Source organism: Streptomyces pallidus (ex Mingjun et al. 2026) (assembly GCF_051550185.1).
Classification (GTDB): Bacteria; Actinomycetota; Actinomycetes; order Streptomycetales; family Streptomycetaceae; genus Streptomyces.
In genome coordinates this window covers 5,418,227-5,474,994 of sequence record NZ_CP196181.1, presented here as the reverse complement: position 1 = coordinate 5,474,994, position 56,768 = coordinate 5,418,227, and the positions used below count along the sequence as shown (strand labels likewise).

At 72.5% G+C, this 56,768-nt stretch carries 51 protein-coding genes and 1 pseudogene (2 of these 52 running past the window's edge); 25 read left to right on the top strand and 27 right to left on the bottom strand.

Annotation, left to right across the window (positions count from 1 at the left end):
* Window positions 1–109 carry the 3' end of a TetR/AcrR family transcriptional regulator gene (locus tag ACSHWO_RS24240; protein ID WP_385825499.1) on the top strand. Its footprint begins 593 nt before the window's first position, so the window shows 109 of its 702 coding nt (coding positions 594–702); its start codon lies beyond the left edge, outside the window; the stop codon is at window positions 107–109.
* Here ACSHWO_RS24240 and ACSHWO_RS24235 read toward each other — a convergent pair.
* Together ACSHWO_RS24235 and glnA are read right to left on the bottom strand one after the other, a co-directional pair.
* Window positions 81–398: a MazG-like family protein gene (locus tag ACSHWO_RS24235; RefSeq protein ID WP_361088502.1), complete on the bottom strand. Its 318-nt coding sequence runs from the start codon at window positions 396–398 to the stop codon at window positions 81–83. The genes ACSHWO_RS24240 and ACSHWO_RS24235 overlap by 29 nt on opposite strands.
* 105 nt (window positions 399–503) lie before the next feature.
* On the bottom strand, window positions 504–1,913 hold the full coding sequence (gene glnA, locus ACSHWO_RS24230) for a type I glutamate--ammonia ligase (protein WP_361088505.1): 1,410 nt from the start codon (window positions 1,911–1,913) through the stop codon (window positions 504–506).
* 184 nt (window positions 1,914–2,097) lie between these two features.
* On the opposite strand from glnA, the gene ACSHWO_RS24225 reads away from it, so the two are divergent.
* The gene (locus ACSHWO_RS24225; protein ID WP_361088508.1) at window positions 2,098–2,565 is read left to right on the top strand and encodes an RDD family protein; all 468 of its coding nucleotides are present in this window, start codon (window positions 2,098–2,100) and stop codon (window positions 2,563–2,565) included.
* Between the two features lie 158 nt (window positions 2,566–2,723).
* Here the strand turns inward: ACSHWO_RS24225 and ACSHWO_RS24220 are convergent, their stop codons facing one another.
* The 5 genes from ACSHWO_RS24220 to ACSHWO_RS24200 all read right to left on the bottom strand — a co-directional run bounded on the left by ACSHWO_RS24220 (window position 2,724) and on the right by ACSHWO_RS24200 (window position 6,121).
* Window positions 2,724–3,422, bottom strand: a complete 699-nt coding sequence (locus ACSHWO_RS24220) for a DUF4191 domain-containing protein (protein WP_361088510.1) — start codon at window positions 3,420–3,422, stop codon at window positions 2,724–2,726.
* A 10-nt stretch (window positions 3,423–3,432) separates the two neighbouring features.
* Window positions 3,433–3,630, bottom strand: coding sequence for an SCO2195 family GlnR-regulated protein (locus ACSHWO_RS24215; protein WP_361088598.1), 198 nt, complete (start codon window positions 3,628–3,630; stop codon window positions 3,433–3,435).
* A 248-nt stretch (window positions 3,631–3,878) separates the two neighbouring features.
* Window positions 3,879–4,832, bottom strand: coding sequence for a lipoyl synthase (lipA, locus tag ACSHWO_RS24210; RefSeq protein ID WP_361088513.1), 954 nt, complete (start codon window positions 4,830–4,832; stop codon window positions 3,879–3,881).
* 108 nt (window positions 4,833–4,940) lie between these two features.
* Window positions 4,941–5,744: a lipoyl(octanoyl) transferase LipB gene (gene lipB, locus ACSHWO_RS24205; protein WP_361088516.1), complete on the bottom strand. Its 804-nt coding sequence runs from the start codon at window positions 5,742–5,744 to the stop codon at window positions 4,941–4,943.
* A gap of 86 nt (window positions 5,745–5,830) precedes the next feature.
* Window positions 5,831–6,121 (bottom strand): hypothetical protein, encoded by a 291-nt coding sequence (locus ACSHWO_RS24200; RefSeq protein WP_438314836.1) that lies wholly within the window; start codon window positions 6,119–6,121, stop codon window positions 5,831–5,833.
* A 173-nt stretch (window positions 6,122–6,294) separates the two neighbouring features.
* Here ACSHWO_RS24200 and ACSHWO_RS24195 point away from each other — a divergent pair, with 173 nt between their 5' ends.
* Complete coding sequence (locus ACSHWO_RS24195; RefSeq protein ID WP_385825779.1) at window positions 6,295–7,737, top strand: regulator; 1,443 nt, start codon at window positions 6,295–6,297, stop codon at window positions 7,735–7,737.
* Between the two features lie 141 nt (window positions 7,738–7,878).
* Here ACSHWO_RS24195 and ACSHWO_RS24190 read toward each other — a convergent pair whose 3' ends face one another.
* The 3 genes from ACSHWO_RS24190 to ACSHWO_RS24180 all read right to left on the bottom strand — a co-directional run bounded on the left by ACSHWO_RS24190 (window position 7,879) and on the right by ACSHWO_RS24180 (window position 10,970).
* A complete protein-coding gene (locus ACSHWO_RS24190) occupies window positions 7,879–9,135 on the bottom strand; it encodes an NAD(P)/FAD-dependent oxidoreductase (protein WP_385825828.1) in 1,257 nt (418 codons plus the stop codon).
* A gap of 179 nt (window positions 9,136–9,314) precedes the next feature.
* Window positions 9,315–10,217, bottom strand: a complete 903-nt coding sequence (locus ACSHWO_RS24185) for a TIGR01777 family oxidoreductase (RefSeq protein ID WP_361088528.1) — start codon at window positions 10,215–10,217, stop codon at window positions 9,315–9,317.
* An 87-nt stretch (window positions 10,218–10,304) separates the two neighbouring features.
* Entirely contained in the window at window positions 10,305–10,970 is a 666-nt protein-coding gene (locus ACSHWO_RS24180) for a VIT1/CCC1 transporter family protein (RefSeq protein ID WP_361088531.1), read from the bottom strand.
* A 167-nt stretch (window positions 10,971–11,137) separates the two neighbouring features.
* Between ACSHWO_RS24180 and ACSHWO_RS24175 the strand changes: the two genes are divergently transcribed.
* Together ACSHWO_RS24175 and ACSHWO_RS24170 are read left to right on the top strand one after the other, a co-directional pair.
* Complete coding sequence (locus tag ACSHWO_RS24175) at window positions 11,138–12,607, top strand: SpoIIE family protein phosphatase (RefSeq protein WP_438314831.1); 1,470 nt, start codon at window positions 11,138–11,140, stop codon at window positions 12,605–12,607.
* 66 nt (window positions 12,608–12,673) lie between these two features.
* Window positions 12,674–13,555, top strand: coding sequence for a nuclease (locus ACSHWO_RS24170; RefSeq protein WP_438319259.1), 882 nt, complete (start codon window positions 12,674–12,676; stop codon window positions 13,553–13,555).
* Between the two features lie 119 nt (window positions 13,556–13,674).
* Here ACSHWO_RS24170 and ACSHWO_RS24165 read toward each other — a convergent pair whose 3' ends face one another.
* Window positions 13,675–13,932: a hypothetical protein gene (locus ACSHWO_RS24165; RefSeq protein WP_361088534.1), complete on the bottom strand. Its 258-nt coding sequence runs from the start codon at window positions 13,930–13,932 to the stop codon at window positions 13,675–13,677.
* Between the two features lie 107 nt (window positions 13,933–14,039).
* Between ACSHWO_RS24165 and ACSHWO_RS24160 the strand changes: the two genes are divergently transcribed.
* The 5 genes from ACSHWO_RS24160 to ACSHWO_RS24140 all read left to right on the top strand — a co-directional run bounded on the left by ACSHWO_RS24160 (window position 14,040) and on the right by ACSHWO_RS24140 (window position 20,050).
* Entirely contained in the window at window positions 14,040–14,411 is a 372-nt protein-coding gene (locus ACSHWO_RS24160; protein ID WP_385826028.1) for an ArsC/Spx/MgsR family protein, read from the top strand.
* Window positions 14,412–14,546: 135 nt separating this feature from the next.
* Entirely contained in the window at window positions 14,547–15,968 is a 1,422-nt protein-coding gene (locus ACSHWO_RS24155) for a PLP-dependent aminotransferase family protein (protein ID WP_438314827.1), read from the top strand.
* A gap of 744 nt (window positions 15,969–16,712) precedes the next feature.
* Complete coding sequence (locus ACSHWO_RS24150) at window positions 16,713–17,480, top strand: MBL fold metallo-hydrolase (protein ID WP_438314824.1); 768 nt, start codon at window positions 16,713–16,715, stop codon at window positions 17,478–17,480.
* 1,061 nt (window positions 17,481–18,541) lie between these two features.
* Window positions 18,542–18,988, top strand: a complete 447-nt coding sequence (locus ACSHWO_RS24145; protein ID WP_361097000.1) for a hypothetical protein — start codon at window positions 18,542–18,544, stop codon at window positions 18,986–18,988.
* 120 nt (window positions 18,989–19,108) lie between these two features.
* Window positions 19,109–20,050, top strand: a complete 942-nt coding sequence (locus ACSHWO_RS24140) for a hypothetical protein (protein ID WP_438314821.1) — start codon at window positions 19,109–19,111, stop codon at window positions 20,048–20,050.
* A 112-nt stretch (window positions 20,051–20,162) separates the two neighbouring features.
* Here the strand turns inward: ACSHWO_RS24140 and ACSHWO_RS24135 are convergent, their stop codons facing one another.
* Window positions 20,163–21,095 carry a Gfo/Idh/MocA family protein gene (locus ACSHWO_RS24135; RefSeq protein WP_385849444.1) on the bottom strand — a complete coding sequence of 311 codons (933 nt, stop codon included), beginning with the start codon at window positions 21,093–21,095 and terminating at the stop codon, window positions 20,163–20,165.
* A gap of 326 nt (window positions 21,096–21,421) precedes the next feature.
* Here ACSHWO_RS24135 and glnII point away from each other — a divergent pair, with 326 nt between their 5' ends.
* Entirely contained in the window at window positions 21,422–22,441 is a 1,020-nt protein-coding gene (glnII, locus tag ACSHWO_RS24130; protein WP_385849430.1) for a glutamine synthetase, read from the top strand.
* 568 nt (window positions 22,442–23,009) lie between these two features.
* A complete protein-coding gene (locus tag ACSHWO_RS24125) occupies window positions 23,010–23,729 on the top strand; it encodes a winged helix-turn-helix domain-containing protein (protein ID WP_438314818.1) in 720 nt (239 codons plus the stop codon).
* A 106-nt stretch (window positions 23,730–23,835) separates the two neighbouring features.
* On the opposite strand, the gene ACSHWO_RS24120 is transcribed toward ACSHWO_RS24125, so the two are convergent.
* Both ACSHWO_RS24120 and ACSHWO_RS24115 read right to left on the bottom strand, forming a co-directional pair.
* Window positions 23,836–25,392: a PepSY-associated TM helix domain-containing protein gene (locus tag ACSHWO_RS24120; RefSeq protein WP_438314815.1), complete on the bottom strand. Its 1,557-nt coding sequence runs from the start codon at window positions 25,390–25,392 to the stop codon at window positions 23,836–23,838.
* 92 nt (window positions 25,393–25,484) lie between these two features.
* Complete coding sequence (locus ACSHWO_RS24115; protein ID WP_438314812.1) at window positions 25,485–26,348, bottom strand: hypothetical protein; 864 nt, start codon at window positions 26,346–26,348, stop codon at window positions 25,485–25,487.
* A gap of 74 nt (window positions 26,349–26,422) precedes the next feature.
* Here ACSHWO_RS24115 and ACSHWO_RS24110 point away from each other — a divergent pair, with 74 nt between their 5' ends.
* From ACSHWO_RS24110 to ACSHWO_RS24100, 3 genes are all read left to right on the top strand, one after another.
* On the top strand, window positions 26,423–27,013 hold the full coding sequence (locus tag ACSHWO_RS24110; RefSeq protein ID WP_438314809.1) for a rhomboid-like protein: 591 nt from the start codon (window positions 26,423–26,425) through the stop codon (window positions 27,011–27,013).
* Window positions 27,014–27,096: 83 nt separating this feature from the next.
* Window positions 27,097–27,897, top strand: coding sequence for a tyrosine-protein phosphatase (locus tag ACSHWO_RS24105; RefSeq protein ID WP_361096983.1), 801 nt, complete (start codon window positions 27,097–27,099; stop codon window positions 27,895–27,897).
* Between the two features lie 133 nt (window positions 27,898–28,030).
* Entirely contained in the window at window positions 28,031–30,028 is a 1,998-nt protein-coding gene (locus tag ACSHWO_RS24100) for a hypothetical protein (protein WP_438314806.1), read from the top strand.
* Between the two features lie 112 nt (window positions 30,029–30,140).
* Here the strand turns inward: ACSHWO_RS24100 and ACSHWO_RS24095 are convergent, their stop codons facing one another.
* On the bottom strand, window positions 30,141–31,049 hold the full coding sequence (locus tag ACSHWO_RS24095) for an NmrA/HSCARG family protein (RefSeq protein ID WP_438314803.1): 909 nt from the start codon (window positions 31,047–31,049) through the stop codon (window positions 30,141–30,143).
* 130 nt (window positions 31,050–31,179) lie between these two features.
* Between ACSHWO_RS24095 and ACSHWO_RS24090 the strand changes: the two are divergent.
* From ACSHWO_RS24090 to ACSHWO_RS24075, 4 genes and pseudogenes are all read left to right on the top strand, one after another.
* A pseudogene (locus ACSHWO_RS24090) lies at window positions 31,180–32,058 on the top strand (metal-dependent hydrolase).
* Window positions 32,055–33,125 carry a PDR/VanB family oxidoreductase gene (locus ACSHWO_RS24085; RefSeq protein ID WP_438314800.1) on the top strand — a complete coding sequence of 357 codons (1,071 nt, stop codon included), beginning with the start codon at window positions 32,055–32,057 and terminating at the stop codon, window positions 33,123–33,125. The pseudogene ACSHWO_RS24090 and the gene ACSHWO_RS24085 overlap by 4 nt, the downstream one beginning before the upstream one ends.
* A 76-nt stretch (window positions 33,126–33,201) precedes the next feature.
* Entirely contained in the window at window positions 33,202–33,969 is a 768-nt protein-coding gene (locus tag ACSHWO_RS24080) for a TetR/AcrR family transcriptional regulator (protein ID WP_438314797.1), read from the top strand.
* A gap of 24 nt (window positions 33,970–33,993) precedes the next feature.
* Entirely contained in the window at window positions 33,994–34,530 is a 537-nt protein-coding gene (locus ACSHWO_RS24075) for a GNAT family N-acetyltransferase (protein ID WP_361097015.1), read from the top strand.
* On the opposite strand, the gene pulA is transcribed toward ACSHWO_RS24075, so the two are convergent.
* From pulA to ACSHWO_RS24040, 7 genes are all read right to left on the bottom strand, one after another.
* Window positions 34,517–39,856 (bottom strand): pullulanase-type alpha-1,6-glucosidase, encoded by a 5,340-nt coding sequence (gene pulA / locus ACSHWO_RS24070; protein ID WP_438314794.1) that lies wholly within the window; start codon window positions 39,854–39,856, stop codon window positions 34,517–34,519. The two genes, ACSHWO_RS24075 and pulA, sit on opposite strands and share 14 nt — an antisense overlap.
* A gap of 87 nt (window positions 39,857–39,943) precedes the next feature.
* Window positions 39,944–41,656, bottom strand: a complete 1,713-nt coding sequence (locus tag ACSHWO_RS24065) for a carbohydrate-binding module family 20 domain-containing protein (RefSeq protein WP_438314791.1) — start codon at window positions 41,654–41,656, stop codon at window positions 39,944–39,946.
* A 256-nt stretch (window positions 41,657–41,912) separates the two neighbouring features.
* Entirely contained in the window at window positions 41,913–42,932 is a 1,020-nt protein-coding gene (locus ACSHWO_RS24060) for a LacI family DNA-binding transcriptional regulator (RefSeq protein WP_361096959.1), read from the bottom strand.
* Entirely contained in the window at window positions 42,920–44,527 is a 1,608-nt protein-coding gene (locus tag ACSHWO_RS24055) for a glycoside hydrolase family 13 protein (RefSeq protein ID WP_438314788.1), read from the bottom strand. The genes ACSHWO_RS24060 and ACSHWO_RS24055 overlap by 13 nt, the downstream gene beginning before the upstream one ends.
* Window positions 44,528–44,583: 56 nt before the next feature.
* Complete coding sequence (locus ACSHWO_RS24050) at window positions 44,584–45,462, bottom strand: sugar ABC transporter permease (RefSeq protein WP_385849442.1); 879 nt, start codon at window positions 45,460–45,462, stop codon at window positions 44,584–44,586.
* A complete protein-coding gene (locus ACSHWO_RS24045; protein WP_404243564.1) occupies window positions 45,456–46,499 on the bottom strand; it encodes a carbohydrate ABC transporter permease in 1,044 nt (347 codons plus the stop codon). Before ACSHWO_RS24045 ends, ACSHWO_RS24050 begins: the two co-directional genes overlap by 7 nt.
* A gap of 8 nt (window positions 46,500–46,507) precedes the next feature.
* Window positions 46,508–47,779: an extracellular solute-binding protein gene (locus ACSHWO_RS24040; RefSeq protein ID WP_385849329.1), complete on the bottom strand. Its 1,272-nt coding sequence runs from the start codon at window positions 47,777–47,779 to the stop codon at window positions 46,508–46,510.
* A gap of 255 nt (window positions 47,780–48,034) precedes the next feature.
* Between ACSHWO_RS24040 and ACSHWO_RS24035 the strand changes: the two genes are divergently transcribed.
* The 4 genes from ACSHWO_RS24035 (at window position 48,035) to ACSHWO_RS24020 (ending at window position 52,514) form a co-directional block, all read left to right on the top strand.
* Window positions 48,035–49,687: a glycoside hydrolase family 13 protein gene (locus tag ACSHWO_RS24035; RefSeq protein WP_438314784.1), complete on the top strand. Its 1,653-nt coding sequence runs from the start codon at window positions 48,035–48,037 to the stop codon at window positions 49,685–49,687.
* Between the two features lie 25 nt (window positions 49,688–49,712).
* Window positions 49,713–50,747, top strand: a complete 1,035-nt coding sequence (locus tag ACSHWO_RS24030; protein ID WP_385849331.1) for a LacI family DNA-binding transcriptional regulator — start codon at window positions 49,713–49,715, stop codon at window positions 50,745–50,747.
* Window positions 50,748–50,888: 141 nt separating this feature from the next.
* Window positions 50,889–51,788: a phosphatase PAP2 family protein gene (locus tag ACSHWO_RS24025; RefSeq protein ID WP_438314780.1), complete on the top strand. Its 900-nt coding sequence runs from the start codon at window positions 50,889–50,891 to the stop codon at window positions 51,786–51,788.
* 480 nt (window positions 51,789–52,268) lie between these two features.
* Window positions 52,269–52,514, top strand: a complete 246-nt coding sequence (locus ACSHWO_RS24020) for a hypothetical protein (RefSeq protein WP_438314777.1) — start codon at window positions 52,269–52,271, stop codon at window positions 52,512–52,514.
* 16 nt (window positions 52,515–52,530) lie between these two features.
* On the opposite strand, the gene ACSHWO_RS24015 is transcribed toward ACSHWO_RS24020, so the two are convergent.
* From ACSHWO_RS24015 to ACSHWO_RS23995, 5 genes are read right to left on the bottom strand one after another with little or no spacing between them, the layout of a single operon-like run.
* Entirely contained in the window at window positions 52,531–53,064 is a 534-nt protein-coding gene (locus ACSHWO_RS24015) for a hypothetical protein (protein WP_438314774.1), read from the bottom strand.
* Between the two features lie 55 nt (window positions 53,065–53,119).
* Window positions 53,120–53,551 carry a GNAT family N-acetyltransferase gene (locus tag ACSHWO_RS24010; RefSeq protein ID WP_438314771.1) on the bottom strand — a complete coding sequence of 144 codons (432 nt, stop codon included), beginning with the start codon at window positions 53,549–53,551 and terminating at the stop codon, window positions 53,120–53,122.
* Between the two features lie 40 nt (window positions 53,552–53,591).
* Window positions 53,592–54,746, bottom strand: a complete 1,155-nt coding sequence (locus tag ACSHWO_RS24005) for a hypothetical protein (RefSeq protein ID WP_438314768.1) — start codon at window positions 54,744–54,746, stop codon at window positions 53,592–53,594.
* Window positions 54,739–54,996 (bottom strand): DUF397 domain-containing protein, encoded by a 258-nt coding sequence (locus ACSHWO_RS24000; protein ID WP_438314765.1) that lies wholly within the window; start codon window positions 54,994–54,996, stop codon window positions 54,739–54,741. Before ACSHWO_RS24000 ends, ACSHWO_RS24005 begins: the two co-directional genes overlap by 8 nt.
* Complete coding sequence (locus tag ACSHWO_RS23995) at window positions 54,993–55,841, bottom strand: helix-turn-helix domain-containing protein (protein WP_438314762.1); 849 nt, start codon at window positions 55,839–55,841, stop codon at window positions 54,993–54,995. The genes ACSHWO_RS24000 and ACSHWO_RS23995 overlap by 4 nt, the downstream gene beginning before the upstream one ends.
* 92 nt (window positions 55,842–55,933) lie before the next feature.
* On the opposite strand from ACSHWO_RS23995, the gene ACSHWO_RS23990 reads away from it, so the two are divergent.
* Together ACSHWO_RS23990 and ACSHWO_RS23985 are read left to right on the top strand one after the other, a co-directional pair.
* Entirely contained in the window at window positions 55,934–56,416 is a 483-nt protein-coding gene (locus ACSHWO_RS23990) for an ATP-binding protein (protein WP_438314759.1), read from the top strand.
* Between the two features lie 209 nt (window positions 56,417–56,625).
* On the top strand, window positions 56,626–56,768 hold the 5' end (the start) of the coding sequence (locus tag ACSHWO_RS23985) for a helix-turn-helix domain-containing protein (RefSeq protein WP_438314756.1). It continues 769 nt past the right edge of the window; only the first 143 of its 912 coding nucleotides appear in the window; its start codon is at window positions 56,626–56,628; its stop codon lies off the right edge, out of view.

Here is a 56,768-nt window from a genome sequence, read left to right as displayed (position 1 = left end):
CGCCGAGCTGGCGGTCCGCGGCCTGCGCGAGCTGACCGGGGCGATGCCGCTGGTCGTGCGGTCGGGCGGGGCCGGCGGTGTCAGAGGAACCGGTCGGCCTTCAGCGTGAGCTGCTCGGCGAAGTAGTCGGCCGCGTCCGGCCGCATCCGGGCCAGGGCGACCATCGCGGAGACGATGACGTCGGCCACCTCGGCCTGGACGTCGTCCCAGCTGTGCGAGTTCCCCTTGCGCGGGTTGGTGCTCTTGGCGCCGATCACGGCCTCGGCGGCCTCCCCGAACTCCTCGCCGATCTTGAGGATCTGCAGGGTCACGCTCTCCTCGTGCGGCATCCCGCGCTCGCGGTCGTGCGCGTCGAACGTGGCGGCGAGGGCGGCGACGGTCTTCCACTGATCATCCATGCCCCGAACCTAGCGGGTGCGCACCGCCCGTGAAACAAGATCAAAAAAGAGAGCCGCCCCCGGCGCCGGAACGGCACCGGGGGCGGCTCTCCACCCGCCTGCGGCTTAGAGGTCGAAGTAGAGCTCGAACTCGTGGGGGTGGGGGCGCTGGGCGATCGGGGCGATCTCGTGGGTGCGCTTGTAGTCGATCCACGTCTCGATCAGGTCGGAGGTGAAGACACCGCCGGCGAGGAGGTACTCGTGGTCCTCCTCCAGGGCCTTGAGGACGTCCTCCAGGCTGGACGGGACCTGCGGGACGCTCGCGTGCTCGTCGGGGGCGAGCTCGTAGAGGTCCTTGTCGATCGGCTCCATCGGCTCGATCTTGTTCTTGACACCGTCGAGGCCCGCGAGCAGCAGCGCCGAGAAGGCGAGGTACGGGTTGGAGGACGGGTCCGGGGCGCGGAACTCGACGCGCTTGGCCTTCGGGTTCGAGCCCGTGATCGGGATGCGCATGGCGGCGGAGCGGTTGCGCTGCGAGTACACCAGGTTGACCGGCGCCTCGAAGCCCGGCACCAGGCGGTGGTACGAGTTCACCGTCGGGTTGGTGAAGGCGAGCAGCGACGGGGCGTGCTTGAGGATGCCGCCGATGTAGTAGCGGGCGGTGTCCGACAGGCCCGCGTAGCCGGCCTCGTCGTAGAAGAGCGGCTCGCCGCCCTGCCACAGCGACTGGTGGACGTGCATGCCCGAGCCGTTGTCACCGAAGATCGGCTTCGGCATGAAGGTCGCGGTCTTGCCGTTGCGCCAGGCGACGTTCTTCACGATGTACTTGAAGAGCATCAGGTCGTCGGCCGCGGCGAGCAGCGTGTTGAACTTGTAGTTGATCTCGGCCTGGCCGCCGGTGCCGACCTCGTGGTGCTGGCGCTCGACCTGGAGGCCCTGGGCGTCCAGCTCCAGGGAGATCTCGGCGCGCAGGTCGGCGAAGTGGTCGACCGGGGCGACCGGGAAGTAGCCGCCCTTGTAGCGGACCTTGTAGCCGCGGTTGTTCTCCTCGGAGCCGGTGTTCCAGGCGCCGGCCTCGGAGTCGATGTGGTAGAAGCCCTCGTTCGCGGTGGTCGCGAAGCGGACGCTGTCGAAGATGTAGAACTCGGCCTCGGGACCGAAGAACGCGGTGTCCGCGATGCCGGTGGAGGCGAGGTACGCCTCGGCCTTCTTCGCGATGTTGCGCGGGTCGCGGCTGTAGGCCTCGCCCGTGATCGGGTCGTGGATGAAGAAGTTGATGTTCAGCGTCTTGTCGCGACGGAACGGGTCCAGGCGCGCGGTGGTGATGTCGGCGCGCAGAGCCATGTCGGACTCGTGGATGGCCTGGAAGCCGCGGATCGAGGAACCGTCGAAGGCGAGCTCCTCCGCCGGGTCGAACGCCCGCGCCGGGATGGTGAAGTGCTGCATCACACCAGGCAGGTCACAGAAGCGGACGTCGACGAACTTGACGTCGTTCTCCTCGATGTACTGCTTCACTTCGTCGGCGTTCTGGAACATCCAACTCCTCCTACTCCCGACCCGGGGCGGGGACGGGCTGCATAGCTCGTGGTGCGTCAGTGCGGTGCCGCACGCTGACCCGACCATAGGCAGACGGGATTTCCCAAGCATGACCCATTTGTTTCGCACAAGTTAACCAGGGTCCGGCCGGAGTGGCTCGTCACGCCACAGGTACCGTGGTCGGGTGGACAACAGGCAAGCAATGGGATCGTGGCTCTCCGGCCCCCGCGCGGCGGCCGAGGACATGGGCGTCGACTTCGGCTACCCGGGCCAGCGGCTCGGCCTGCCCCAGGAGGGATCCGGCTCCGCGGCGCGTTTCGGGCGCCGCCTGGGCGGCGTGGCCATCGACTGGATCGCCTGCCAGGTGATCGCATACGGGCTGATCACCGGCGGCGACGCGACGGCGACGGGCAACTGGACGCTGCTGCTCTTCGTGGTGCTGAGCATCCTGACCGTCGGCACCGTGGGCTTCACTCCCGGGAAGCGGCTCGTGGGCCTGCGCGTGGTCGCGGAGGACGGCGGCCGGCTCGGCTTCGGCCGGGTGGTGCTGCGCACGCTGCTGCTGGCCCTGGTCATCCCGGCGCTGGTCTGGGACCGCGACGGCCGCGGCCTGCACGACCGGGCGGCCCGCGCCGTCCAGGTCCGCATCTGAGCCGGACGCAGGACGCGAACGCAGCGCAGGAACGACGACAGGGGCGCCCCCGAGCCGATGGCTGCGGGGGCGCCCCTGTCGTCGCGTGTCGTGTGTCGTGCGCCGTGTGCGGTGCGCCGTATACGAAAAGCGGCTCAGCGCATCAGCACGTCACCGCATCAGCGCATCTTTCCGCCGCGCGGCATCCGCATGCCCTTCGGCATGGGGCCCTTCGGCAGCGGCATGTTGCTCATGAGGTCGCCCATGGCGCGCAGCTTGTCGTTGGCCTGGGTCACCTGCGGCCCGGAGAGCACGCGCGGCAGCTTGAGCAGGGTCGTGCGGAGCTTCTTCAGCGGGACCTGGCCCTCGCCGGTGCCCACGATGAAGTCGTTCACCGGGACGTCCGGCATGATGCGCGCGAGCTTGCGCTTCTCGGCGGCCAGCAGGGGCTTCACCCGGTTGGCGTTGCCTTCGGCGATCAGGACCACGCCCGCCTTGCCCACGGCCCGGTGGACGATGTCCTGGCTGCGGTTCATCGCGATGGCGGGGGTGGTCGTCCAGCCCCGGCCCACGTTGTCCAGTACGGCCGCGGCCGCTCCCGGCTGGCCTTCCATCTGCCCGAAGGCCGCCCGCTCGGCGCGGCGCCCGAAGACGATCGCCGCCGCGAGGAACGCCACCAGGAAGCCCAGGATGCCCAGGTAGACCGGGTGGTCGATCAGGAAGCCGATCCCGAGGAAGACACCGAAGGTGATGAGTCCGACGGCCGCAAGGATCAGACCGACCTTCGGGTCGGCCTTGCGCGTCATGTTGTACGTGAGGGCGATCTGCTTCAGTCGCCCTGGTGTCGCAGCAGTCTCTGCGTTTGCCTTCCTCGCCATACAGCGAAGTTTACGTGGCCTGTGGGGCCCGGGTCGCCGCGGCCTCGAGTACGTGCTCGGTTTCGACGCGGTCCTTCGCGCGGCGGCGGTCCTCCAGGACCGCGGTCCAGGCATTGCGGCGGGCACCGCTCATGAGCAGCGATTCGAGGCCCCTGAAGGCCTCTGCGAACGACGGAATGGCGATGGCGCGTACGGGCGCGGCCTGCATGGTCTCGTTCCCTTTCACGGTGCTCACGTCGGTCCGGAAGGCGCACGGCGGGGGTGTCGGGGGTGTGCGACGGCGTGCGCGGCGCGTTGACCTATCGTCACTGATTGGTGTTACCAGGGCATGGCCGGCCGGTCAAACGGTGATGAAACATTTACGCGGCCCGTCGGATCTCTTCCCTCGAAGAGCCTACGGGCCGCGTCCATGCGACATTACTAGCCGGTAAGTTTTGTGCGTGACGTCACACGCTGCTACGCCACGACTCCGCTGCGCTTGTCCATGGCCTGCTGGTAGAGGCGCCCGGCCCGGTACGAGGAGCGGACCAGCGGGCCCGACATCACACCGGAGAAGCCGATCTCCTCGGCCTCCTTCGCCAGCTCGACGAACTCGGCCGGCTTCACCCAGCGCTCGACGGGGTGGTGCCGCGGCGACGGGCGCAGGTACTGGGTGATGGTGATGAGCTCGCAACCGGCCTCGTGCAGGTCGCGCAGGGCCTGCGAGACCTCCTCGCGCTCCTCGCCCATGCCGAGGATCAGGTTCGACTTGGTGACCAGGCCGTACGCGCGGGCCTTGGTGATCACTTCGAGGGAGCGCTCGTAGCGGAAGCCCGGGCGGATCCGGCGGAAGATCCGCGGAACCGTCTCGACGTTGTGCGCGAAGACCTCGGGACGGGAGGCGAAGACCTCCTCCAGCAGCTCCGGGACCGCGTTGAAGTCGGGTGCCAGCAGCTCGACCTTGGTGTGGCCGCCCTCGCGGCCCGCCGTCTGCTGGTGGATCTGGCGCACGGTCTCCGCGTACAGCCAGGCGCCGCCGTCCTCCAGGTCGTCGCGGGCGACGCCGGTGATGGTGGCGTAGTTCAGGTCCATCGTGACGACCGACTCGCCGACGCGGCGGGGCTCGTCCCGGTCCAGGGCCTCGGGCTTGCCGGTGTCGATCTGGCAGAAGTCACAGCGCCGGGTGCACTGGTCGCCGCCGATGAGGAAGGTGGCCTCGCGGTCCTCCCAGCATTCGTAGATGTTCGGACAACCGGCTTCCTGGCACACCGTGTGCAGGCCCTCGCCCTTCACGAGGTTCTGCATCTTCGTGTACTCGGGACCCATCTTCGCCCGGGTCTTGATCCACTCGGGCTTGCGCTCGATGGGGGTCTGGCTGTTACGGACCTCCAGGCGCAGCATCTTGCGTCCGTCGGGTGCGACTGCGGACACGACCGGCTCCCTGTGACTGTGATTCCTCGGCGCCCACCAGGGTACGCCCGTAATTCGTACGCTCTTACGTCGGCCAACCTGCGGGCGGGCGGACGCATTCCCCGGCGGCTACGCCCCCGGGACGGTCTCGATCTCCCGCGGCCGCAGCTCGGCGTGCTCCAGCACGTCCTTCAGGTGCTTCTCGACCACCGGCAGCACCTCGGCCACGGTGACCTCGCGGCCCAGTTCGTACGAGAGGGACGTCACACCGGCGTCGCGGATGCCGCAGGGCACGATCCGGTCGAACCAGGTGGTGTCGGGGTTCACGTTGAACGAGAAGCCGTGCATCGTGACGCCCTTGGCGACGCGGATGCCGATCGCGGCCAGCTTGCGGTCCTCGCGGCGCTGCCCGGCGTTGGACGGGGCGTACTCGGGGCCGTTCAGACGGGCGTCGAACTCCTCGTCCTCCAGGCGCGGGTCGAGGTCCAGGGACAGGCCGCCGATCTTCGGGCGCTGCTCCAGCGGATCGCCCAGCACCCACACGCCGGAGCGGCCCTCCACCCGGGTGGTCTCCAGGCCGAAGTCGGCGGCGGTGCGGATCAGCGCCTCCTCAAGCCGGCGCACGTGCGCGACGACGTCCACCGGCCGCGGCAGCTTCATGATCGGGTAGCCGACCAGCTGGCCCGGGCCGTGCCAGGTGATCTTGCCGCCGCGGTCCACGTCGACGACGGGCGTGCCGTCGAGGGGGCGCTCGCTGTCGGCGGTGCGCCGCCCGGCCGTGTACACCGGCGGGTGCTCCAGCAGGAGGCAGGTGTCCTCGATCTCGTCCGCGAAGCGGGCGGCGTGGACCCGGCGCTGCTCTTCCCAGGCCTCGGTGTACTCGACGTAGTCGTCGGGTCCGAAGCCCAGATGGACAAACCCAAGCTCAGCCACGACAGCGCCTCCTCGTTGAACCTGCTGTGTGCACGTATCGCACCAGCCAAGAGTACGGCGGCCGGCCACGGCCGCTCCGGCGGCCCTCAGCCACCCGTCCCCGGCCCCCGCCCGGCCTCCGCTCCCGGCCCGGGCAGCGACGGCGGCCGCCTGCGCCCCCTGGCCGGCCGGTCCGGGTCCTCGTCCGCACGCGGCAGCCGCCGGTGCCCCTCGGAATGGTCGTTGACCCAGCCGCACACCCCGCACGCGTACCGCCCGTCCAGACCCGCGATGTACGTACCGCACCGGCGGCACTCCGCCTCGGTGATCTCGGGTGCGCGCAGCGGCGCCGCGGTGGAGTCGGCGGGCGGCTCCGCCCTGGTCGGCCTGCGGGTCATGGGGCGCAGCGTACGCGGCGGGCGTCGACGCGGCCGTAAAGAGCCCCACCGATTCTGCACACGATCGGATGAATATGGGGCACAGAGGACGGCACAGGGGAAGTTCGCCGCTACATTCACGCCGTTCACAGGGCCGAACCTCCGGTCCGTCACGTCAGGAAACCGTGGAGCCGATGACGGAACGCCCCGCCCAGCACGTCCCCAACCGGCAGCTCGCGGCACTGATCGCGGAAGCCGGGTTCTCCAACGCAGGTCTGGCCCGCCGCGTCGACCAGCTGGGCCTGGAACACGGCCTCGACCTGCGGTACGACAAGACCTCCGTCACGCGGTGGCTGCGCGGCCAGCAACCCCGAGGAACCACCCCCGCACTGATCGCCGAGGTGTTCACCCGGCGCCTGGGCCGCCGGCTCTCCGCCCAGGACCTCGGCCTGGACGCCTGTGCGCCCGTCTACGCGGGCCTGGAGTTCGCGGCCACCCCGGAGGAGGCCGTCGACATCGCCAGCGGACTGTGGCGCAAGGACTCCGGCTCCCACGCCGAACTGCGGAAGATCGCCTTCACCCCGGCCGGGCTGGTCGTCCCCAGCCGGGACTGGCTCATCGGCCGGCCCGACGAGCACGTGGGCCGCGGCGCCGACCCGGCCGCCGCGGCCCGGGTCCCCGCCCAGGGCCGGAGCACCGTCCCCCGCCAGCGGCAGGTCGACCGCGGCCCGGGCCAGCGCGTCACGGGCGGGGACATCGCCGCACTGCGCTCGGTCAGCGAACTCTTCAAGACCCTGGACCAGACGTACGGCGGCGGGCACGCCCGCCAGGCCCTGGTGCGCTACCTGGAGCACGAGGCCGAGCCGATGCTGCGCGGCACCTACGGCGAGACCACGGGCCGCCGGCTCTTCGCGGCCGCCGCCGACCTGACCCGGCTCGCCGGCTGGACCTCGTACGACATCGCCGCGCACGGGCTCGCCCAGCGCTACTTCGTCCAGGCGCTGCGGCTGGCGCAGGCCGCCGCGGACCGGCCATACGGGGCGTACGTGCTGGTCACCATGAGCCGGCAGGCGGTCTACCTCGGCCACGGCCGGGAGGCGGTGCAGCTGGCCCGCGTCGCCCAGCAGGGCGTCGGCTCCGGGCCCCCGCCGCTGGTCCAGGCGCTGCTGCACTCGGCGGAGGCCCGCGGGCACGCCGTGCTCGGCGAGGTCCGGGCCGCGACGGCCGCGCTGGTCCGGGCCGAGCGGGCGCTGGGCGCGGCCCGGCCCGGGGACGACGTGCCGCACTGGGCACGGTTCTTCGACGAGGCCCAGCTGGCCGACGAGTTCGGGCACTGCCACCGGGACCTCCAGCAGTACCGGGCCTCGGCTCAGCACGCGGAGCACTCGCTCCAGTTGCGGGCTCCGGCGCTCGCCCGCTCGCGGCTGTTCAGCCGGGTGGTGCTGGCCACGGCCCGGCTGGGGCTGGGCGAGCTGGACCAGGCGTGCGCCCTGGGCGCGGAGGCGGCGCAGCAGGCGACGGAGATGCGGTCGGTGCGGGCGGTGGAGTACGTACGGGACTTCGAGCGCCGGCTGGAGCCGTACCGGGACGCGGCGGCCGTACGCACCTACCGGGACCGGGTCGCGGCACTGTCCTGAGCCCCGGCACGCGGGGGCTGCGGGCGCGGGCGCGGGTCCGGGTACGGGCGGGGGCCGGGTCCAGGCGGGGTGCGGACCGTGCGCACGGGTGCGGGCCCGGCCCCCGGTGCGGGGAACCGGGCCCTTGCCCTGTGGTTCTTCTCAGGCCACCGCCGGGAGGACGGCCCCGGCGCTGACCGGCAGCCGGATGCCGAAGTCGCGCAGGACGGCGGTGGCGGCGCGGCGGGCCGAGTGCAGGGCACCCTGCACGGTGTTGGCATCGCGGTGGTCGCCACACACGTACAGCCCGGCCAGCACCCGCACCGGGCGGCGCAGGTCGTAGGGCGGCGGCATCGCGGGCACGGCCTCCGGGGCGTGGTGGACGGCCAGCAGCTCCCAGTCCCGGGTGGCGGTCCCGTACAGCCGGGCGAGGCGCGAGGCGACGGTGCGCACGGGTGGCGGCGGGCCGAGGACGGTCGTGGTGACCAGGCTCCGGCCGACCGGGGCCCGCGTCGGGTCGACCGCGCTCATCACGGCGGTGTGCGCGACGGGCCAGCGGGGATCGCCGTCGAGCAGCAGCGAGCCGTCCCAGGGCAGCCGGGCCGGGGTGGCGTGGTGGATGACGGTGACCTCGTGGAAGTCCGGCACCCGCAGCCCCGGCAGCAGCTCGGCGGCGGCCCGCGCCCCCGTGGCCAGGACCAGGGAGCGGCAGCTGAAGTCGCCGTGCTCCTCGGTGGTGACCCGCTGGGTCGCCACCGACGTGACCCGGACCCCGGTGCGCACGGTGCCGGGCGGCAGCGCGGCCGCCAGCAGCCCCGGCAGGGCCGCGGCCCCGCCCTCGGGCACGGCGAGCCGGCCGCGGGCGAAGGTCCGCAGGGCCAGGTCGGCGACGCGGCTGGAGGTGGTGAGCTCCGGGTCGCGCAGCAGGGCGGCGAGCAGCGGGCGCAGGGTGGTGCCGGGGGCCCGGGAGCCGAGGGCGGCCGCGGCCGTGCGCTCGGGCCGGGCCAGCAGGCGCTCGACGGGCAGCGCGGCGAGCCGGCCGAGGTGGGCGCTGAGCCGGGCCTGGTCGAGGGACCGGCTGGCCAGCGCGCGGGCCGGGGTCATGACGCCGGCCCGCAACTGCCGGCCGTCGGTGTGGACGAGCACCCCGGGCGCGAAGGGCCGCAGGACCAGGCCGGCCAGGCCGGGGGTCCGGTCGAGCTCCGTGTACGAGGTGTTGAGGAGCTGGCCGACCCGGTCGAGCCGGAAGCCGTCGGTCTGCTCGGTGGCCATCCGGCCGCCGGGGTCCTCTGCCGCCTCCAGGACGGTGACGGTGACCCCTGCCGCGATCAGGTGCTGTGCCGCCGCGAGTCCTGAGACCCCGGCTCCTACGATGACGACGTCCGCATGCTGTGCGGTGCGGTGCGAGCTGCTGAGCACGTGCCCCTCCCCGAGGTCGGCGCGGCTGTGTGGGGATCCTCCTTCCCCCAACGGGCTTCGGGGGAACCCTTGTTGGGTGCGGTATTGCGGTCGGATCCGGTCGCATTGCGGTCGCATCCGGGTCACGAACGGTCGCACGGTGTCCAGCCTCGGGCGGTGGGCCGGGGCGCCGGGAGGGGTCAGGGCTCGGAGCGGGAGAGAGCGGCGCGGAGTGCGTCTTCGATGCGCGGGTGGCGGAACGTGAAGCCCGACTCCAACAGGCGTGCGGGCCGGGCCCGCTGACTGCCCAGCACGTCCTGGGAGAGCTCCCCGAGGACGAGCCGCAGCACCGGCGCCGGCACCGCCAGCAGCGTCGGGCGGTGCAGGACGCGGCCCATCGCGGCGGTGACCTCGCGGTTCGTCGGCGGTTCGGGGGCGGTCAGGTTGACCGGGCCGGACAGCTGCGGGCTCACGACGAGGTGCCGCAGGGCCGCGATCTCGTCGTACAGGGAGATGAACGGCCAGAACTGGCGGCCGTCGCCCAACCGCCCGCCGATCCCGGCCCGGAAGACAGGGAACATCCGCCCCCACGCCCCGCCCTTGCCGGAAACCACCAGTCCGGTACGGGCGAGCACCGTCCGCACCCCGGCCTCCCGGGCCGGGGCGGCGGCCGCCTCCCACTCCACGCACACCTCCGGCAGGAACCCGCGGCCCGCCGGGGCCGTCTCGTCGACGGTGCGGTCGCCGGTGTCGCCGTAGTAGCCGACGGCGGAGCCGCTGACGAACACCTGCGGCGGCTCGTCCATCGCGGCCACGGCCCGCGCCACGGCGGCGGTGCCGTCCACCCGGCTGTCCCGGATCTCCTTCTTGTACGCCGCCGTCCAGCGGTGGTCGCCGATCCCCGCCCCGGCCAGGTGGACCACCGCCGCGCAGCCGGCGAGCCCGGCCGGGTCGACGTACCCGCGGCGGGGGTCCCACCGCGCTTCGTCGGGCGCCGCCGGCTCCCGCCGCACGAAGCGGACCACGTCGTGACCGTCGGCCCGCAGGGACCGTACGAGGGCGCTGCCGATGAGACCGGTCGACCCGGTGACCGCGATACGCATGACCCCCATGATGCGGTGCGAAGACCCCGGACGGGTGGGGAACCGCCCGGCGTGGCCGGTCAGGACTCAGGTCTCGGGTATCGGACCTCAGGCCGCGCCGATCCAGGTGCCCACCGAGTACGTGACCGCCATCGCCAGGGCGCCGCCCGTGACGTTGCGCAGCACCGCGCGCCCGGCCGGGGCCCCGCCCAGCCGGGCGCTGGTCACCCCGCACAGCACCAGCGCCGCCACCACGGACGCCATCGTGACGGGGACCCGCTGTGACGGCCCCGGCAGCAGGATCGCCAGCAGCGGCAGCAGGGCCCCCACCGTGAACGCGGCCAGGCTGGCGAACGCCGCGTGCCAGGGGTTGGCCAGTTCGTCCGGGTTGATGCCGAGCTCCACCCGGGCGTGGGCCCGCAACGCGTCCCGCTCCGTCAGCTGCTCCGCCGCCTCCCGGGCCACCTCGGCGCTCAGGCCGCGGGCGGCCAACAGCTGCGTCAGCTCGTCGAGCTCCGCCTCCGGCTCCTGCACCAGCTCCCGTCGCTCCTGGTCCAGCGCCGCCCGCTCGGAGTCCCGCTGCGAGCTGACCGACACGTACTCCCCCGCCGCCATCGACAGCGACCCCGCCAGCAGGCCGGCCACCCCCGCCGCCAGGATCTCCGGACGCGAGGTGGTCGACCCGGCCACGCCCACCACCAGCCCGGCGGTGGAGATGATCCCGTCGTTCGCGCCGAGCACCCCGGCCCGCAGCCAGTTCAGCCGGGTGCTCATGCCCGCGCCGTGCGCCTGGTCACCGTCCGGGGGCGTCGGAGTCGCATCCGTCACGGAACCACTGTCCGCGCCGGGGCGCCCGGCGGCCACCCGGCGGACCGGCCGGGCGGACCGGCCGGCGGACCGCCCGGGGTGCGCGGCCCGGACCCCCGTACCAGGGTGGAGGGGTGAGAGGGCTGAGACGCCGACGCCGGCAGGAGCCGGGCTGGCTGCGCGGGGCACCGCCGCCGCGCTGGGCCCGGCTCGCACCCGTGGTGGCGCTGGTGGTGCTGGTGCTCGCGCAGCGCCTCACCCCCGGCGACATCGAGCTGGGCTTCTTCCTGGCGGGTCTGCCACCGGTGGCCGCGTTCGCCTACGGGGCCGCCGGCACCGCCGTCTTCGCCGGGCTGGTGCTGACGCTGCTCGGCCTGCCGTGGGCCGGGATCGCGAACCCGCGCGGTACCGACCTGGCCACGGTCGCCGCCGTCGGGCTGCTCAGCGTCGTGATCGCCTGGGTCCGCCGGCGGCGCGACACCCAGCTGGTCAACGTGCGGACCGTCGCGGAGGCCGCCCAGCTCGCCGTCCTGCCGCCCGTGCCGGAACGGGTCGGCCCGGTGCGCTGCGCCGGCCTCTACCGGGCGGCGCAGCACGGCACCCTGGTCGGCGGCGACCTGTACGACGTACGGGCCGGGCCCTACGGGGTGCGGGCCCTGGTCGGAGACGTGCAGGGGCACGGTCTCGCGGCGGTCGGCACGGTCGCGGCGCTGCTCGGCGCCTTCCGCGAGGGGGTCCTCGACGACCCGGAGCTCACGGAGGTCGCGGCCCGGCTGGACCGCAGACTCCAGGCGGACGCAGCAGCACCGGAGGCGGGCTCGGGGATGGGCTCGGGGCCAGGGACCGGGACGGGAACGGGGAAGGGAACGGAGAAGGGAAAGGGGAAGGGTTCAGGGTCGGGGCCGAGGTCGGGCTCCTCGGGGGCGCTGGGCCTGGTCGGGCCGGGGGCGACCGGCTCGGCGGGGGCGCCGCTGGATCGGGCGGGGCTGCCGGGATCGCTGAACTCGGCGGAGGCGCCGGGCTCCCCGGGGTCGCAGGCGCCGCCTGGATCGCGGAGGGCACCGGGGACGCAGGGTGCACCAGCTGCGTCGGGCTCATCGGATGCGTCGGGCGAACCGGCCCTGGGCGGCTCGGCGGAGGCGGCGTTCGAGCTCGGGCATCCGGAGCTGTTCGCCACGGCACTGCTGCTGGAGTTCCCGCCCGGCCTGGACCTCGTACGGATCGTCTCGTGCGGGCATCCGCCCGCGCTGCTGCTGCGCGGGTCCGGCGTGTCGGAGGTGGCCGTGGAGCCGGGCCCGCCGCTGGGGCTCGGACTCACCGCCCCGGAGGACACCGCGGTGACGGGCGTCGCGCTGCTTCCCGGCGACCGGCTGCTCGCCTACACCGACGGGGTCACGGAGGCCCGCGACGGGTCGGGGTTCTTCTACCCCCTGGCCACCCGCGTCCCCGTCGTGGCGACCCCCGCGCCGGCGGACCCGGCCGGGCTGGTCGGCGCGCTGTGGCAGGACCTGGTGGCCTTCACCGGGGGCGGACCCGGCGACGACGTGGCCCTGCTGGTCCTGTCGCTCGAACGGCGGTCGCAGCCGGACGGGCGGCATCCCTAGAGTCGCCGGGGCTCGCACCGTACGTGACCGTTCCGCCCCCGACCGCCGTGGGAAGCCGCCGTGTCCATGCTGCTGATCCGAGGAACGTTCAAGGTGTCCGGCGGCGCCCGCCCGGACGGCGACACCCTCCCGTTCATCCCGGACGACGTGGCCGAATGGAAGCTCGTACCGGGCTGCCGGCGGATCCTGCCCGCCGCGGACGGCCGCGCCCCCGTACGGCTGGAGGCCGTCGACGCCCTGGAGACCCACTACGGCACCGGCGAGCAGGAGCGGCACCAGCCGCTCAAGTTCGCCCACCGGGCCGCGGACGAACTGCTGACCTGGCTCGGCTTCACGCACGTCCAGCGCCACGACGACGAAACCGTCACCACGGTCCCCGAACAGGTCCCCGGCTACGTCCTCACCCGCGGCACCGACGTCCACGGCCGCTGCGTCGCCCTCGTCGGCCGCCGCGTCCCGCCCGCGTACAGCGGCTACTGGATCGAGGTCGACGAGAAGCGGCTGCAGAAGACCGCCAACCATCACCTCGTGGCATCCGGCCTCGCCTACCCCACCTTCTACACCGGCCTCCCCGGCTTCCTGCGCGACGCCCTCGCCGCCGCGGCCCAGGCGGCACGGGCGGCCACCACCCCCGAGAAGCGGGGGCTGTGGGCCGACGACGTCACCCTCACCGGGGCGAAGATCACCGGCATGTCCTCCCTCACCGCGTACAACGGCGCGGTGATCCTCCCGAAGCTGTTCCGCCGCCTGAAGGACTACCTGGAGCTCAAGCCGGCGGACCCGTCGCTGACCTGCTTCCCGGCCTTCCTGGCAGGAGCCGCGGACACCTACCGCATCCCGCAGCGGCCGAAGCCGATCACCGGGCTGCAACACATCGTGGAGATCAGCGACGGACACACGGTGCGGATGACGCACCACGCGGAGGAGATCGTCTTCGAGGAGAAGTGAGCGAGGCACGAGGAGCGAGAGGCGGGAAGGCGACACGGCAGCCGGGACGGTGGGGTGGATCCTGCCGGAGTGGTCCGGTCCGGCAGGATCCGACGGCGCTCCGCCCGGGCGAGGGGTGGTCAGCCCGCGTTGCTCACGATGTACGCGCGCACCAGCCTGCACGTCGTGTTCGACGGCCGGTGGATCCCCGTCCGCACGGCCATCGTGCGGATCTTGCGGTTGGTGGCGCGCCGGGCGTCGTACGTGCCCGAGTCCAGCAGGGATATCGCCAGCCGCATCGCCTTCAGCCGGCGGTTGTGGCTCTCGTACCACTCCCGGGGGAGCCCCGCGGGCAGCGGCTTCTTCTTGACGGGCCGAAGCGTCTTGGCAGTGGCCATCTACAGCCTCCCAAACGGTAGTTGGCGTCCTGTCGTACTCCCTCGATTTTACCGGGGGGCACTGACAGAAGCCCCTGGCCAGACGGGCTCTGGCTAGGCTGGACACCATGGAGATCTGGATCAATCCCGCCTGCTCGAAGTGCCGGAGCGCGCTGACGCTGCTCGACGCGGAAGGCGCCGAGTACACGGTGCGCCGCTACCTGGAGGACGTACCGTCCGAGGCCGAGATCCGCGCGGTCCTGGACCGGCTCGGCCTGGAGCCCTGGGACATCACCCGCACCTCGGACCCCCTTGCGAAGGAGACCGGCGTACGCGACCTCCCCCGCGAGGAGACCGACGAGGCCAGGTCCCGCTGGATCGCCCACCTGGCCGCCCACCCGAAGCTCATCCAGCGCCCCATCATCACGGCCGACGACGGCACGGCCGTGGTCGCCCGCACGGACGAAGCCGTCCGCGAAGCCCTGTCACGACGCGGCTGAGGGAAGGGGCGGGGGGCAGCTGGGCTGGCGGCGACAGAGCTGACGGACCGGCCGGGACGTCGGGCCGCTGGCCGGCTGGCCGGCTGGCCGGCTGGCGTCAACGTCCGCGCGCGGGCCCCGCTTACGCTCCCCCGTATGACGTCCGACGACACCGGTACCGCCCCCGGCCCCGGCCCGGCCGGCGGCGCCGACCTGCATCTGGAGCTCCCTCCGCACGGCGCCCGCCGCACCGCCCTCGCCCAGGCCCTCCGCGAAGCCGTCCGCAACGGCCGGCTCGCGGGCGGGACCCGGCTGCCGCCCTACCGGGCCCTGGCCGCCGACCTCGGGCTGGCCCGCAACGCCGTCGCCGACGCGTACGCCGAACTCGTCGCCGAGGGCTGGTTCACCGCCCGGCAGGGCTCCGGCACCCGGGTCGCCGAGGGGGCGGCCACCGCCGCCGCACCGACCGCCCCGGCCGCGCCCGCCCCCGCGGGTCCCCGTCACGACCTGCTCCAGGGCAAGCCCGACCCCGCCGCCTTCCCCCGGGGCGCCTGGTCCACCAGCGCCCGGCGGGCCCTGGCCCAGGCACCCACCGAGGCCTTCGGGCCGGGGGACCCGCAGGGACGGCCGGAGCTGCGGAGGGCGCTGGCTGCATACCTGTCCCGGGCGCGGGGCGTGCGTACCGGCCCGGAGAACATCGTCGTCTGCTCCGGCTTCGCGAACGGCCTGCGCCTCCTCGCGTCGCTGCGGCCCCGCGACTGGGCCGTCGAGGAGTACGGGCTCCCCTTCCACCACGGCATCCTCGACGCCGCCGGGGTGCGCCCGCACCCCGTCCCTGTGGACGAGGACGGCGCGCGCACCGACCTCGTACCGGCGCGGGCCCGCACCCTGCTCCTCACCCCCGCCCACCAGTTCCCGACGGGCGCCCGGCTGCTGCCTGCGCGGCGGGCGGCGGCCGTGGAGTGGGCCCGCGCCACGGGCGGGCTGATCGTGGAGGACGACTACGACGGAGAGTTCCGCTACGACCGCAAGCCGGTCGGCGCCGTCCAGGGCCTGGACCCCGGTCACGTGGTCCACGCGGGCTCCCTCAGCAAGTCCCTGTCCCCCGCGATCCGACTCGGCTGGCTGGTTCTACCGGACGACCTGGTCGGGCAGGTCCTCACGGCGAAGGGGCAACGGGAATCCTGGGCCAGCGCCCTGGACCAGCTGACGCTGGCCGACTTCATCGAATGCGGCGCGTACGACCGCCACATCCGGCGCATGCGACAGTGCTACCGCGCCCGCCGCGACCGGCTCGCCGAAGCCCTGGCCTCCCGCGTCCCGCAGGCCCCGGTGACCGGCATCTCGGCCGGGCTCCACGCGGTCGTCGACCTCCCGCCGGGGACGGAGGCCGCCGCCCTGGCGGCGGCCCGCGCCGCGGGCCTCTCCCTGGACGGCCTCTCGTCCTACCACCACCCGGCGGCCCCGACCCCGCCCCGCGAGGGCCTGGTGGTCGGCTACGCCGCACCCCCGGAGGCGGCGTTCGGCAGAGCGGTGGAAGCGCTGGTGGGGGTGGTACGGGGGGCGGTGGAGGGGTGAGGGGGCGGGAGGAGGAGGCGGGCCAGGAGCGGAGGAGGCGGGATGCCCGCACCCGGAGTCGGAGCAGCATCCGGGGGTTTCCCGGTAGCCCATCGTCCTTCCGGTGCGGGCCGGCCAGTAAAGGGCGCTCCCTCCGGTCGCGTCGCTGCGCGATGGCCTTCGGCCACCCTTGACAGGCCGACCCACCCCGGAATGCCAAAGAGCTACCGGGAAACCCCCGAAGGATGGCCAGGGGGCACGACAACCAGAAACGGCCCCCGCCAGAGCAGCAGACCCCCGGCTCCGCCCCGCAGCATCCCAGGCGCCCGGGACCGCCAGGTCCCGACCCCCGCCGGCCGCGCGGGCACCAAAAGACGCCCCCAAGACCCGGATCCGAGCCCGCCCGGGAGCGCTGGGCGCCCGACCAGCCAGAAATGTTGACGACAAGCCCATCCAGCCCGCCCAACGCCCCACATCGCTACGCGCTCCTCTCTGCTCGGCGACTGACCGCCGCCTGGGGCCGGTAGGCGCCCCACATCGCTACGCGCTCCTCTCTGCTCGGCGACCGACCGCCGGCGGGGGCCGATGGGCGCCCCACATCGCTACGCGCTTCTCTCTTCTCGGCGACTGACCGCCGCCTGGGGCCGGTAGGCGCCCCACATCGCTACGCGCTCCTCTCTGCTCGGCGACCGACCGCCGGCGGGGGCTGGTAGCGGGGGTGGCGCAACTGGGCTGTTGAGTGGGGCGATTGCGTAGGCTGACGGGGTGACGGAAGAGTTGCTGCGACTGACGGTTCTCGGGTCTGCGACGCCGTATGCCAGCGCGGACAATCCGTGCTCGGGGTACTTGCTCTCCAGTGGGAGCACGCGTGTGTGGGTGGACGCCGGCAGTGGGACGCTCGGTCCACTGCAGCGGTACTGCGGACTGGACGAGCTGGACGCCGTGTGGATCTCGCATCTGCACGCAGACCACAGCGCCGATCTGCTCACCGCCTATTACGGGGCCCTGTACGCGGACATCCGACTCGACGCGCCGATTCCCCTCTACGGGCCGCCCGGTATCGCCGACAGGCTCGCCGGGTTTCTCAGCAACACGCCGGTTCGCAGCCCGATCGAGTCCGCATTTGACGTCACTGAGTTGTACGACGGTCACGAGGTGACCGTCGGGTCCATTCGGCTCACCAGTCGGGAAGTCGCCCACGGTATCCCGGCCTTCACCCTGCGCGCCGAGGCCGCGGGCGGGACGCTCGTCTACTCCGGCGACACGGAACCGTGCGCCCGCCTGAACGCTCTCGCCGACGGTTGCGACGTCCTGCTGTGTGAAGCGGACAGTGCGGAACCCGTCGAGGGCCACCACACGCCTGAAGACGCAGGTGACACCGCCAGCGCGGCCCGAGTGGGTCGCCTGATCGTTACGCACGTCGGCCGTTCCCTCACACCGCAAGCGGCACTGGCACGCGCCGCAACCCGCTACGACGGCCCCATCGACTACGCCACACCAGGCCTGACCATCCACATCTCTCCACTGCACTGACCACCCCGCCCGCCCCTCCAGCTGACCGCCACCCCGAACGATCCGCCGGTCGCCGAACAGACCCCTGCGCGCAGCGGCCACCGCGCTTACCCCCAATACGGCCGCCAGTCGCCGAGCTAACCGCCGCACGTCGTGATCTGATCACGCCTACCGGCCCCCGACGGCGGTCAGTCGCCGAGAAGAGAGAAGCGCGTAGCGATGTGGGGCGCCCATCGGCCCCCGCCGGCGGTCGGTCGCCGAGCAGAGAGGAGCGCGTAGCGATGTGGGGCGCCTACCGGCCCCAGGCGGCGGTCAGTCGCCGAGAAGAGAGAAGCGCGTAGCGATGTGGGGCGTTGGGCGGGCTGGATGGGCTTGTCGTCAACATTTCTGGCTGGTCGGGCGCCCAGCGCTCCCGGGCGGGCTCGGATCCGGGTCTTGGGGGCGTCTTTTGGTGCCCGCGCGGCTGGCGGGGGTCGGGACCTGGCGGTCCCGGGCGCCTGGGATGCTGCGGGGCGGAGCCGGGGGTCTGCTGCTCTGGCGGGGGCCGTTTCTGGTTGTCGTGCCCCCTGGCCATCCTTCGGGGGTTTCCCGGTAGCTCTTTGGCATTCCGGGGTGGGTCGGCCTGTCAAGGGTGGCCGAAGGCCATCGCGCAGCGACGCGACCGGAGGGAGCGCCCTTTACTGGCCGGCCCGCACCGGAAGGACGATGGGCTACCGGGAAACCCCCGGATGCTGCTCCGACTCCGGGTGCGGGCATCCCGCCTCCTCCGCTCCTGGCCCGCCTCCTCCTCCCGCCCCCTCACCCTCCCCTTCCCCGTCCTCATCTTCTCCTCACGCGCCGACCTCGTAGGCTGTATTCCCGACAGAAGGGACATTGCGCAGCAAACGGACGGAGCCGTCTTGACCGCCCTCCACCGCGACCGTTACGACCACCGCGACCGCCACACCCATCCCGTCATGCCTTGTAGCCCTCACAACCCCCACAACCCCCATACCGCCCCTACCGCCTCTACCGACCCCAGCGCCGCAACCACCCCCACCCCCACCCCGGCCCACCGTGGAGCCGACTGGATGTTCTGCGGGGTGTACGGGACCGTGCTTGCGGCCGGACTGTTGGCCGCGCTCGACGAGAAGGGGGCCACGTACACCCCGTTCGGGGACGCCGGCTGGGTGTTCGTGACCGCCGCCGCGGCGGCCCTCGCGCACGGGTACGCGCACCACATGGCCGCCCACCAGCCCGGCTCCGCCGGGCACCGGTGGCGGATGCTGGTGCAGGAGGTGCTGCACGAGTGGCCGCTGATCGCCGCCACGCTCCCGACCGTCCTCCTGCTCGTCGTCGCCGGGTTCGCCCACTGGGACGCCCCCGTGGTGACGTCGGTCGGCCTCGGCGCGAACACGTTGCTGCTGTTCGCCTGGGGTTCCTTCGTGGCGCGGCGGGTGGGCTACGGGCTCGGCGCCTCGCTGCGGATCGGGGCCGCGGACTCCGCCATCGGGGTGGTCATCATCGCGGCCAACGCCGTGATCAAATAAGTCACTTTTCAGACCGCCGTTTTCGGTCCAGACCGTAGTGTGCGTGGCTGTCGCCGCCCGCCCGGACCCCGAAGGTGCTGGCCTGGTTCGGGGGGGCACGTTTCCACGAACAGGAGACCCATGCCTACCGCACTGCTCAAGCACGGGGTGCGAGCGGCGGCTTTAGCCGCTCTCGTCCTCGCCACGTCCCTCGGCGCTCCGGCCGCCGTCGCCGCCCCGGTGGCGGATCAGGTCGCCCTTCAGGAACAGGCCACCTCTGCGGGCCTCGACCGACGAGCGCCGAAGCCGATCGACGTGAAGATCAACGGGTCCGGAATCACGGCACCGGAGTCCGCACCGGCCGGCCTGGTGTCGTTCCGGGTCACGTCCGACGACCCGAACGGGCGCTTCCTTCAGGCTTTCCGCCCGCACCCCGGCGTGACCGTGGAACAGGTGCTGGCCGATCTCGCCAAGGCCGTCAGCCGCCAGCCGATCCCCACCGCCGAGGGCATGCTGGCGGTGCGCGACGAGGCGGAGATGTTCGGCGGGGCCCAGGTCACTGCCTCGGTGTCGGAGACGTTCACCACCCCGATCACCGCGGGCGAGGTCGTCCTGCTGGACTTCACCGCCTTCCTCCAGGACCCGACGCACCCCATCACCCGGACCCTCCAGCTCCAGGGCAGCCAGAGGCCGAGCCTGCCGACGGGCTTCCCCGACAGCTTCGTGCTCGCGCGGGAGACCCCGGACGGTCCCCGTTTCGACATCCACGGCCTGGACCGGACGAGCGACACCATCCTGGTGCACAACTCCACGCAGGAGCTGCACGAGATGGGCATACAGCCCGTCGCACCGGGCACCACGGACGCCCAGATCCAGGCCATCTTCGACCGCACCGCACCCGGCCCGCTGCCCTACACCGGGCGGTCCGTCGGTCTCGGCGTCCTCTCCCCCGGACGCTCCGTGCTGCTGGAGATACGGAACCTGCCCCCGGGTACGTACGTGGTCGGCTGCTTCGCGCCTGACGGTAAGGCCGGCATCCCGGACGCGATCAAGGGCATGCACAAGGTCGTCGTACTCACCTGACGCGGACCCCGGCTCCGGCCCCGGTCATCCGGAGCCGAAGCCGGGGCAGCGGCAGCACCGGCGGCAGCGGCACCGGCAGCACCGGCCACCAAACCCGCAGCCGGCACCCCCCTCACACCCCCAGCTGCCCCTCCGCCTCCCCCAGGATCTCCGTCAGCCGGGCCGCGAAGCGGGCGTCTCGCCGGTCCGGTACGCCCGTCCGAGCAGCGGTGAGCAGCGCGTCCAGCGCCCGCCCGTACGCCCCTGGGACATCGCTCCAGTTGGGCAGCGAGAAGACCCCCTCGGCCCCCCGCACCTCTAGCCCCACCCCGGCGGCCGCGACGGGCGCGCCGAGGCTGAGCACGGCGGTGCTCGCCGCGCCCGAGGTGTGGCGCAGGGCCAGCTGGACCACGTCGGAGGGCCCGCGGGCGGCGGTGACGGAGGTGACGTCGCCCAGGACGGGGATGAGGACGGACAGGGCGTGGGGGCCGACGTCCCACAGTCCGCCCTTGGCCTTGCGCCAGGGCGAGTCGGCGTAGGCGCTGGGCGTGCCGTCGGGCGGGAAGACGGCGCCGAGCCAGTGGGCGGCGGCGGTGAACCAGCCGGTGCGGCCGGCCTGCTCCTCGACCCAGGCTGCGGCGGGTTCGGCGAAGCGGAGGGTGAGGAAGACGACGGAGGCGACGCCGTGCCGGTCGGCGGCGTCGGCGACGGCGCGGGCGTCGGCAACGGTGGTGGCGACGGGCTTGTCGAGCAGCAGTCCGCAGCCGGCCTCGGCGGCGCGTACGGCGAGGGGTGCCTGTACGTCGGGCGGGAGGGCGAAGGCGGCGACGTCGCAGTCGGCGAAGAGGGCGTCGGGGTCGTCGTAGACCTTCACGCCGTACGTGTCGGCCAGCTCGGCGGCGGCTTCGGGCCGGCGGCCCCACACGCCCGCGAACTCGGAGCCCGTGTGGGCGGCGAGGGCGGGGGCGTGGGTGCGGTGGGCCCAGGGGCCGGTGCCCAGGAGCCCCACGCGGGGCCGGGCGACGGGCGGACGGGTGGGTTCCGCGGGGTCGCTTGCGCGGGTCAAATCGTACGAACTGCTCACCCGCCCAGTCTGCCGCACTCGCACGGATGCGCTGACCGCAACCCGCACGAGCCACCCGACCTGCGGTGCACACCCGGTAACACGGGGTTCACACATGGGCAACGGCTGAGAAATCGCCACGAGGCACGCTGCGGTCTACACCGCAGCGATCGACCGTACGACCGGACGAGCACACGACCGGACGAGCACACGACCGGACGAGCGGACAAGCGGACATCCGCACTCGTAACACCAGCACACCTGCAGAACCACACACCGCAGCACCCGCAGAGTCTGCGCCGGAGCGACGCACCGTAAGGATGGGGCCCGTGAGCTACAAGGCTGAGTACATCTGGATCGACGGCACCGAGCCGACGGCCAAGCTGCGCTCCAAGACGAAGATCCTCGCCGACGGCGCCGAGCTGCCGATCTGGGGCTTCGACGGATCGAGCACCAACCAGGCCGAGGGTCACGCGTCCGACCGGGTCCTCCAGCCGGTGTTCTCCTGTCCGGACCCGATCCGCGGCGGGGACAACGTCCTCGTGCTCTGCGAGGTCCTGAACATCGACATGACCCCGCACGAGTCCAACACCCGCGCGCTGCTCCGTCCGGTCGCCGAGAAGTTCGCCGCGCAGGAGGCGATCTTCGGTATCGAGCAGGAGTACACCTTCTTCGACGGTCAGCGCCCGCTCGGCTTCCCGGTCGGCGGCTTCCCCGCCGCGCAGGGCGGCTACTACTGCGGTGTCGGCTCGGACGAGATCTTCGGCCGCGAGATCGTGGAGAAGCACCTCGACCACTGCCTGGCGGCGGGCCTGGACATCTCCGGCATCAACGCCGAGGTCATGCCCGGCCAGTGGGAGTTCCAGGTGGGTCCGCTCAGCCCGCTGGAGGTCGCGGACCAGCTGTGGATCGCCCGCTGGCTGCTGTACCGCACCGCCGAGGAGTTCAACGTCTCGGCGACGCTGAACCCGAAGCCGGTGAAGGGCGACTGGAACGGCGCCGGTGCGCACACCAACTTCTCGACGAAGGCGATGCGCGAGGACTACCGCGCGATCATCGCGGCGTGCGAGGCGCTGGGCGAGGGCAGCAAGCCGCTGGACCACGTCAAGAACTACGGCGCGGGCATCGACGAGCGCCTGACGGGTCTGCACGAGACGGCCCCGTGGAACGAGTTCAGCTACGGCGTCTCCGACCGCGGCGCGTCGGTCCGCATCCCGTGGCAGGTGGAGAAGGACGGCAAGGGCTACATCGAGGACCGCCGTCCGAACGCCAACGTGGACCCGTACGTCGTGACCCGCCTGATCACGGACACCTGCTGCGCCGGCCTGGAGAAGGCCGGCCTCGTCTGAGACGGGTTTCCCGGCCCCGTGTGGGGCGGGGCGCGCGCCCGCCCGGCCCCACACGGCACACACCGTCACGCGCATGCCCGTCGGGCCCGTCCTCCGGTCCGGCGGGCATGCGCGTCTTCGATGCGTGTCCACCATGCGATGCGGATCCGCGAAACCGCTCCGTGGTCCGGACTCCCTTCAAACTGGCGCAACCTGACGGTTTGTCCGCCCTGCGAGGGGTTTGACGAAGCCTTGATTGCTGAATTTGAGATTCCGGTCCATCGGTTGAGACGAGACCTGCCCCGAGCCGAGGGCGTCTGCTTCAATGGGCACATGGCCAGCCACTCGCACACCTCGACCGGTCGCAGCGACCTCGAGCCGTTCTGGCCCTCCCGTCAGGACCATGACTTCGACCGGGTGTGTTGCCGCGCGACGAACGCGCCGGCCCTCTAAAGCCTTCCGGGATCGACCACCACCCCTCCCCCAAGGCCTTCGGTCTGCGCGGTGCAACGAGGACGTAGCACGTACGTACATCGCCTACGCACGCACGTCTCCTCCCGACCGCTTCGCGTGAAAGAGCTGACCACTCATGCCTCAGACCCGTTCCCTGACGTCCGCCGCCTCCGCTGCTGCGACCGCCACCCTTCCCTTCCCCTCTCCGGCCGAGTCCCCCTCCTCCGTCCCCGTCCCCGTCCCCGGCCCCGGCCCCGTCTCCTCCCCCTCCCCGTCCGCTCCGCGGCACCGCTTGCGGGCCGTCGCGCCGGACGAGGTCGCCCGCGTGGTCGACCTGCTGCCGCCCGGCGCCACCTGGCTGCCCGCGCCCCAGCACGCTCTGCCGGTGCTGCCGGGCCGGCCGCCGATGATCGGCTACCTGGTCCTGGTGCCGGCCGACCAGCAACCGCCCTTCGCCTTCGCCCCGCAGGCCGTCCCCACCTCGGCCCCCACCTCGGCCCCCACCCCGGTGCGCACCCCCGCACCCGATCCCGCACCCGGCTCCGCTCGCCACGCCGCCCCTGCCGCCACCGGGGACGGCGTGGTCCGGATCGACGCGGCGCGGCGCACCGCCGAGGTCGACGGTCGGGTGCTGGACCTCACCTACCTGGAGTTCGAACTGCTGGCGCACCTGGTCGCGCACCCGCACCGGGTGCACACCCGGGACCAGCTGGTGACCACGGTCTGGGGCTACGGCCACGTGGGCGACGGCCGGACCGTGGACGTCCACGTCGCCCGCCTGCGCCGCAAGCTGGGCGCCGCCCGCCGGGGCGCGATCCAGACGGTTCGCCGGGTGGGCTACAAGTACGCCCCCTGAGCGCGTCCTCTGAGTGCGCCCCCGAGTACGACTACGACGGTGGGCCCGTACTCCCTCGTGGAGTACGGGCCCACCCGGCTCGCTCAGGGCCGCGTTCGACGGGACGTCACCCGGCGGTCGGCGTCCCGGTGCGGCGCACCGCGACGGCGCCGAGCAGCACGTCGATCGCCAGGAACGCCACGAGGCTCATGCCGAGCAGCGGTACGAACCACCCGACCACCGCGGTCACCGCCAGCAGCGGCAGCAGCATGCCCACGGGCACCTTCCGCCAGGCGCCGCGCGGCTGGGCGCGGCCGGCGGAGAGGGTGCGGTCCTTGGTGGGCCGGCGCAGCCACCACATCCGGTAGCCCCAGAAGATCAGGAACATCAGGGCGACGGCGAGGGCGGCCAGCGCGATCTGGTTGGCGAGCCCGAAGGTCTGGCCCATGTGGAGGTCGATGCCGAACCGGGTCAGCTTGGCGAGGGCGGGGTAGTCGGAGAAGTAGAGGACGTCGATGACCCTGCCGTCGGCGGGGTTGACGGCGACGGTGTCCAGGTGGACCGGGAACTCCTTGTCCTTCTCCTTGACCACGTACCCCTTGCCCTTGGCCGGGAGCGTCACCTGGAGGTTCTCGGTGGCGCCCGCGGCGCGGGCGGCGGCCACGGCCTTGTCGATGCCGATGTCGGCCGTGGCCGGCGCCGGGGGCATCTCCATGTCCTCGGTCATGACGTGGCCGGCGTGCTCGCCGCCCGCGTCGGTGGCGCCCCCGCCGGGGGTGAGCGTGGCGGAGACGTTCGGGGTGGCGCCGCCGAGGCGGTCCTGGAGCTGGCCGATGTTCTCGCCGGCGTACTTCGACCAGGTCAGGCCGGTGGCGGAGAGGGCGACGAGCCCGGTGACGGCCCAGAGGCCGACGACGCCGTGCCAGGAGAGGGTCTTGCGGCGGCCGGTGGCCTTGCGGTCGGGCAGGACGAGCTGCGCCTTGCGGGAGCGGCGCCGGCCGGTCCACAGGGCGAGGCCTCCGAGGGCGACCACCCACAGCCAGCTCGCGGCGAGTTCGCTGTAGTTCCGGCCGAACTCGCCGAGCTGGAGGCTGGAGTGGAACTCGCTGAGCCAGGCGCGCACGGGCAGTGCGTCACCGGAGGTGGTGAGCACGCCGTTGACGTGGGCCGTATACGGGTCGACGAAGGCGGTGCGGGTCTGGCCCTCGGCGAGACCGGGGGCCTCCATGATCACGCGGGTGGTCGCCTCGGCGTCGGGGGCGGGCCAGACGGCGACGACCTTGCCGCCGGGCTCGGCGGCCTTGGCGGCGGAGACCTGGGTGCTGAGCGGCACCGTGCTCTCGCCGACCTGGTCGACGGTCAGCTCGTCGGCGTAAATGATCTTCTCGGCCTGCCAGGAGCCGGCGTAGAGGAGCCCGGTGGCGGCGGCGAGGAACAGCAGCGGGGCGATCAGGATGCCCGCGTAGAAGTGCATGCGCAGCAGCAGCGGCCGCAGCGCGGCCCAGGTACCGGGCTTCGCGGCGGGGGCGGCGCCGGCCGCCCCGGCGGTGGCGGTGTCAGCGGCGGATGCGGCGTCAGCGGCGGTGACCGCCTCGGTGGTGCTGGCGGCGGCCGCCTCGGCGGTGGCGGTGGCGTCGTCGTCCCGGGTACGGGTACGGGCGCCTTGGGCCTCGTCAAGAGACATGGGTCGTCCTAGGTGTTGGCGAAGACGGGGGTGGACCGGCCCCGGGTCTTGCCGCGCGCCCCACCACGACGGCAGGACGGAAGGTGCGCCGGTCAGGCGCAGGCGGGACGGCCGGGGGCCGTGACGTGGAGGCTTCGCCGACGGGGCGGCCCGCGCCGCACGAGGGTGTGCGCGTGCACGGCTCCGCGCAGCCTGCGCGGGGGCGCGTACGAGGGCCGCCGGACGGGAGGGCGCGGCACGAGGACGGCGCGGGCCCGCACCAGGGCGAGGGCGCGGGCGAGGGGACGGGCCGCGAGCAGGGCGGTGGCGCCTAGGGCGGCGACGAGCCGGAAGAGGGCGGCTTCGCCCCAGGCGAGCCAGGCGGCGCAGAGCAGCCCGGCGAGGACGTGGGCGGCGATCATGCCGAGGCCGCCGTTTCCGGCCATCGCGAGGAGGTCGGCGGCCGGCCCGGCGGGACCTCCAGTGGCTCCGGCCATGTCGGCCGTGCCCGGCATGCCGGCGGACGCCCCGCCCGCACCGCTGACCGCGTCCGCCCCGCTCAGCGCGGCTTCCACGTGGTGATGTCCGGGCACAGGCACGGACACGGGCTCGGGCAGGTGCCGTAGGGCGTGGTCGGCCTGGTGGGCGTGGTGCGCCTGGTGGGCGGCGTGACCGGAGAGACCACCGGTGCGGCTCGCGCCGGGGCCACCGCTACCGCTCGTGGCCTGGGTCCCGGAGAAGACCAGGTGCAGGACGCCCTGCACGGCGAGCACCGCCGCGCCGATCCCCACGGGCCCCCGGCGCCGCCCGGCGGCGAGCCAGGCGAGGCCGCCGGTGACGGCGAAGGCACCCAGAAGGCCCAGCGGCGGGACGTCCGTACCGGACATGTGGGCGTGTCCCGCGGCGCCCAGGGCCGTGCACACCGCCGCGAACATCGCGGCTCGTGCGGCGCGTATCGGCGCTGGGCTTTCTGACATGGCCGGATCATGCTGCCACAGGCCCCGCCTCGGTGCACCGGAGGGTGGTATCCGATCATGGTCGGGTGAATCCGATGCCAAGGCCGCCGATAGCCGGCGCGGTGTACGCGGGCGGGGTCCAGCTCGGGGCGTACGCCCTGGAACGGCTGGGCCCGGTCGACCGCGAGCAGGTCCTGCGGGACTGTTCGACCAACGTCGACAACCTCTCCGCCGGGCGCTGGGAGACGCTGCTGAGCAGCGCCGTCGTGGTCGAGGAGCCCATGCCGCTGCCGTACGCGCTGCTGCTGGTCGCCGTCCTCGGGTACGCGGAGTACGCGTACGGGGTGTGGTGGACGGCGGCGGTGTTCCTGTTCGGGCACGTCACGGCGACCCTCATGGTCTACGGGGTGCTGCGCGGGCGGGCCGGTCCGCAGACCCGGCGGGCCCTGGACGTGGGCACCAGCTATGGCTTCAACGCCGTGCTCGGGGCGTTGACCTCGGCGCTTCCGCGGGGCCGGTCCCGTACGGCCGCCCGGGTCGGACTGCTGGCGGTGGCGGCGCAGCCGCTGTTGCGACGGGAGCGGACCTTCACGGACGCCGGGCACCTGGTGGCCCTGGGTGTCGGTGTGGGGGTCTCCCTCGTCTTCGATTACCTATCCGGGACGAATCGTCCGAAAATCGGATGACTCGAAACGATGACCTGAAGCCCGGACCGATCACCATCACCTCTTCGCGCCACGCGCACCCGCCGACCGATGGAGCCGCCACGATGACCGCCACCGCCACCCCGTCCACCACCGTCGCCAACCTCCGCGACCTCGGCGGTACGCCGCTCGCCGGCGGCCGTACCGTCCGGCCCGGCCTGGTGCTGCGCTCGGGCCAGCTCGACCGGCTCGACGTCGACACCGACCCGGCCGTGGCCGCGCTGGGCCTGCGCACGGTCATCGACTTCCGCACCGTCGCCGAGCGCGCCGACCACCCGGACCGCATACCCGAGGGCGTGCGCCACCTGATCGGCGACGTTCTGTCGGACAAGCTGAACTCCGGGCAGGTGCCGGCGGCGACGCAGCTCAAGGACCTGTTGTCGGACCCGGTGGTCGCGGAGGAGCACCTGGGCGGCGGCAAGATCCAGGCCCTGTTCGCGGACACGTACCGGGCGTTCGTGCACACGGCCTCCGCGCAGGCCGCGTACCGGATGCTGCTCACCGAGCTGGCGGACCCGGAGGCGGGCCCGGTCCTGTTCCACTGCACGGCCGGCAAGGACCGCACCGGCTGGGGCGCGACGATCGTCCTGGCGCTGCTCGGGGCGGACGACGACACCCTGATGGCCGAGTACCTGGCGGTGAATCCGGCGGTGAAGCAGGCCTTCGCACGCATGATCGAGGGCTTCACGATGGCCGGCGGGAACCCGGACATCGCGCTGGCGCTGATCGGGGTGTTCCCCGAGTACCTGGAGGCGGCACTGGACGAGGTCCGCACGCGGTACGGCTCGATGGAGAAGTACGTCCGCGAGGGGCTCGGCGTCTCCGACGAGACGGTCGAGGCCCTGCGCGCCCGCCTGGCGGCCTGACCCCCGCCCCGAGCCCCTACGGACCGCCGCCCCCTGATCCGCACGGCCCGGACCCGCCTTCAGCCCCGCCATTCGACCCGAACGTGTGATCAGGGGGCGGTAACCATCCGGCCGTTCGCTCGTTCAGCTGAACGTGACTGCGCCGGACACCGCCACCCGCCCCCCGTCTCCCTCGACGCCCGACGTCGAGCAGGCCGAGGCCGCGATCGTCGAGCACTACCCACGGCTGGTGCGGCTCGCCTACCTGGTGCTGCCGCCCTCCCTGGGCCGGCACCGGCGCGTGCTCACCGCCCACTCGCTGGCCCAGCGCGCGCTGCCGCGCGGGAGGCGGGCCGGCGGGAAGGCCGCGGCCGGGGGGCGGCGGCGCGGCGTCCCGGGCCAGCGCGGCGACCACCCCGGCAACCACCGCGGTAGTCACCGCGGCGATCACCGTGGCGGCGGCACGGGCCCGGGCGCCGACCGCGGGTACGCGTACGTCCGGCTGCAGGTGCTGCGCTCCGCCCTGGAGGCGGGGGTCCCGCTGACCTTCCGGGCGCTGCCCAAGCGGTCCCAGTTGCCCGCGCCGCTCCCCCAGGTGTGGGGGCTGCGGCTGTTCCCGCGGTCCGGCGGGGCCGAGGAACTGGCCCTGGACCAGTGGCTCGCCACGCTCGACGGGCCGGGCCGGGCCGCTTGCGTACTGCGGGCGCTGGAGCGGCTGCCGGAGCCGGAGGTGCTGCGGGTGCTCGCCGCGGCCGGGGTGGCCGACCCGCAGGCGGCGGTCGCGGAGTCCGGGGATCCGGCCCATGACCGGCTGTTCGCCTCCCCCGAGTTCGATCCGTGCGTGCTGCAGGCGCGGCCCACCGATCTGCTGCGTCGCCGCCGCTTCGGGCGGGCCGCGCTGGCCGCCGGGGCCGCCCTCGCCGTCTGCGGGGTGCTGCTGGCGCTGCCGGGCGGCGGCTGGGGCGCGGACGGGGCCGCGGCCCCGCCGTACGCGCGCAACGAGGCCGTGGAGCAGGCCATGGATCCGGCCAAGCTGATCCGGGTCACCCCGACGCTGTGGCGTACGTCGTCCCGTACGGGCTTCTCGACCTGGCCTGCCCGCGGCGACCGCGTGAACGACACCGGGCTGCTGCGCCGGGCGCTGGCCGTGTGGGCGCGGCCCGGCAAGCAGGTCGTCGCCTCGGCCACGCCGGGCACCCCGCCCGGGCCGCCGATGGGCCCGCCGCAGCTGCTGTTCGCGGGCACGGTCGACCAGGCGGTGGTGGTCCTGCTGTACGACGGCCTGCGCGTGGTCCGGTACGCCGAGCCGCGCGCCGGAACGGCGGTGGCCGCCCTCGACTTCGCGCGCACGGACGGGGCGTCGGCGGAGACCGCCGCGGGGCTGGTGTTGAGCCGGGTCGACGGGAACGTCCGCTACCTGATCGCGCCGTGGGCGTCGGGGGTGGGCCTGCGGGACCTGCTGAAGCCGGGCGAGGCCACCGTTCCGCTGAAGTTGGGTCCGGACGGGGTCACACCGCCGGTGCCGAGCCCCGCCCCCGGGGGCAACTGCACCGGCTGGAACGCGCTGTCGCTGACCGGCGAGGGCGCCACCCGACTGGTGACGGACCTGGGCGAGCTGACCCCGGCCCGGCTGACCGCGGGCGCGCCGGGTGCCGAGCGGGACGTCGCGGAGGGCGGGGAGCTCAGCGACTGGTCGCGGATCGCCTGCCTGCTGCCGTCGGTGCGCTCCGCCGGTGTGCGGACGGTCAACGCCTGGACGTACGCCAAGCAGCAGCTTCCCGAGGGCGAGGGCACGGCGACCTGGCTGTGCACGCGGGCGGAGACCTGGGCGGGCGTGCAGGACCGGGTCCAGGCCCAGTTCCTGACCCCTGGCGCCCCGTTGGCCGCGCAGACGGCCAAGGCGGAGGGCTCGCCGGCGTGCGGCCCGCGGGAGCCGCGGGTGCTGGCGGGCGTGCTGTGGAAGTCGAAGGCGGGCCAGTGGTACGCCCTGGCGGCGGGCAGTGCGCAGTTCGCGTCGCTGTCGGCGTCGGGCGGCGGGGTGAACGGCTCGGCGGCGGGCAACCGCCTGGCGGTGAAGGCACCGGCGGGCGCCCTGGTCGAGCTTTCGGGCAAGCTCACGGACGGCACGAAGGCCAAGGCCCTGGGCCAGTAGCAGCCCACCTCCCCTCCCCTGCACGGGCGAGCTCCCCAGCACCGGCGGATTCCCCCTCCCCGACATCGACGGGGTCCCCGGCAGCGACAGGCACCCCGGCTGCGGCGGGCGTTCAGGAGTGTGCTCCTCCCACGGGCTCCGGGGAGCCGGACAGCAGCGCGGGCCAGTCCTGCCCCGCGGCCCAGTCGGCGAACGTGTGCCAGCCGACCTCGGGGTGCTCGCGTCGCAGCCGGGCGGTGTCGACGTCGAGCCCGTGGGTGGTGAAGTAGGCGAACATGGCGGCCAGGTCCTCGGACCAGGTGCGGACCTGCGCGAGCGGCACTTCCTGGTGGATGACCGGACGGCCGGCGGCGGCCGCGAGGGCCTCCGCGATCCGGGCGGGAGTGAGCTCGTCGCCGGCGAGGTCGATGCGGCGGCCGGCGAACTCGGCGCGGCGGCCGAGGACCAGCGCCGCGAACGAGCCGATGTCGGCGACGGATATGAGGGTGAGCGGACGGTCCTCGGGCATGGGCCAGGCGAAGAAGCCCTCGCGCAGACCGTCGAGGCTCCAGCCGGTGGCGTGGTTGTCCATGAAGGCGGCCGGGCCGAGCACGGTCCAGGGCACTCCGGCGGCCCGCAGGTGCTGCTCGATGAGGTGCTTGCTCTCGTAGTGCGGGATGCCGGTGCCGCGGTCGGCGTGGGCCGCGGAGGTGAACACGATGTGCCCGAGGCGGGCGTCCGCCGCCGCGTCGACGAGGGTGCGGCCCTGCCGGGTCTCGGTGGCGATGTCGGTGCCGAACGGGGTGGTGACCGCGAAGACCGAATCCGCCCCGGTGAGCGCGGCGTCGAGCGAGGCGCGGTCGTCGAAGTCGGCGCGGCGCACGTCGGCTCCGAGGTGGCGCAGGGCCTCAGCGGCGGGTGAGGCGGGGTCGCGGGTGAGTGCGCGGACGTGGTGGCCCGCGGCGATCAGGGCTCGGGCGGTGGCCCCGCCCTGGGCTCCGGTGGCTCCGGTGACGGCGACGGTGAGCACGGTTTCCCCCATGAGGTCGAACGGCAGCGGCGCATGACCCGGCGTCACACACTCTCTGCGTTGCGCATTAACTGCGCTACGCAGAAGACTAGCGGACGGAGAAGGGATTCCCAACCCCTCCTCACGTCAGTACATTGACGCCATGTCTAATAAGCCGCTGTCGGAACGCACCGGGCTCAAGGCGCGCAACGTGTCCTTCGGCTGGGAGGACACCCCGCTCCACTGGCTGCCCGGCGACCCCTTCGCCACGCACACCATCAACGTGCTGCACCTGCTCCTGCCCGCCGGCGAGCGCTGGTTCGTGCACGTCTACAAGCAGGTGCTCCCGCACATCAGGGACGAGCAGCTCCGTGCGGACGTCATCGGCTTCATCGGCCAGGAAGCCATGCACGCCGCCGCGCACGACGACGTCCTCCCCCACCTCAAGCGGCTCGGCCTGGACCCCACCCCGTACACCGCCCAGGTGGACTGGCTCTTCGAGAAGCTGCTCGGTGACCGCACCCTGCCGCCCGGCCGGGCCCGGCACTGGTGACTCATGGAGCGCGTCGCGATGATCGCGGCGATCGAGCACTACACGGCGTTCCTCGGCGACTGGGTGCTGAACGCCGACGAGTTGGACCGGCGCGGCGCCGACCCGATGATGCTCGACCTGCTGCGCTGGCACGGTGCGGAGGAGGTCGAGCACCGCTCGGTGGCCTTCGACCTGTTCATGCACGTCGACGGCGGCTACCGGCGCCGGGTCCGGACCTGGGCCACCGCCTTCGCCGCCCTCGTCTTCCTCTGGCAGCGCGGCACCCGCTTCTTCATGGAGAACGACCCGCACCTGCCCGACGCCAGGGCCTCGTTCGGCCAGTTCTTCCGGGCCGGGCAGCAGGGCACGCTGCCGTCCACCGGGGCGATGGTCAGGTCGATCCCGACCTACCTCTCCCGCACCTACCACCCGTCCCAGGAGGGGTCCACCGCCCAGGCAGCCGCCTACCTGGCCTCCTCCCCCGGCGCGAACGGCGGTGTCCGACCGTGAGCAGCAGCCGCACCCTGACCCTGACGGCGTTCGCGGGCGCCGCGTGGCTGGCGAAGCGCGCCCTGCGCCGGCGCATATCCCGCTCGCCCCTCTGGCCGCTGCCCGCCCTGGAGACCCCGGTCTCCGGGTACTCGCCGCGCCGCCGTCTGCGCGCCCGGATCGTGTCGCGCACCGAACCGGCGCAGGGGGTGGTCCGGCTGACCGTGGAGTCCCCGGAGCTGCCGGCCTGGACGCCGGGCGCGCACGTCGACGTCACGCTCCCCTCCGGCCGGGTCCGCCAGTACAGCCTGTGCGGCGACCCCGCCGACACCGGGCGGTACACGATCGCGATCCGGCTGGTCGAGGACGGCCGCGGCGGCTCCCGCGAGGCCCACGCCCGACTCGTCGAGGGCGCCGAGCTGGAGCTCCGCCCGCCGCGCAACCGCTTCGCGCTGGAGCCCGCGCCCGCGTACGTCTTCGTCGCGGGCGGCATCGGCATCACCCCGGTCCTGCCGATGCTCGGGGCCGCCACCGCCGCCGGGGCGGACTGGTCCCTGCTGTACGGGGGCCGTTCCCGGGCCTCGATGCCGTTCCTGCCCGAACTCGCCGGGTACGGGGACCGGGTCACCGTGGTCCCGGAGGACGAGGCGGGCCTGCCCGACCTGGCCGGGCTGCTCTCCGGTACCGCCCCGGACGCCCTGGTCTACTGCTGCGGCCCGGAGCCCCTGATGACCGCGGTCCTCGCCGCCGTCCCGGACCCCGGGGCCGTCCGCCTGGAGCGGTTCTCCCCGTCCGCGTTCTCCCCGTCCGCGTCCCCCGCCGAGGCCCGGCCCTTCACCGTCGACCTGGCCCGCTCGGGCCGTACGGTCGAGGTCGGTCCCGGCGAATCCACCCTGGCCGCGGTCCGCCGGGTGCTGCCGGACACCCCGTACTCCTGCGAGCAGGGCTTCTGCGGGACCTGCCGGCAACGGGTCCTGGCGGGCGGGGTGGACCACCGCGACGAGCTCCTCACGGACGGGGAACGGGAGGGTTCGATGCTCCTGTGCGTGTCGCGCGCGAAGGGGGACCGTCTGCTCCTCGACCTGTAAGGACCGCCCCGGACCTGCGGGTATGTGAGGACGTCCGGGGACGGCCGGTCGCCCGGGGGCGAAGTAGGGTGTCCGCATGACAACCGGGGTGCGACGCAGGATGGGTGTCGAGGAGCGGCGGCAGCAGCTCATCGGGGTGGCCCTGGAGCTGTTCAGCAACAGGTCTCCCGACGATGTGTCGATCGACGAGATCGCAGCGGCGGCGGGTATATCGCGGCCGCTCGTCTACCACTATTTTCCCGGCAAGTTGAGCCTCTACGAGGCTGCGCTGCGCCGCGCGGCGGACGATCTGGCGCAGCGGTTCGTGGAACCGCACGAGGGTCCGCTCGGGGCGCGGCTGCTGCGCGTGATGGGCCGGTTCTTCGCGTTCGTGGAGGATCACGGGCCCGGTTTCTCCGCGCTGATGCGCGGGGGGCCGGCGGTCGGCTCGACGCGGACCAACGCGATGATCGACGAGGTCCGGCAGGCGGCGTACGACGAGATCGTCAAGCACCTCGGGATCGAGAGGCCGCCGGCGCGGCTGGCGCTGGTGGTGCGGTCGTGGGTGTCGCTGGCCGAGTCCACGGCGTTGATCTGGCTGGAGGGCCGGGAGATCCCGCGTGCCGAACTGGAGTTGCAGCTGGTGCACGATTTCGCGGCGCTGGCCGCGGTGAGTGCCGCGTACGACGCCGAGATGGCCGGGATCATGGCGCGGATCCTGGCGGGCGAGCCGGCGGACGGGCCGTTCGGCGAACTGGTGGGCCGCCTCGCGGCGTTGGTCCCCGTGGCACAGGACCCGACACCGGAACCGACACCGGAACCGACACCGGAACCGACACCGGAACCGGAGCCGGACCCGCACTGATGATCGCGTGATAATACGCGCGTGATCATTGATGACGAAGGGATCCTGTTCCGGCGGGCCGTGGAGAAGGACGCCGCCGCGCTGGCGGCCTTGTTCGACCGGGCCGCCCAGTGGATGCAGAAGAACGGGATCGAGCAGTGGACGCCCGGGGACAAGGACGTCGCGCACTTCACGCAGCGGATGCGCGAGGGTGAGGTGTGGCTCGCGGGGGACGCCGGGGGGCGGATCACCGGGGCGTACGAGCTGTGGTGGTCGGACGAGGACGCCTGGGGCGTGCAGCCTCCGGTCGCCGGCTACGTGCACCGGCTGATGGTGGAACGCAGAACCGCGCCCGCGGGGACCGGCCGGCGGCTGCTCGAACACGCCGAGCGCCGGATCGCCGGTTCCGGTCTGCCGCGGGCGCGGCTGGACTGCGTCTCCACCAACCCCCGGCTGCTCGCGTACTACCAGGACGCGGGCTACCGGGTGGTCGGGGAGTTCCCCCGCAAGAAGGGCAAGGACGGCCGCGTCTACGGGGTGGTGCTGCTGGAGAAGCGCCTCGACCGGCTCAGCGTCGTGTGAAGACCGCGATCGTACGGCCGGGGATGCGGAACTCTCCCTTCTCCGCGTCGTACGAGGACTGCTTCACGACCGCGTCGGAGCCGGCGGCCTGCACGGGGTGCAGGGTGTAGCCGGTTCCGGCGAGGCCGGGGATCCGCTGTTCCTGGGCGTCGGGCGTGGCGTTGAACACGACCACCAGGCGGCCCAGCGTCATGGTGATCACTCCGGGGGTCTCGTCCTTCCCCGAGAGCGGGAAGGCGAGCGCGTCCTGTACCTCCCGGGCCGTGCCCAGTCCGAAGCCGGGTTCGGTGGTCCGGATCCTCAGCAGGTCCCGGTAGGCGGCCGAGGCGCCGGTGATCTCCGCGCAGCCGGGGGCGGGCCCGGTCAGCAGCGGCTTGGCGTACGGCCACTTGGAGCGGTTGTCCGCGGCCGGCGGCAGGCCCCTGCCGAAGCCGTTGCCGTCGCGGCAGTCCCAGTGGACGGCGTTGAACCAGTCACCGCTGTCGTACGAGTTGCGGTCCAGGGACTTCGAACGGAGCAGGTCGGTCCCGGCCTGCGACAGGGCGGGCCCCTGGGAGAGCGCGGTGACGCCCATCGCCAGCACCTGCATCCGGGCCCGGTCGCCGACCGGGCTGCCCTGGGGCAGCTTGTAGGCGAGGGCGTCGGCGAGCGTCTCGTTGTCGTGGGCGTCGGCGTAGGCGAGGGCGTCGCCGGGCGCGGCCGCGTATCCGGCGGGGGCGCCGTTGTAGTCCACCTCGGAGCCCTTGACCCGGCGTCCCGCGGTGTCGGTGAAGGTGTAGGAGGCGAGGTTCCCGGACAGGCCGACCTTGATCAGGTCCTGGTCGTGCAGCAGGCGCGCCCGCTGCTCGGCGGCGGTCCCGTTGGCGGGGGACCCGTTCGGTGCCGTGAACAGCCCGGAGGCGAAGCCCTGGACGCGCGGGTCCTCGTCGAAGGGGCCTCCGCCCCTGACGGCGTCGCGGGCCCGGTCGGAGAAGGTCGCGATCCCGGTCCCGGCCATGTTCAGCTGCGTGGCCTGGACGAACCGCGCGTCGTTCGCGACCTCGCCGAAGTTCCAGCCCTCCCCGTACAGGATGATCTTCTTGCCGTCCACGCCGTCCTTCTCCACCGTCAGGGCGTCGAGGGCCCGCCGCACGGCGAGGATGTTGTCCTTCGGGTGGTGGCCCATCAGGTCGAAGCGGAAGCCGTCGACCTTGTACTCCTTGGCCCAGGTGACGACGGAGTCCACCACGAGGCGGCCCATCATGGCGTTCTCGGGGGCCGTGTTGGCGCAGCACGTCGACGTGGCGACGCTGCCGTCGGCCAGCAGCCGCTGGTAGTAGCCGGGGACGATCCGGTCCAGGACGGACTTGCCGTCCTGCCCGGCGGCCACGGTGTGGTTGTAGACGACGTCCATCACGGTCCGCAGGCCGGCCCCGTTGAGTCCCTGCACCATCCTGCGGAACTCGACGGTCCTGGCCGTCCCGTTCGGGTCGCTCGCGTACGAGCCCTCGGGGACGGTGTAGTGCAGCGGGTCGTAGCCCCAGTTGTACGAGTCCTTCGCCGCCGCCGCGGCGACGCAGGCCTGCTGCTGCTCGGAGTCGGGTGCGTAGACCTTCAGGTCGCAGGCGGGCTCGGTGCGGTCCTCCCGCTTCTCGGGGATGGTGCCGATGTCGAAGGCCGGCAGCAGGTGGACGTACGAGGTCCCGGCGGCCGCGAGGTCGCGCAGGTGCCGCATGCCGGCCGAGTCGCGGTCGGTGAAGGCCAGGTACTGGCCGGGGTGCTTGCTGGTGGGGTCGGCGACGGAGAAGTCCCGGACGTGGAGTTCCTGGATCTGCGCCGAGGTGAACGGCACCGCGGCGGGCTTGCGCAGCTGCCGCCAGCCGGGCGGGGCCAGCTTGGGGTCGGCGAGGTCCACCACCAGGCTCGACGTGGAGTCGACGGTCAGCGCGGTGGAGTACGGGTCGGTCACCACGTTGCGCACTGTCTGCCGGGCTGCGGGCGCCCACACGGTCACGGCGTAGCGGTACGGCTTCCCGGTCCAGGACCGCTCGCCCCGCACCGACCAGACACCGGTGGCGTCGTCGCGCCGCATGGGCAGGACGCGGCCGTCGAGTTCGAGCTCGACCTTGCGGGCGGTCGGCGCCCACACCGACAGCGAGGGCCGGCCGTCCTCGAAGACGGGTCCGAGCGCGGCCTGCGTGGCGTACAGGTCGTCGAGGACCCCGGCGAGCTGCACACCGGTGGCCGCCAGCACGGCCCCGTTGGCGGCCCGGGCGGAGGCGACGACCTGCCCCCGCAGCGCGTCCCGCACCCGTCCCCGGTCCCTGGCGTCGACGCTGAACGCGGCCTGGGCGGCGAGGTGCGGGAACTTCTGCTTCTGCGCGTCGGTGAGCTTGGTCGAGGTCAGCCGCAGCCACTGCGCCGCCCCGGTCAGCGTGCCGTTCTCGGCCTTGACCGTCCCCTCCGCGGATGCGAGCAGCTGCACGGAGGCGGCCCCTGCCGGGGCGTTCCAGACGACGGTGTCCCGGTCGATCCAGACGGCCTGCGCCTTGCCGAGGTCGATCCCGGCTGCCGCGCCCGCGGGCTGCGGCAGCAGGTAGGCGGGCTGCCCGCCGAGCATCCACACCTCGTGCCCCGACGCCTTCAGGTCGAGCGACTGGTCCGAGGGGAGGTCCTTGTCGTCCCCCCGGTGGACGATGTAGCTGAGGGAGCCGGCCCCCGCGGCGAGCGGCACCTCGAAGACGGCGCCGTAGGCGTCGAACCGGGCGGGCGCCAGCGGCTTGGCCCAGTCGGTGGGGTTCGCGGCCCCGGTCCACACGTGCAGGCCCCAGCCGTCGTAGGCGCCGTCGGCCCGCTTGTAGTGCAGTACGGCCTTGCCCTGGTCCTGCGGCGGTTGGGCGGGCCGCTCGGTCTGTGCGGCCTCCTTGCCCTGCTCCACCCAGACCTCGCCGCTGCGCGTCACGTCCAGTGTGCGGTCGGCGGCGACGTCCTTGTTGCCGTCCTTGTCGATCACGAGGTACCCGATGGAGGAGGCGCCGGGCTTGAGCTTGACCCAGGCGAAGGCGCCGTACGCGTCCCGACCGACGAAGTCGTGCCCGGCGGGCCAGGGCGTGGTCTCCCCGTCGGCGATGTCCCCCCAGGCGTAGAGCCGCCAGTTGGTGTAGTCGCCGTCGGGCCGCCGGTAGTGGACGACGGCGTAGTCGCGCTGCGTGGCCGTGGGGACGCCCACGGGCGGGAGCTGTCCGGCCACGGTGTCGCCGAGGGCGCTCGCGGTGCGTCCGGCGGAGTCGACGGCCACGGCCTTGTATCGCAGCGGGGTGCCGACCGGGGCGTTGACGTACTGGGTGACCTGGTACGGGGCGTGGTCGGCGGAGCCGAGCACCTGCCACGGGCCGTTGCCGACCTGGGCGGCGAACACGACGCGGTTGAGCCCGCCGCCGCTGACGTCCGCGGAGACCCGGACGGTCCCGGCGGCGCCCGCAGCGGGTGCCTTCAGGGTCACGGCGGGCTTGGAGGCGGCGCCGGCCAGCGGCTCGACACCCCGCAGCACGACGGACCCGAGGGCGGGCACGACCACCGTCAGCCTGCCGGCGGCGGAGGCGCGGACGAGCGCGGTGCCGCCGTACAGGGTGCGGTACTGGGCGCCGGCGGGGGCGTTGATCTCGACGGTCCGCGACTCGGTGCCGTTGTTGGCGGCGACGAGGTACTCGGTCCGGGTGCGGGCGTCGGTGCGGGCGAAGGCGTAGACCGGACCGTCCGCCAGCCGCTCGCTCTGGATGCCGTCGCGCAGCGCAGGGTGTTCCCGGGTCAGCTTGGACAGTGCGGCGACCTGACGGTAGAGCGGGTGCTGCTGGTCGTACGCGTCACTGGCGTGCGTGCGCGGGGTCCCGAGCTGGTCGTCGTCGAGGTAGTCGGCGATCTTCGTGGCGAAGAGGGGTTGCCGGGCGTCCTTGTCGCCGCCCGCTCCGGTGAATCCCTGCTCGTCGCCGGAGTAGACGACGGGGTTGCCGCGGGAGAAGAACATCAGCTCGTTGGCGAGCCGGTACCGGTCCAGGAGTTCCTGCTCGCTCGCGCCGGGCCGGTCCTGCTTGAGGAAGGTGCCGAACCGTCCCATGTCGTGGTTCCCGAGGAACGTGACCTGCTCGTAGGCGTTGGCCTTGTCCGTGGTGTACCGGTAGTCCTCGGCGAGGACTCCCGCCAGCCGGCCGGCGGCCGCGCCCTGGGAGGCGTACGCGCGGATGGCGTCCTGCATCGGGAAGTCGAGGGTGGCGTCCAGCCGGCCCCGCGTCACGTAGGGCGAGGTGACGGCCGGGTCGGCCGAGTAGACCTCTCCGAACATGAAGAAGTCCTTGCGCCCCTGCTTGGCGGCGTACTTGTCCAGGGCGGTGGCCCACTGCGTCCAGAACTCGGTGTTGACGTGCTTGACGGTGTCGATGCGGAATCCGTCGACGCCGAAGTCCTTGACCCACTTCTCGTAGATCTTCTCCATGCCGCTGACGACCTCGGGCCGCTCGGTCCACAGGTCGTCGAGCCCGAAGAAGTCGCCCTGCTCCGAGGACTCGCCGGCGAAGGTGGAGTCGCCCCGGTTGTGGTACATGGCGGGGTCGTTGAGCCACGCCGGCACCTTGAGGTTCTTCTTCTCGTCGGGCACGAAGGGCGTGCGGGGGAAGGACGGGGTTCCGGTGGCGGGGAACGGGCGCTTGCCGTCCGCGTAGTCGGCGTCGTCGAAGGGGACGCCGTCCTTCGTCAGGTACGGGAAGGCCCCCTTCGACAGGTAGCCGTAGGACTGCTCCCGGTAGTCGACGACGTCGGCCGTGTGGTTGGTGATCACGTCGAAGAAGACCTTCATCCCCTTCTGGTGGGCCTTCTCCACGAGCTTCGACAGGTCGGCGTTGGTCCCGAAGTGCGGGTCCACCTGCGTGAAGTCGGTGATCCAGTAGCCGTGGTAGCCGGCCGAGACGTCGTCGCCCCTGCCCTGCACCGGCTGGTTCTTGAAGATCGGCGCCATCCAGAGGGCGGTGGTGCCCAGCCCCTTGATGTAGTCGAGCCGGTCCGTCAGCCCCTTGAGGTCACCCCCCTGGTAGAACCCCTTGTCCGTCGGGTCCAGGCCGGTCTGCAGCCGGCCGCCGCTGAGGCCTCCCGTGTCGTTGCGGGGGTCGCCGTTGGCGAACCGGTCCGGGAGGACGAAGTAGAACTGCTCCCGCGTGAGGTCGTGCCGCGCGGGCTCGGCGGCCAGTCTGGAATCCGACGGCGGGCCCGGGGGTCTTCCGGCGGCCTCGGCGGGCAGGGCGGGCAGGAGCGTCACGGCCAGTGCGGCGGCGAGGACTCCTGCGGCAGGGCGTATCAAGGCGGCTCTCCTTGGTTACGTGAAGAGGGCCGCCCGGCGGTGGCGGGGTCCCTTACTGGGTGCCGGGCGGCCCTGGTCTGTGGGGCGTCAGTTGCGCCAGGTGTCGTTGAGAACGACCTTGTTGCTCGCCGGAACGGTGGCGGTGCGGTTGGCACCGCTCTCCCAGGTGACGTTCCCGGCGGCGTCCTTGCGGACGTACTTGTACGAGAACGCCGTGCCGGGCGGAAGGGTCACGTCGAGCTTCCACACCGGGTACGCGGAGGGGTCGAGCTTCACGGCACCGGCCGGGCTCCAGTTCCCCAGTTCGGCACGGTCCCCGGTGACGTAGACGTCCTGTCCGGGCACGGTGGTGGCGTTCACACCGAACGAGGCACCGGCCGGGGTGCTCGCCGGGCTCCCGCAGTTCCGCGCGCCCACGTGGACGGCGAGCGCCGCGTTGCTCCCGATCGTGGCGGTGAGCGTGCCGTCCGCCCCGACGGAGACGATCCTTGCGCTCTGCACGTCGCAGTAGTCGCCCGCCGGCAGCGACGTCTGGAAGGTCCGCGTCAGAGCGGCTCCCTCGTGGTTGATGGCCACGAACGCCTTGCCGCCCCGACCGAACGCGATCTGGTCGTTGCCGTTGTCCCACCAGTTGGTCACGCCCTGCCCGCGCGCCGCGTTCCGGAAGCCGACCATGGAGGAGATCTCCGGCCACGCGTGCTGGCACTTCCAGCCGTCGCGGTAGCACGCGGTGACCTGCCCGCCGTTCGGCGGCCCGGCGTCCTTGTCGGTCCACTCGTACCCGGAGTGCACGTCCGGCGACCCGTACGGCCAGGCCAGCATGAACACGCTGGCCAGCGTGTAGTCGGCGCCGTTCTTGTAGGTGAGCGTGTCGCCCACGCGCTCGGTGTCGTGGTTGTCCACGAAGACCCCGGCGCTGCCGGAGGGCATGTGGCCCCAGCCCTCGCCGAAGTTCTTCAGGTAGGCGAGTCTTTCGTCCTGGAAGACCCGCTTGAGGTCCCGCGCGTAGCGGAACTCCTGGACGTCGCCGTTGCCCAGGTACTCGCTCGGCGACACCGCCTCGCCGACCCCGTGGATGGCCTCCTGCTTCCAGTAGGCGCCCGGATTCGTCAGCCGTGACTTGATGTCGGCGAGGTCGGCGGCCGGCATGTGCTTGGCGGCGTCGATCCGGAAGCCGTCGACGCCCAGCGACAGCAGGTCGTTCAGGTAGGAGGCGATCCGCCCCCGCACGTGGTCCTCGCCCGTGTCCAGGTCGGCGAGGTGCACCAACTCGCAGTTCTGGACGTTGCCGCGGTCCTGGTAGTTGGTGATCTCGGCCCGGCAGTCGTCCATGTCGGCGCCGGAGTACGTCCCCGGGTACGCGTACTTGGTATACGCGCTGCCACCGGTCCCGACGCCGTCACCGGCGGCCATGTGGTTGATGACGGAGTCGGCGACGACCTTCACCCCGGCCGCGTGGCAGGTGTCGACCATCGCCTTGAACGCGGCCCGGTCCCCGAGCCGACCGGCGATCTTGTAGCTGACGGGCTGGTACGAGGTCCACCACTGCGGCCCCTGGATGTGCTCCTGCGGCGGTGACACCTGGACGTACCCGTACCCGGCGGGCCCCAGGGTCTCGGTGCACGCCCGGGCCACGGACTCGAAGCGCCACTCGAACAGCACGGCCGTGACGTCCTTGTCGCCGGGCGCCGCGGCGACGGCCTGCGGGGCCTGCGCGGTCAGCGTGGCGGCGGCCAGCGCGGCGACGGCGAAGAGCCCGGCGGCGCTCGCTCTGGCAGGTCTGGCAGCTCTGACAGACATGTGGGGCCCTCCTGGCGGAAGAGGTGGGGGGATTGCAGTGACCGTAGGGGCCGACACCAGACTGTTGCAAGAGCTTGCGCAAGAGATTGCAGAATTGTTTCCTGGCGGCCATCTCCCCACCGGGCCCCGCCTGTTGGCCGGCACCGGTGAAAGGACGATGGGCGGCCGGGAGATCCCAGCCGCCCATCCACCCCCGACCAAGGGGAACTCGTGGTGCGGTGCGGGCCGGGCCCGCACCGCGCTACCCGTCCGGAACTCAGTCCCCGCGCGGCGCCGTTCCCGTGGACCCGCGGACCACCAGCTCCGGCTGGAACACGTACTCGGTGCGCTGCACCGGCGTACCGCCCACGGCCTCCAGCAGCGCCCCGACCGCAGCGGTCGCCATGGCGCGCACGGGCTGCCGCACCGTCGTCAGCGGCGGATCGGTGAACGCGATCAGCGGCGAGTCGTCGTACCCCACCACCGAGACGTCCTCGGGCACCCGCAGCCCGCGCTCCCGCACCGCGCGTATCACGCCGAGCGCCATCGGGTCGCTGCCGCAGACGATGCCGGTGCAGCCGCGGTCGAGCAGGGCGCCGCCCGCGGCGTGCCCGCCCTCGACGGTGAAGAGGGTGCGCTGGATGAGCCCGTCGGCCTCCGCCCCCGGCACCGCCGCGGTGAACCCCTGCTCCTTGCGGGCCGACGGAACGTACCGGGTCGGCCCGATGGCCAGCCCGATCTTCCGGTGCCCGAGGTCTTCCAGGTGCCGTACGGCCATTTCGGCGGCGGCCCGGTCGTCCGGGGATATGAAGGGTGCGTTCACGTGCTCGTTGAACCCGTTGATCATCACGAACGGCACCCCGCGCGAGCTGAGCCGCTGGTACCGGGCGGGATCGGCGAGCGCGTCCGCGTGCAGCCCGGACAGGAAGACGATGCCGGTGACCCCGCGCTCCTCCAGCTGCTCGACGAGCTCGTCCTCCGTGGCCCCGCCGGGCGTCTGCGTGCAGAGCACCGGCGTGTACCCGTGTCCGGCCAGCGCCTGTTCGATGACCTGGGCGAAGGCAGGGAAGATCGGGTTGGTGAGCTCGGGTATGAGCAGCCCGACGAGCCCGTTGCTGCGCCTGCGCAGCCGCACGGGCCGTTCGTAGCCGAGCAGGTCCATCGCGGCCAGCACCCTGTGCCGGGTGCCGGCCGCGACGCCCGCCTTGCCGTTGAGGACCCGGCTGACGGTCGCCTCGCTGACCTGGGCCTGCGCGGCGATGTCCGTCAGCCGGAGCGGGGAGGTCACCCCTGCCACCACACCGCCGTGTCGGCGGGCAGCACGCCCGGCTCGGTGAGCTCGCCGCTGGCGAGCAGGACCGTGCCCGGTGCGGGCAGCGCGACCGGCTCCGCGGTGGTGTTGGCGGTGCAGACGAAGGCGCCCCGCCGGAACGCCAGCACGCCCTCCGGTGCCGGGAGCCACTCCACCGCGTCGCCGGCGCCGAGGTCGGTGTTCTCCCGCCGGATCCGCAGCGCGCTGCGGTACAGCTCCAGCGTGGAGGCCGGGTCGCCGGTCTGCGCCTCGACGCTCAGCGCGGCCCATTCCGCGGGCTGCGGCAGCCAGCTCCCGCCGTCGCCGAAGCCGTACGGGGCTTCGGTGCCGCTCCACGGGATCGGCACGCGGCATCCGTCGCGCAGGCCGTCCTGCCCGTTCTCCTTGAAGAACGACGGGTCCTGGCGCACCTCGTCCGGCAGGTCGACGACCTCGGGCAGGCCGAGCTCCTCGCCCTGGTAGACGTACGCCGAGCCGGGCAGGGCCAGCATGACCAGCGCTGCGGCGCGCGCCCGCCGCAGCCCCGCCTCCGCGTCGCCCTCACCGAACCGGGTGGCGTGCCGGACGACGTCGTGGTTGGACAGCACCCAGGTGCTGGGGGCGCCGACGGGACGCATCGCGTCGAGCGAGTCGTCGATGGTGGCGCGCAGGGCGTCCGCGTTCCAGTCGGTGGTCAGGTAGTGGAAGTTGAACGCCTGGTGCAGTTCGTCGTGGCGCACGTAGAGGGCGGTGCGGTCGGCGCTGGGCGTCCAGGCCTCGGCGACGCCGATGCGGTCCCCGGCGTACTCGTCGAGGACCTTGCGCCAGGCGCGGTAGATCTCGTGGACGCCGTCCTGGTCGAAGAAGGGCAGGACCTGGTTGCCGAGCAGCTTCAGCTGCTCGTCGCGGCCGAGGTCGGGCAGTCCGGGCGCCTTGACCAGGCCGTGCGCGACGTCGATGCGGAAGCCGTCGACGCCGAGGTCGAGCCAGAACCGGAGCACGGACCGGAACTCGTCCTGCACGGCCGGGTGGTCCCAGTTGAAGTCGGGCTGCTCGGGGGCGAAGAGGTGCAGGTACCACTCCCCGTCCGCGACCCGCGTCCAGGCCGGACCGCCGAAGATGGACTCCCAGTCGTTCGGGGGCTCCTCCCCGTTCTCCCCGCGCCCGGGCCGGAAGTGGAAGCGCTCGCGCAGCGGCGTTCCGGGGCCTTCCCGCAGTGCCTGCTTGAACCATTCGTGCTGGTCGGAGCAGTGGTTGGGGACGAGGTCGACGATGATGCGCAGGCCCAGTTCGTGGGCTTCGCGGATCACGGCGTCGGCGTCGTGCAGGGTGCCGAACATGGGGTCGATGGCCCGGTAGTCGGCGACGTCGTAGCCGGCGTCGGCCTGCGGGGAGGCGTAGAACGGGCTGAGCCAGACGGCGTCGACGCCCAGCTCCTTGAGGTAGGGCAGTCTGCTGCGGATGCCTTCGAGGTCCCCCATGCCGTCTCCGTTGGAGTCGGCGAAGCTGCGCGGATAGACCTGGTAGATCACCGCTTCTCTCCACCAGCCGGGCGCAGTGCCGGTGGCGGTGGGGAGTGTTTCGGCGAGGTGCTGGGTCATGACGTCCTTGGTTGGGTTCGGGCCGGGGGTACGGATGGACGGGCGGGCGCGGGTGGTCAGCCCTTGGTGGCGCCCGCCGTCATCCCGGCGACGAGGTGACGCTGGGCGAAGACGAAGAAGACGGCGGCGGGGATCGCGATGAGGACCGAGGCGGCCGTCATCGGACCCCAGTTGGCGGTGTACTGCGTGACGAAGGTCTGCAGGCCGCCCGCGAGGGTGAGGTTCTCGTCACCGACCATGAACGCGGAGGCGTACGCGACCTCGCCCCAGGCGGTGATGAACGAGTAGAAGCCGGTGACGGCCAGGCCGGGCTTGGCCAGCGGCAGGATGAGGCGCCAGAAGGTGCCGAAGGGGTTGAGTCCGTCGACCCGGCCGGATTCGTCGATCTCGACCGGGATGGTGTCGAAGAAGCCCTTCATCATCCAGGCGCAGAACGGCACGGCGATGGTCAGGTAGGTGATGATCAGTCCGACGGGCTGGTTGAGCAGCCCGAGCTGCCCCATCAGGTTGTAGAGCGGGACGATCAGGATGGCCATGGGGAACATCTGCGTGATCAGCAGGGTCCACATGAGCGGCTTCATGCCCGGGAACCTGAACCGGCTGACGGCGTACCCCGTGGTCGCGGCGATGAACACGCCGAGCACGGTCGTGATGCCGGCCACCAGCACGGAGTTGCCGAACCAGGTGAAGAAGGAGGTCTGCTCCACCAGGTAGCGGTAGTTCTCGAGGGTGGGTTCCTTGACGAAGTCGGTGGTGATCGCGTGCTTCGCGGGCTTGAGGGAGGTCAGGAGCACCCACAGCACGGGGAAGACGGCGATCACGGAGGCGACGACGAGGGTCGCGTGCAGCCCGACGGAGGCGAGCGGGGACCGCTTGCCGCGCTCGCGCACGCCGGCGGTTCGGTCGGTCGTGGAGGTGGCCACGGTCGTCACCACACCTCTCCCTGCTTGCGCAGCGCCCGTCGGTAGACCAGCGCGAAGATCATGAGGAGGGCGAGGATGAGCACGCCCCAGGTGGCGGAGCCGGCGAAGTCGCGCGGGCTCGCCACGAACGCCTGCCGGAAGGCCTGGGTGACCAGGATCTCGGTGGCGTCACCCGGTCCGCCCCGCGTCAGCAGGAAGATCACCGGGAACATGTTGAAGGTCCAGATGGTGGAGAGCAGGATCACGGTCATGCTCACCGAGCGCAGCCCGGGCAGGGTGATGTGCCGGAAGCGCTGCCAGGTGCTGGCGCCGTCCATCTCGGCGGCTTCGTAGAGCTCGCCGGGGATGGACTGGAGGCCGCCGAGGAGGGCGACCATCATGAAGGGGATGCCGAGCCACACGTTGACGGCGATGACGGAGACCTTGGCCCAGGTCGGGTCGTCGAGCCACGGGACGGCCGCGATGCCGCCGCCTTCGAGGATCTTGTTGAGGATGCCGTTGTCGCGGTTGAAGAGGAACCGCCAGGCGAAGACCGAGACGAAGCCGGGCACGGCCCAGGGCAGGATGAGCGCCATCCGGTAGACGGCACGGCCCTTGAACTCCCGGTTCAGCATGTTGGCCAGGGCCAGCCCCAGGGCGAAGGTGATGGACACGCACGCGACGGTCCACAGCACCGTCCACAGCAGCCGCTGCGTGAACACCGGGTCGGCGAGGACGGCCGTGTAGTTGTCGAGCCCGACGAACTCGTACGTGGCATCGATGTGATTGGCGCCGATCGTACGGGCGACATTGCGCTCGTTGGCGTTCGTCAGCGACAGGTAGACGCCGCGCACGAGCGGCCAGCCGATGATGACGCCGAGCACGATCACGACCGGGGCCACCATGGCCCAGGCGTACCAGTGCGTCGCGAAAGCACGCTTGAGCCCGCCGCGGTCCGCGGCGCGCTTCTTCGGGTTCGAGCCCTCAGCCGTGCGGCTCCGGCCGCGGGCGGCGACGTGCTCGTCGTCGCCCGCGGCCGTTGCCACCGACTGGCTGGTGTCAGCAGCCATGGTCTTCGTTACTTCCAGCCCTTGAGGATCTTGCGGAACTCGGCGCCGGCGGCCTTGGCGGCGTCCTCGGGGGTCGAGGCGCCGGTGACGGCCTTGGTGTATTCGACCTTCAGCGGCTCGAAGAGGGAGCCGTTCTCCGGGATCCAGGCGCGCTCGACGGCCTTGTCCACGGCCGGCTTGAAGAACTGGACCATCTCGTTGGACTTGACGTCGGCCTGGTCGTAGGCGGCGGTCCGGGTCGGGAGCAGGCTGAGCTCCCTGGCGGACTGGACCTGGACGTCCTGCGAGGTCATGTACTCGACGAAGGCGTGCGCGGCGGCGCGGTTCTTCGACCCGGCGTAGACGGCGAGGTCGTGGCCGCCCTGCGGGCCGCCCGCCTTGACCGAGCCGGCCGGGACCGGGGCGATGCCCAGGTTGGCCTTGTCCGCGAACTGCTCGCCGGCGTAGGTGTCCTTGATCCCCCAGGGGCCGTTGATCATCATGGCGACCTGGCCGGTCTTGAAGGCGGTCTGCATGTTCTGGTAGCCGTCGGTGGAGTTGGTGACGGCTGCACCGGAGGCGACCAGGTCACGGGCGGCCTTGAACGCCTTGACGCCGGCCTCGTTGTCGACCGTGACGGTCTTGTTCTTCGCGTCGACCAGGTCGCCGCCCTCGCCGTAGATCAGCGGGAGGAACCAGTAGGAGTCGTCGCCGCGGAGGTACAGGCCGGTCTTGCCGGTCTTCGCCTTGATCGCGGCGGCGGCGGTCTTCAGCTCCTCCAGGTTCTTGGGGGGCTGGACACCGGCGTCGGCGAGCATCTTCTTGTTGTAGAAGAGGCCGAGGCTGTCGATGACCTGCGGGACGGCGTAGGTCTTGCCCTCGTACTTGCCGCTGGCCGCGGCCTGCGGCAGGAACTCGGCGTCGACCTTCTTGGCGGTGTCGGCCGGGACCTGGTCCAGGTAGCCGAGCGAGGCGAAGTCGGCGACCCAGCCGACGTCGGCGCGGATCACGTCGGGGGCCTCGGAGCCGCTGCTGAAGGCGTTCTTGACCTTGTTCTGCGCGTCGCCGTACGGGACGTTGACGTACTTGACGGTCACCTTCGGGTGCTTCGCGGTGAACGCCTCGGCGATCTTCTGGAAGCTGGCCTTCTCGGCATCGTTCGAGGTGTCCCACCACGTGACCGTGCCGGAGAGCTCCCCGCCGGCCTGGGTACCGCCGTCGTCCTTGGTGTCACCGCCGCAAGCCGTCGCCGCGAGCGCCAGGGTCGCGACCAGCGCGGTGGCCGCTATGCCACGCCGCATATGAACTCCTTCGATGATCCCGGCCGCTCCCTCGCGGTCCCGAGTTGCAGGGAACGTAACAAGCCTGAAAGCCGTCCGAAAGAGCTTGCGGCAATTTTCTGCAAGCGGGGCCGATCGTTACATCCGTGTGTCCTGACGGTTGCCGCTGCTTGCTGGTCGTTCGAACTTCCGTCGGGTCGTCAGCCCTGCAAGCAGGCCGTAAGGAGGCCCTCGGCAGACCGCAACCAGGGGGCATGTGGGCGCGTTGACACCGATATGACCCATGAGCTGACCGCCCCCGGGCTTGCAAGCGCTTCCAGCAAGGCCACTGAAAGCGCTGTCGACGATCGCGGCGGCTGGTGGCGCGATGCCGTCATCTACCAGGTGTACGTCCGCTCCTTCGCGGACAGCGACGGCGACGGCGTCGGCGACCTGCGCGGGGTGCGCTCCCGACTGCCCCACCTGGCCCGGCTCGGCGTCGACGCCGTGTGGCTGACCCCCTTCTACGTCTCCCCGCAGGCCGACGGCGGCTACGACGTCGCCGACTACCGGGCCGTCGACCCCCTCTTCGGGGACCTCGCCGACGCCGACGACCTCGTCCGCGCCGCCCACGCCCTGGGCCTGCGGGTCATCGTCGACGTCGTCCCCAACCACACCTCCGACCTGCACCCCTGGTTCCGGGAGGCCCTGGCCGCCGGCCCGGCGGGCCCGGCCCGGGCCCGCTACCACTTCCGCCCGGGCCGCGGCGCGGACGGCTCGACCCCTCCGAACGACTGGGAGTCCGTCTTCGGCGGCCCCGCCTGGACCCGCACCCCGGACGGCGACTGGTACCTGCACCTGTTCGCCCCCCAGCAGCCCGACCTGAACTGGGAGCACCCCGAGGTCGCGGAGGAGTTCGCCTCCGTCCTGCGCTTCTGGCTCGACCTCGGCGTCGACGGCTTCCGCATCGACGTCGCCCACGGCATGGTCAAGGCGCCCGGCCTCCCCGACATCGGCCGGGGCGCCCAGGCCACCCTGATCGGCACCGAGCCGCTCCCCTTCTTCGACCAGGACGGCGTGCACGAGATCCACCGCGCCTGGCGCCGCCTCCTGGACTCGTACGAGGGCCCGCGCATCGGCGTCGCCGAGGCCTGGGCGCCGTCCTCCGAGCGGCTCGCGCTGTACGTCCGGCCCGACGAGCTGCACCAGGCGTTCAACTTCCGGTTCCTGAACTGCCCCTGGGACGCGCCCGCGATGCGCACGGTGATCGAGGAGTCGCTCGCCGCGACCACCGCCGTCGGCGCCCCGACGACCTGGGTGCTGTCCAACCACGACGTCGTACGGCACGTCACCCGCTACGGCGACGGCGACGGCCCGCGCGGCCTGGCCCGGGCGCGGGCCGCCGCCCTGCTGATGCTGGCGCTGCCCGGGTCGGCGTACCTCTACCAGGGCGAGGAGCTCGGCCTGCCCGAGGTGACCGACCTGCCCGACGAGGTCCGCCGGGATCCGGCGTTCCGCCGGACCGCCGGGCAGGACGGGCTGCGCGACGGCTGCCGCATCCCGCTGCCCTGGTCCGGCGAGGAGCCGCCGTACGGCTTCGGCCCGTCCACCCGGAGCTGGCTGCCGCAGCCCCGCAGCTGGGGCGCGCTGACCGTCGCCGCGCAGACCGGCGATCCGCGCTCCACCCTGGAGCTGTACCGGGCGGCCCTGGAGCTGCGGCGGGCCCTGCCGGGCCTCGGCTCCCCGGACGCGGGCCCGCTGACCTGGCGGTCCGCTCCGGAGGGCGTGCTGCTGTTCACCCGGCCAGGCTTCGCCTGCACGCTCAACACCCGGCCCGAGCTGCTCGAACTGCCCTCGCCGGGCCGCCCCGTGCTCTCCAGCGCCCCCGTCGAGACGGACGGCCGGACCGTCCGTCTTCCCCCGGATTCGTGCACCTGGTGGGTTTTGTAGTGCGCGACCGGTACAGTCCAATCCCGTGACCGCACGGCTTGCCGACATCGCAGCCCAGGCGGGGGTCAGCGAAGCCACAGTCAGCCGCGTGCTCAACGGCAAGCCCGGTGTGGCCGCAGGCACCCGCGAATCAGTGCTGGCCGCGCTCGACGTGCTCGGCTACGAACGCCCGGTCAAGCTGCGCCAGCGCAGCGCGGGCCTGGTCGGGCTGATCACCCCCGAGCTGGACAACCCCATCTTCCCGGCGCTCGCCCAGGTCATCGGCCAGGCGTTGACCCGCCAGGGGTACACGCCCGTGCTCGCGACGCAGACCCCCGGCGGGTCCACCGAGGACGAGCTGACCGAGATGCTGGTCGACCGCGGGGTCTCCGGGATCATCTTCGTCTCGGGTCTGCACGCCGACACGACCGCCGACATGGGCCGCTACGAGCAACTGAGGGCGAAGGGTGTCCCCTTTGTCCTTATCAATGGCTTTTCCGACAAGGTGCAGGCCCCCTTCGTCTCCCCGGACGACCGGGCGGCGATGCAGCTGGCGGTCACCCACCTGACGGCGCTCGGCCACACCCGGATCGGGCTGGCGGTCGGCCCGAAGCGGTTCGTCCCCGTCCTGCGCAAGATCGAGGGATTCCGCCTCGGCATGAAGGAGCGCCTCGGCCTGGACGAGTCGGCGGTCGAGGAGCTCGTCCAGCACTCCCTCTACAGCCTGGAGGGCGGGCAGGCCGCCGCCACGGCGCTGATAGCGCGCGGCTGCACGGCGATCGTGTGCGCCAGCGACATGATGGCGCTCGGCGCGATCCGGGCCGCCCGGCAGCAGGGGCGGCGCGTGCCGCAGGACGTGTCGGTGGTCGGCTTCGACGACTCGCCGCTCATAGCGTTCACCGACCCGCCGCTCACCACGATCCGGCAGCCCGTCCAGGCCATGGGCCAGGCCGCCGTGCGCACCCTGCTGGAGGAGATCGGCGGCACGCCGGCCCCGCACAGCGAGTTCGTCTTCCTGCCCGAGCTGGTGGTCCGCGGATCGACCGCGTCCGGCCCCGAGCAGCACCGGGGGCCTTCGTAGCGGGCGGTCCCCCCGGGCGCCCCGGATCCGGCCCCCGCGGGGCCCTTCCGGGGCCCGTCATCCCCAGGACTGACCGACTGCAGGCGAGACCGTACCGAGGGATGATCGAAGGCAGGAAGCCATCTGGCAGACTCTCGTCCCATGGGTGAAGCGAGCGTGAAGGCACTGGAAACCGGGACGGACGTCTCGTCATCCCCCGTGACCGACGACGACGCCGCCCGGCCCGACCGCCAGCGCACCCTGCTCACCCGTCTGCGGGCCCCGCGTCGGCCCCGGATCTGGTTCGAGATCCTGCTCATCGCGGTCAGCTACTGGACGTACTCGCTCATCCGCAACGCCGTACCGGAGCAGAAGTCGATCGCCCTGGCGAACGCCGACTGGCTGTGGCACGTCGAGCACGTCCTCGGCATCGCGGTGGAGAAGACCGTCAACCACGCCGTGAACTCGGTGACGTGGCTGATCGTCGGCATGAACTACTACTACGCCACGCTCCACTTCGTGGTGACCCTCGGCGTGCTCGCCTGGATCTACCGCTGTCATCCGGGGCGGTACGCAGCCACCCGCCTCGTCCTCTTCGCCACCACGGGCGTGGCGCTGGTCGGCTACTACTTCTTCCCGCTGGCGCCGCCCCGGCTGATGGACGGCGAGGGCTTCATCGACACGGTGCTGGTCCACCACACCTGGGGCTCCATGGCCTCGGGCAACCTCAAGAACATGTCGAACCAGTACGCCGCCATGCCGTCCATGCACATCGGCTGGTCGCTGTGGTGCGGGCTGACGGTCTACGCGGTGGCGGCGGCTCCGTGGGCGCGGATCCTGGGCCTGCTCTACCCGACGGCCACGCTGGTCGTCATCGTGGCCACCGCCAACCACTTCTGGCTGGACGCGGCCGGCGGCATGCTGTGCCTCGCCTTCGGCTACGCGGTGTCCCGCACCTGGTACGGCGGTCTCCCCCACCGCCTGCCCCGCCACCCCGTCCACACGGGCCCGCACCCGGCGACCGCCGCCCTGCTGAACCGGTTCCGCACTTCGCGGGGCTGACCCGCGGCCCTGCCGTCCGACACCCCTGCCGTCCCGGCCCCCCTGCACCCGGCTGCCCGGAAGAAACGGTGGCGCGCAACCCCCGCCCCTCGGCCGAGGCGGTACTCGCCGCACTGCCCGAGCTCGCCCCCCACGCACGGGACGCGGTCCTGCTCCACCCCGAACCCGGTGAGCCGGGCGTCGACAGCAGCTCGATCGGCGGGCCGCTGCTGTGGCCGGCGGACGAGCCGTGGCCCGTGTGCTCCCTGCCCGACGAGACCGGCGGCCCCGACGGCGGGCCCGCCACGGCCATGGTGCCGGTCGCCCAGATCTTCCGGCGCGACGTCACCGGCCCCTGGTGGCCCGACGGCGCCGACGCGCTACGACGAGGACGGCCCCCTGCCCCGGGCCCGCACCGTCACTGCCGAGCCCGTCACCGACTTCCCCTACCGGGAGGAACTGCCCGAGGAGCTCCGCCCCCGGCTGGCGGAGCTGGTCCGCGTGACCGGCCCGGAGGGCAGTGACGTCATCACCCGCCTCGCCGGCTGGAAGCTGGGCGGCTGGCCGACCTGGCACCTGCACCACCCCGCGGTGTTCGCCTGCGCCGACTGCGGCACGCCCATGACGCTCCTGTTCACGGCGGCCAGCGACCCCGAGACGGGCGTGGTCGTCGGCCGCTACGGCGACCTCCGGATCTTCACCTGCCCGGCAGACCACCGCCACGGCTTCCAGGTGGACCTGCACTGACCGGCCCTCGCGGCCCTCACAGCACGTGGGGGCCGGGGTAGGCGGTCTCCAGGTAGGCGGTGGTCGTGCCGTCGCCGTTGTCGTCGAGCAGAACCTCGAACGCGGATCCGTACGAGGTGGTGAAGCGGTGGATCGGGTAGACCCGGGAGGCGTCCAGCCGCAGGCGGAACGCCTTCATCGTGGGCTTGTCGAAGGGCGGATCGGTCGCCCTGATCCAGCCCCCGTTGTACGAGTCACCTTCCCTCGGCCATCGGCTCCACGGCCGCGCTTCGAGGTCGACCCCCTGCGCCCGCAGGTAACCGTCCATGCAGTCCTTCGGGACGGTGAAGCTGATCTCCACGCCGTCCGGCGGCCAGAACTCCTGGTGGTCCCGGTAGCTGTGCTCGACCCTGTCACAGTCGGGGAGCTCCAGGTGGAGGGCGTCCAGCACTTCCTGCCTGCTGTGGCCGCATCCCGCGAGCAGGGGTGCCGCGAGCAGCGCGGCCAGCGCTGCCGCACCCGTCCGTACACGCCGCTTGCGGTCCCCGGCCGCCGGTCGATCCGTCCGCACGCGCGCCCCCTTGATCTTTTCGAACGTGTTCAGAATACACGTCGCGCGGGCGGCCCTACTGCTCGCCGAAGAGCATCCACTTCTCCGGGGTGCCGAGCGGGGCGAAGCCGGAGCGGGCGTAGACGCCGTGCGCGTCGGCGGTGGCGAGGAGGATCCGGCGCAGCCCGTGCGGCTCCAGGTGCGCCTTGACGGCCTCGACGAGCGCCCCGCCGAGCCCCTTGCCGCGGGCACCGGGGTCCACGTACACGTCGCACAGCCAGGCGAAGGTGGCCAGGTCGGTGACGACGCGGGCGTAGGCGACCTGGGCTCCGGAGGCGCGGTCGTAGACGCCGAAGTTCAGGGAGCTCGCGACGGCGGTGTCGTGCTTCTGGCGGCTGCGGCCCAGCGCCCAGTACGCGTCCTCGGAGAGCCAGCGGTGGGTCAGGCCGACGTCGATCCGGGCGGTGTCGGTGGAGATCTCGTAGCCGTCGGGCAGTTCGTTCGTCATCCCCGCATCCAAACAGCGCCCGCCGGGCCCCGGCCAGCGGTTATCCCGGGATGTGGGACCCGATGCCGGCCAGGGCCTCGGTGAGGGTGCGGGTGAAGGTGTCGTCGGCGAGGATGCGGTGCCGTTCCCAGGCGTAGTCGAGCCGTGTCTCGCGTTCGAGCAGCCGGGTCAGTACGGGCCGTGCGGCGGCGGCCGGGGCGCCGATCTCGCCGAGGTGCCGGACCGCGAGCGGTGTCGGGTACGCGACGTGCCCGTCCCACTCCGGGTCGACGGCCGCCAGCAGCACCGGCACCGCCGGCTCCGGATCACCGGTGATCCGCCACCAGGCGTGGGCGGCGGCCACCCGGGTCCAGGCGCCGGGCGAGTCCATGAGCGCGCGTACGGCTGCGGTGTGCGGGGCTGCGGCCGGGCCGAAGTCGGCCAGGTAGGGCAGGACGCGGCTGCCGCGCCCGGACGCCAGGTCGGCCGCGTAGCTGCGGAGGGCGAGGGAGTCGTCCCCGGTCACGCGGGAGTGCGCCCAGGCGGCCGTCCGCACCCCGCGCCAGACGCCCCGGGCATCGGGCCCGTACGGGCCGGGCGGCCGTCCCGCCCCGGTGGCGAACTCGGCCAGCCGACCCGCGGCCGGAGCCGCCGCCGGGCCGATCCGGCCGAGGACGCGGGCGGCGCCGTGGGCGTACGGGCCCTCCAGACACGCCACCACCTCGGGCAGGGCGGGAGCCGCCTCGGGACCCAGGGCGGCAAGGACGCTGAGGGCGAAGGCGTTCCCCCCGGCGGCCTGCTCCGCCACCAGGTCGCGCCGCAGCAGGGGCAGCAGCTCGGCCGCGGGGAGCGCCGCCAGTGCGGGGGCGGCGTGGCCGCCGTCCCGCCAGAGCCGTCCCTGCACGGCGAGGCGGTGCAGGCCCGGCATGGCCCGCACGTCGCCGATGCCGGCGAGAGCGAACGCCAGCTGGCCTATCAGGTAGTCGTGGGGGTCGCGGAGCAGGCTGTCGAGCCGGTCCGCGAGCTGGTCCGCGTACGGAGCCGCGGCCCGGCCGGCCTGGATCAGCACCTGCTGCGCCGACCAGTAGACCTCCGGGCCGGAGGATGCAGCTGCCTCGACGATGGTGTCCCAGACCGCCGGCCGCGGCCGCCGCAGCCGGAGCACCGTCTCGGCGGCCGCGTCCACCTTCCGCTGGCGGAGCCGTGCTCTAGGCACCGGCGACGGCCACGAACCCGGCCCAGGCGGAGGGGCTCAGCGCGAGGCGGCCGCCGTCGGGGACCTTGGAGTCGCGGACGAGGACCCTTCCGGGGAGGTGGGCGACCTCTACGCACTCCGGGCCATCGTTGGTGCTGTAGCTGCTCTTCGTCCAGGCGACTTCTACGCACTCATTGCTGTCACTCGCGCTGTAGCTGCTCTTGACCCACGTCAGTTCGGAAAGGTCCTCGGCAGAGGGCTTGATGCTCATGTCTCTCCCAGCGCTTTCTCGATGAAGGCTCGCGACTCCCGGGGACTGAGAGCCTGGGATCGGATGATCCCATAGCGCAGTTCGAGGAGTTGAATGTCCCGGGGATCCGTGATCAAGCGGCTCGCCACCTGCGATTCGCAGTAGGCGACTGTGGAGCCCTCCTCCAACTTGACCACCTGGATGTGGCCGCCCATCCCGGCGTGGTCCTCGCACTTCGTCGGCATGACCTGGATCTCGACGTTCCGCATCGCCCCGACATCCAGCAAGTGTTCCAACTGCGCGCGCAGCACTGCCGGACCCCCGATCGTCCGCTCCAGTGTGACCTGCTCCAGCACGAAGGTCAGGGCGGGCATCGGGTGCCGGTGAAAGATCGCCTGGCGGGCCATGCGCGCCGCAACGTAGCGGTCCACCTGATCCGGCGAGTAGGCGGGCCGCCGGATCTCGTACAGCGCCCTCGCGTAGTCCTCGGTCTGTAGCAGTCCGTGCAGGTTGTGGTTCCCGTAGGCGCCAAGCTCAACCGCCTGGGCCTCCAACTTGGCCAGATCGCGGACCTTCTTGGGGTAGCGGGCCTTTTCGACGTCGACCTTCATCGCCGCGATCCTCCCACCCGCCTCCAGCACCTCGTCCGCCTTGTCCAGGAACTCGGGGCGGGGAATGCGGGTACCGCGCTCGATCTTGTAGATCAGATTCGGGCCGTAACCCATCCTCTTGCCGAACTGAGCCGCATCAAGCCCGGCGGCCTCGCGCCACATTTTCAACTGGCGTCCCACCGTGGCGATGACCGCCCCGGATTCGTCTTCGGGATCGAGTTCCCAACTCGATTCGTCGGCGCCGTCTGCGTTCACTTCCAACCTCCGATGGACCGGGAGGACAGCACGGGACAGCCTTGGACAACCGCTGTACACGGCGCCCTCAGCTCTGTTCAGGTTACGCACGAATGGCCACGCTGAGTCACGTGAATCAGGAAAACTCCCTCGACGCCGTCCTCCCCGCAACCCCGCGCGGCGCTCGCGCAGCTCGCGCGCTCACGGTGCACCAACTCACGGAACATCGGCTTCCGTTCACCGAGGCGGCACAGGTCGTCGCCGAGCTCGCCGCGAACGCCGTCACGCACGGGAGGGTCCAGGGGCGGAGCTTCCGGCTGCGGCTGTACATCAACCCAGGGCCTACGCTCCGTATCGAGGTGTCGGACACCCGGGCCGAGGACGTACCACCCACAGTCGCCGAACTTCCGTCACCCGAAGAGGAATCGGGGCGCGGGCTCGTTCTGGTGTCGAGCTTGGCTGCTCGCTGGGGAACGGATCAAGGCCCCGTACCCCTGAAAACGGTGTGGGCGGAATTGGACCTAGTCGGTCCGCTTTCGCCGGATCGAGGTTTCCACGACCCGGTAGGCCACACACCGGTAACGCTCGACGCCTAATGACTAAATAACCGGGGGGAAATGACCTTTCCCAACCTCCCCCCTCCCCCTCTCACCCGGTCGGGTGAATTGCGTCAACTCGGCTGGCGCATATGCAGATCCGCAGTGCAGAGTCGGCCTCGATACGCCCCACAAACGCATTCGGCCCTCGCATGGGACTGCCATCCCGCCGCGAGGGCCTGACCACAGCGGAAGAGAACAGCTTCCTCATGGCTGACCAGCAGCTTAGCGCGCCCACGCGCGCCCTGTCGGGTATCCGACACATCAACCGCACCCACCACACCCGGTTCGTCGTGATCGGCAACCACCTCGCCCAGCACGAGGCGTTGAGCCTGACCGCGATCGGGCTGGC

Coding starts and splice junctions, on each gene's coding strand:
- ACSHWO_RS24235 (WP_361088502.1), bottom strand. CDS start 398: ATGGATGATCAGTGGAAGACCGTCGCCGCCCTCGCCGCCACGTTCGAC.
- glnA (WP_361088505.1), bottom strand. CDS start 1,913: ATGTTCCAGAACGCCGACGAAGTGAAGCAGTACATCGAGGAGAACGAC.
- ACSHWO_RS24220 (WP_361088510.1), bottom strand. CDS start 3,422: ATGGCGAGGAAGGCAAACGCAGAGACTGCTGCGACACCAGGGCGACTG.
- ACSHWO_RS24215 (WP_361088598.1), bottom strand. CDS start 3,630: ATGCAGGCCGCGCCCGTACGCGCCATCGCCATTCCGTCGTTCGCAGAG.
- ACSHWO_RS24200 (WP_438314836.1), bottom strand. CDS start 6,121: ATGACCCGCAGGCCGACCAGGGCGGAGCCGCCCGCCGACTCCACCGCG.
- ACSHWO_RS24195 (WP_385825779.1), top strand. CDS start 6,295: ATGACGGAACGCCCCGCCCAGCACGTCCCCAACCGGCAGCTCGCGGCA.
- ACSHWO_RS24185 (WP_361088528.1), bottom strand. CDS start 10,217: ATGCGTATCGCGGTCACCGGGTCGACCGGTCTCATCGGCAGCGCCCTC.
- ACSHWO_RS24180 (WP_361088531.1), bottom strand. CDS start 10,970: ATGAGCACCCGGCTGAACTGGCTGCGGGCCGGGGTGCTCGGCGCGAAC.
- ACSHWO_RS24170 (WP_438319259.1), top strand. CDS start 12,674: ATGCTGCTGATCCGAGGAACGTTCAAGGTGTCCGGCGGCGCCCGCCCG.
- ACSHWO_RS24165 (WP_361088534.1), bottom strand. CDS start 13,932: ATGGCCACTGCCAAGACGCTTCGGCCCGTCAAGAAGAAGCCGCTGCCC.
- ACSHWO_RS24160 (WP_385826028.1), top strand. CDS start 14,040: ATGGAGATCTGGATCAATCCCGCCTGCTCGAAGTGCCGGAGCGCGCTG.
- ACSHWO_RS24155 (WP_438314827.1), top strand. CDS start 14,547: ATGACGTCCGACGACACCGGTACCGCCCCCGGCCCCGGCCCGGCCGGC.
- ACSHWO_RS24140 (WP_438314821.1), top strand. CDS start 19,109: ATGCCTACCGCACTGCTCAAGCACGGGGTGCGAGCGGCGGCTTTAGCC.
- ACSHWO_RS24125 (WP_438314818.1), top strand. CDS start 23,010: ATGCCTCAGACCCGTTCCCTGACGTCCGCCGCCTCCGCTGCTGCGACC.
- ACSHWO_RS24120 (WP_438314815.1), bottom strand. CDS start 25,392: ATGTCTCTTGACGAGGCCCAAGGCGCCCGTACCCGTACCCGGGACGAC.
- ACSHWO_RS24115 (WP_438314812.1), bottom strand. CDS start 26,348: ATGTCAGAAAGCCCAGCGCCGATACGCGCCGCACGAGCCGCGATGTTC.
- ACSHWO_RS24110 (WP_438314809.1), top strand. CDS start 26,423: ATGCCAAGGCCGCCGATAGCCGGCGCGGTGTACGCGGGCGGGGTCCAG.
- ACSHWO_RS24105 (WP_361096983.1), top strand. CDS start 27,097: ATGACCGCCACCGCCACCCCGTCCACCACCGTCGCCAACCTCCGCGAC.
- ACSHWO_RS24095 (WP_438314803.1), bottom strand. CDS start 31,049: ATGGGGGAAACCGTGCTCACCGTCGCCGTCACCGGAGCCACCGGAGCC.
- ACSHWO_RS24080 (WP_438314797.1), top strand. CDS start 33,202: ATGACAACCGGGGTGCGACGCAGGATGGGTGTCGAGGAGCGGCGGCAG.
- ACSHWO_RS24065 (WP_438314791.1), bottom strand. CDS start 41,656: ATGTCTGTCAGAGCTGCCAGACCTGCCAGAGCGAGCGCCGCCGGGCTC.
- ACSHWO_RS24055 (WP_438314788.1), bottom strand. CDS start 44,527: ATGACCCAGCACCTCGCCGAAACACTCCCCACCGCCACCGGCACTGCG.
- ACSHWO_RS24045 (WP_404243564.1), bottom strand. CDS start 46,499: ATGGCTGCTGACACCAGCCAGTCGGTGGCAACGGCCGCGGGCGACGAC.
- ACSHWO_RS24040 (WP_385849329.1), bottom strand. CDS start 47,779: ATGCGGCGTGGCATAGCGGCCACCGCGCTGGTCGCGACCCTGGCGCTC.
- ACSHWO_RS24035 (WP_438314784.1), top strand. CDS start 48,035: ATGACCCATGAGCTGACCGCCCCCGGGCTTGCAAGCGCTTCCAGCAAG.
- ACSHWO_RS24025 (WP_438314780.1), top strand. CDS start 50,889: ATGGGTGAAGCGAGCGTGAAGGCACTGGAAACCGGGACGGACGTCTCG.
- ACSHWO_RS24010 (WP_438314771.1), bottom strand. CDS start 53,551: ATGACGAACGAACTGCCCGACGGCTACGAGATCTCCACCGACACCGCC.
- ACSHWO_RS24000 (WP_438314765.1), bottom strand. CDS start 54,996: ATGAGCATCAAGCCCTCTGCCGAGGACCTTTCCGAACTGACGTGGGTC.
- ACSHWO_RS23990 (WP_438314759.1), top strand. CDS start 55,934: ATGGCCACGCTGAGTCACGTGAATCAGGAAAACTCCCTCGACGCCGTC.